Annotated in this window: 58 protein-coding genes and 4 pseudogenes (2 of these 62 only partly in view); 42 read left to right on the top strand and 20 right to left on the bottom strand. The window is 60.1% G+C overall.

The genetic code is table 11. From position 1 onward, the window contains the following. From FHX06_RS32235 to FHX06_RS32200, 8 genes are all read left to right on the top strand, one after another. On the top strand, positions 1-122 hold the 3' end of the coding sequence (locus FHX06_RS32235) for a helix-hairpin-helix domain-containing protein (protein ID WP_183882263.1). 145 nt of this gene lie to the left of the window's left edge; 122 of the gene's 267 nt are visible here — the last part of the coding sequence; its start codon lies beyond the left edge, outside the window; its stop codon occupies positions 120-122. Between the two features lie 284 nt (positions 123-406). Further along, positions 407-2,812 (top strand): FdhF/YdeP family oxidoreductase, encoded by a 2,406-nt coding sequence (locus tag FHX06_RS32230; protein WP_183882261.1) that lies wholly within the window; start codon positions 407-409, stop codon positions 2,810-2,812. Positions 2,813-2,821: 9 nt separating this feature from the next. Beyond that, positions 2,822-3,406 (top strand): c-type cytochrome, encoded by a 585-nt coding sequence (locus tag FHX06_RS32225; RefSeq protein ID WP_246715745.1) that lies wholly within the window; start codon positions 2,822-2,824, stop codon positions 3,404-3,406. After that, the gene (gene coxB / locus FHX06_RS32220) at positions 3,403-4,398 is read left to right on the top strand and encodes a cytochrome c oxidase subunit II (RefSeq protein WP_113208003.1); all 996 of its coding nucleotides are present in this window, start codon (positions 3,403-3,405) and stop codon (positions 4,396-4,398) included. The genes FHX06_RS32225 and coxB overlap by 4 nt, the downstream gene beginning before the upstream one ends. Further along, entirely contained in the window at positions 4,395-6,305 is a 1,911-nt protein-coding gene (gene ctaD, locus FHX06_RS32215) for a cytochrome c oxidase subunit I (RefSeq protein ID WP_183882257.1), read from the top strand. The genes coxB and ctaD overlap by 4 nt, the downstream gene beginning before the upstream one ends. Continuing rightward, positions 6,302-6,904, top strand: coding sequence for a heme-copper oxidase subunit III (locus FHX06_RS32210; protein WP_183882255.1), 603 nt, complete (start codon positions 6,302-6,304; stop codon positions 6,902-6,904). The genes ctaD and FHX06_RS32210 overlap by 4 nt, the downstream gene beginning before the upstream one ends. Positions 6,905-6,918: 14 nt before the next feature. Next, positions 6,919-7,809, top strand: a complete 891-nt coding sequence (locus FHX06_RS32205; RefSeq protein WP_409564446.1) for a cytochrome c oxidase assembly protein — start codon at positions 6,919-6,921, stop codon at positions 7,807-7,809. Between the two features lie 55 nt (positions 7,810-7,864). Further along, complete coding sequence (locus tag FHX06_RS32200) at positions 7,865-8,206, top strand: c-type cytochrome (RefSeq protein WP_113208057.1); 342 nt, start codon at positions 7,865-7,867, stop codon at positions 8,204-8,206. A 10-nt stretch (positions 8,207-8,216) separates the two neighbouring features. Here FHX06_RS32200 and FHX06_RS32195 read toward each other — a convergent pair whose 3' ends face one another. Beyond that, positions 8,217-9,125: a c-type cytochrome gene (locus FHX06_RS32195; RefSeq protein ID WP_409564445.1), complete on the bottom strand. Its 909-nt coding sequence runs from the start codon at positions 9,123-9,125 to the stop codon at positions 8,217-8,219. A 380-nt stretch (positions 9,126-9,505) separates the two neighbouring features. Here FHX06_RS32195 and cyoA point away from each other — a divergent pair, with 380 nt between their 5' ends. From cyoA to FHX06_RS32155, 8 genes and pseudogenes are all read left to right on the top strand, one after another. Next, complete coding sequence (gene cyoA / locus FHX06_RS32190; protein WP_183882253.1) at positions 9,506-10,435, top strand: ubiquinol oxidase subunit II; 930 nt, start codon at positions 9,506-9,508, stop codon at positions 10,433-10,435. Position 10,436: 1 nt separating this feature from the next. Then, positions 10,437-12,449, top strand: a complete 2,013-nt coding sequence (locus tag FHX06_RS32185; protein WP_183882252.1) for a cbb3-type cytochrome c oxidase subunit I — start codon at positions 10,437-10,439, stop codon at positions 12,447-12,449. A gap of 217 nt (positions 12,450-12,666) precedes the next feature. Further along, entirely contained in the window at positions 12,667-13,140 is a 474-nt protein-coding gene (locus FHX06_RS35820; protein ID WP_312866617.1) for a cytochrome c oxidase subunit 3, read from the top strand. Further along, positions 13,137-13,550, top strand: a complete 414-nt coding sequence (cyoD, locus tag FHX06_RS32175) for a cytochrome o ubiquinol oxidase subunit IV (RefSeq protein WP_113207995.1) — start codon at positions 13,137-13,139, stop codon at positions 13,548-13,550. Before FHX06_RS35820 ends, cyoD begins: the two co-directional genes overlap by 4 nt. Positions 13,551-13,927: 377 nt before the next feature. Beyond that, positions 13,928-14,794, top strand: a complete 867-nt coding sequence (locus tag FHX06_RS32170) for an SDR family oxidoreductase (protein ID WP_183882250.1) — start codon at positions 13,928-13,930, stop codon at positions 14,792-14,794. Between the two features lie 249 nt (positions 14,795-15,043). After that, the gene (locus tag FHX06_RS32165; RefSeq protein ID WP_112543267.1) at positions 15,044-15,319 is read left to right on the top strand and encodes a hypothetical protein; all 276 of its coding nucleotides are present in this window, start codon (positions 15,044-15,046) and stop codon (positions 15,317-15,319) included. Positions 15,320-15,578: 259 nt separating this feature from the next. Beyond that, positions 15,579-15,974, top strand: a complete 396-nt coding sequence (locus FHX06_RS32160; RefSeq protein ID WP_183882248.1) for an oxidoreductase — start codon at positions 15,579-15,581, stop codon at positions 15,972-15,974. A 354-nt stretch (positions 15,975-16,328) separates the two neighbouring features. Beyond that, positions 16,329-16,794: pseudogene (locus FHX06_RS32155) on the top strand (DUF892 family protein). Between the two features lie 226 nt (positions 16,795-17,020). Here the strand turns inward: FHX06_RS32155 and FHX06_RS32150 are convergent. From FHX06_RS32150 to FHX06_RS32140, 3 genes are all read right to left on the bottom strand, one after another. Further along, on the bottom strand, positions 17,021-17,170 hold the full coding sequence (locus FHX06_RS32150; RefSeq protein WP_183882246.1) for a hypothetical protein: 150 nt from the start codon (positions 17,168-17,170) through the stop codon (positions 17,021-17,023). A 150-nt stretch (positions 17,171-17,320) separates the two neighbouring features. Continuing rightward, the gene (locus FHX06_RS32145) at positions 17,321-17,527 is read right to left on the bottom strand and encodes a hypothetical protein (RefSeq protein ID WP_183882244.1); all 207 of its coding nucleotides are present in this window, start codon (positions 17,525-17,527) and stop codon (positions 17,321-17,323) included. Position 17,528: 1 nt separating this feature from the next. Next, complete coding sequence (locus FHX06_RS32140; RefSeq protein WP_183882242.1) at positions 17,529-17,729, bottom strand: hypothetical protein; 201 nt, start codon at positions 17,727-17,729, stop codon at positions 17,529-17,531. A 261-nt stretch (positions 17,730-17,990) separates the two neighbouring features. Here FHX06_RS32140 and FHX06_RS32135 point away from each other — a divergent pair, with 261 nt between their 5' ends. The 4 genes and pseudogenes from FHX06_RS32135 (at position 17,991) to FHX06_RS32125 (ending at position 18,831) form a co-directional block, all read left to right on the top strand. Beyond that, positions 17,991-18,233, top strand: a complete 243-nt coding sequence (locus FHX06_RS32135; RefSeq protein ID WP_183882240.1) for a hypothetical protein — start codon at positions 17,991-17,993, stop codon at positions 18,231-18,233. 9 nt (positions 18,234-18,242) lie between these two features. Beyond that, the gene (locus tag FHX06_RS32130) at positions 18,243-18,419 is read left to right on the top strand and encodes a hypothetical protein (RefSeq protein WP_183882238.1); all 177 of its coding nucleotides are present in this window, start codon (positions 18,243-18,245) and stop codon (positions 18,417-18,419) included. Positions 18,420-18,430: 11 nt separating this feature from the next. Beyond that, positions 18,431-18,617: pseudogene (locus FHX06_RS35815) on the top strand (hypothetical protein). Continuing rightward, on the top strand, positions 18,598-18,831 hold the full coding sequence (locus FHX06_RS32125; RefSeq protein ID WP_183882236.1) for a hypothetical protein: 234 nt from the start codon (positions 18,598-18,600) through the stop codon (positions 18,829-18,831). Before FHX06_RS35815 ends, FHX06_RS32125 begins: the two are co-directional and overlap by 20 nt. A 16-nt stretch (positions 18,832-18,847) precedes the next feature. On the opposite strand, the gene FHX06_RS32120 is transcribed toward FHX06_RS32125, so the two are convergent. Further along, positions 18,848-19,243 (bottom strand): hypothetical protein, encoded by a 396-nt coding sequence (locus FHX06_RS32120; protein WP_183882234.1) that lies wholly within the window; start codon positions 19,241-19,243, stop codon positions 18,848-18,850. Between the two features lie 134 nt (positions 19,244-19,377). Between FHX06_RS32120 and FHX06_RS32115 the strand changes: the two genes are divergently transcribed. Continuing rightward, positions 19,378-19,941: a NuoB/complex I 20 kDa subunit family protein gene (locus FHX06_RS32115; protein WP_183882232.1), complete on the top strand. Its 564-nt coding sequence runs from the start codon at positions 19,378-19,380 to the stop codon at positions 19,939-19,941. A 90-nt stretch (positions 19,942-20,031) separates the two neighbouring features. Here FHX06_RS32115 and FHX06_RS32110 read toward each other — a convergent pair whose 3' ends face one another. From FHX06_RS32110 to FHX06_RS32100, 3 genes are read right to left on the bottom strand one after another with little or no spacing between them, the layout of a single operon-like run. Beyond that, entirely contained in the window at positions 20,032-20,199 is a 168-nt protein-coding gene (locus tag FHX06_RS32110) for a hypothetical protein (RefSeq protein ID WP_018114041.1), read from the bottom strand. Beyond that, on the bottom strand, positions 20,192-20,674 hold the full coding sequence (locus FHX06_RS32105) for a DUF2243 domain-containing protein (protein ID WP_312866616.1): 483 nt from the start codon (positions 20,672-20,674) through the stop codon (positions 20,192-20,194). Before FHX06_RS32105 ends, FHX06_RS32110 begins: the two co-directional genes overlap by 8 nt. Continuing rightward, positions 20,671-20,874 carry a hypothetical protein gene (locus FHX06_RS32100; protein WP_113207987.1) on the bottom strand — a complete coding sequence of 68 codons (204 nt, stop codon included), beginning with the start codon at positions 20,872-20,874 and terminating at the stop codon, positions 20,671-20,673. The genes FHX06_RS32105 and FHX06_RS32100 overlap by 4 nt, the downstream gene beginning before the upstream one ends. A 106-nt stretch (positions 20,875-20,980) precedes the next feature. On the opposite strand from FHX06_RS32100, the gene treY reads away from it, so the two are divergent. The 6 genes and pseudogenes from treY (at position 20,981) to FHX06_RS32070 (ending at position 28,338) form a co-directional block, all read left to right on the top strand. Continuing rightward, on the top strand, positions 20,981-23,746 hold the full coding sequence (gene treY / locus FHX06_RS32095; RefSeq protein WP_246715730.1) for a malto-oligosyltrehalose synthase: 2,766 nt from the start codon (positions 20,981-20,983) through the stop codon (positions 23,744-23,746). 264 nt (positions 23,747-24,010) lie between these two features. Then, entirely contained in the window at positions 24,011-24,820 is an 810-nt protein-coding gene (locus tag FHX06_RS32090) for a mechanosensitive ion channel family protein (protein WP_409564444.1), read from the top strand. Between the two features lie 473 nt (positions 24,821-25,293). Continuing rightward, positions 25,294-25,509 carry a succinate dehydrogenase, hydrophobic membrane anchor protein gene (locus FHX06_RS35810; RefSeq protein WP_246715729.1) on the top strand — a complete coding sequence of 72 codons (216 nt, stop codon included), beginning with the start codon at positions 25,294-25,296 and terminating at the stop codon, positions 25,507-25,509. 277 nt (positions 25,510-25,786) lie between these two features. Further along, a complete protein-coding gene (locus FHX06_RS32080; protein WP_183882228.1) occupies positions 25,787-26,143 on the top strand; it encodes a hypothetical protein in 357 nt (118 codons plus the stop codon). Between the two features lie 32 nt (positions 26,144-26,175). Then, positions 26,176-27,349, top strand: a pseudogene (locus tag FHX06_RS32075) (zinc-dependent alcohol dehydrogenase). Continuing rightward, positions 27,322-28,338: an alpha/beta hydrolase gene (locus FHX06_RS32070; protein ID WP_183882226.1), complete on the top strand. Its 1,017-nt coding sequence runs from the start codon at positions 27,322-27,324 to the stop codon at positions 28,336-28,338. Before FHX06_RS32075 ends, FHX06_RS32070 begins: the two are co-directional and overlap by 28 nt. A 339-nt stretch (positions 28,339-28,677) precedes the next feature. Here FHX06_RS32070 and malQ read toward each other — a convergent pair whose 3' ends face one another. Continuing rightward, positions 28,678-30,507 (bottom strand): 4-alpha-glucanotransferase, encoded by a 1,830-nt coding sequence (gene malQ / locus FHX06_RS32065; RefSeq protein WP_183882224.1) that lies wholly within the window; start codon positions 30,505-30,507, stop codon positions 28,678-28,680. A 460-nt stretch (positions 30,508-30,967) separates the two neighbouring features. Here malQ and FHX06_RS32060 point away from each other — a divergent pair, with 460 nt between their 5' ends. Both FHX06_RS32060 and FHX06_RS32055 read left to right on the top strand, forming a co-directional pair. Continuing rightward, positions 30,968-31,240 carry a hypothetical protein gene (locus FHX06_RS32060; RefSeq protein WP_183848987.1) on the top strand — a complete coding sequence of 91 codons (273 nt, stop codon included), beginning with the start codon at positions 30,968-30,970 and terminating at the stop codon, positions 31,238-31,240. A gap of 569 nt (positions 31,241-31,809) precedes the next feature. Beyond that, positions 31,810-32,097, top strand: a complete 288-nt coding sequence (locus FHX06_RS32055) for a hypothetical protein (RefSeq protein ID WP_246715728.1) — start codon at positions 31,810-31,812, stop codon at positions 32,095-32,097. 139 nt (positions 32,098-32,236) lie between these two features. Here the strand turns inward: FHX06_RS32055 and FHX06_RS32050 are convergent, their stop codons facing one another. Continuing rightward, a complete protein-coding gene (locus tag FHX06_RS32050) occupies positions 32,237-32,854 on the bottom strand; it encodes an alpha/beta hydrolase (protein ID WP_112543364.1) in 618 nt (205 codons plus the stop codon). Positions 32,855-33,325: 471 nt separating this feature from the next. On the opposite strand from FHX06_RS32050, the gene FHX06_RS32045 reads away from it, so the two are divergent. Then, entirely contained in the window at positions 33,326-34,150 is an 825-nt protein-coding gene (locus FHX06_RS32045; protein WP_183882222.1) for a manganese catalase family protein, read from the top strand. An 801-nt stretch (positions 34,151-34,951) separates the two neighbouring features. Here FHX06_RS32045 and FHX06_RS32040 read toward each other — a convergent pair. Next, the gene (locus FHX06_RS32040; protein WP_183882220.1) at positions 34,952-36,088 is read right to left on the bottom strand and encodes a DNA topoisomerase IB; all 1,137 of its coding nucleotides are present in this window, start codon (positions 36,086-36,088) and stop codon (positions 34,952-34,954) included. Positions 36,089-36,663: 575 nt separating this feature from the next. Further along, positions 36,664-36,849 (bottom strand): hypothetical protein, encoded by a 186-nt coding sequence (locus tag FHX06_RS32035; protein ID WP_183882218.1) that lies wholly within the window; start codon positions 36,847-36,849, stop codon positions 36,664-36,666. 284 nt (positions 36,850-37,133) lie between these two features. Here FHX06_RS32035 and FHX06_RS32030 point away from each other — a divergent pair, with 284 nt between their 5' ends. The 3 genes from FHX06_RS32030 (at position 37,134) to FHX06_RS32020 (ending at position 38,140) form a co-directional block, all read left to right on the top strand. Next, a complete protein-coding gene (locus FHX06_RS32030; protein WP_183882216.1) occupies positions 37,134-37,379 on the top strand; it encodes a hypothetical protein in 246 nt (81 codons plus the stop codon). Positions 37,380-37,626: 247 nt separating this feature from the next. Beyond that, positions 37,627-37,869, top strand: a complete 243-nt coding sequence (locus tag FHX06_RS32025) for a hypothetical protein (protein WP_183848973.1) — start codon at positions 37,627-37,629, stop codon at positions 37,867-37,869. Positions 37,870-37,915: 46 nt separating this feature from the next. Next, positions 37,916-38,140, top strand: coding sequence for a hypothetical protein (locus FHX06_RS32020; RefSeq protein WP_183882214.1), 225 nt, complete (start codon positions 37,916-37,918; stop codon positions 38,138-38,140). 142 nt (positions 38,141-38,282) lie between these two features. Here the strand turns inward: FHX06_RS32020 and htpG are convergent, their stop codons facing one another. Next, a complete protein-coding gene (gene htpG, locus FHX06_RS32015; RefSeq protein ID WP_183882369.1) occupies positions 38,283-40,184 on the bottom strand; it encodes a molecular chaperone HtpG in 1,902 nt (633 codons plus the stop codon). A 109-nt stretch (positions 40,185-40,293) separates the two neighbouring features. After that, on the bottom strand, positions 40,294-41,439 hold the full coding sequence (locus FHX06_RS32010; protein WP_183882212.1) for an MFS transporter: 1,146 nt from the start codon (positions 41,437-41,439) through the stop codon (positions 40,294-40,296). A gap of 856 nt (positions 41,440-42,295) precedes the next feature. On the opposite strand from FHX06_RS32010, the gene FHX06_RS32005 reads away from it, so the two are divergent. Together FHX06_RS32005 and FHX06_RS36125 are read left to right on the top strand one after the other, a co-directional pair. Beyond that, on the top strand, positions 42,296-43,090 hold the full coding sequence (locus tag FHX06_RS32005; protein WP_018114265.1) for a DUF1206 domain-containing protein: 795 nt from the start codon (positions 42,296-42,298) through the stop codon (positions 43,088-43,090). Between the two features lie 144 nt (positions 43,091-43,234). After that, positions 43,235-43,360: a hypothetical protein gene (locus FHX06_RS36125; protein ID WP_018114264.1), complete on the top strand. Its 126-nt coding sequence runs from the start codon at positions 43,235-43,237 to the stop codon at positions 43,358-43,360. A gap of 420 nt (positions 43,361-43,780) precedes the next feature. Here FHX06_RS36125 and FHX06_RS32000 read toward each other — a convergent pair whose 3' ends face one another. Further along, positions 43,781-44,731: a DMT family transporter gene (locus FHX06_RS32000; protein WP_183882211.1), complete on the bottom strand. Its 951-nt coding sequence runs from the start codon at positions 44,729-44,731 to the stop codon at positions 43,781-43,783. A 102-nt stretch (positions 44,732-44,833) separates the two neighbouring features. Between FHX06_RS32000 and FHX06_RS31995 the strand changes: the two genes are divergently transcribed. Then, entirely contained in the window at positions 44,834-45,442 is a 609-nt protein-coding gene (locus FHX06_RS31995) for a CGNR zinc finger domain-containing protein (protein ID WP_246715727.1), read from the top strand. A 249-nt stretch (positions 45,443-45,691) separates the two neighbouring features. After that, positions 45,692-46,039: an RT0821/Lpp0805 family surface protein gene (locus tag FHX06_RS31990; protein ID WP_183882207.1), complete on the top strand. Its 348-nt coding sequence runs from the start codon at positions 45,692-45,694 to the stop codon at positions 46,037-46,039. A 58-nt stretch (positions 46,040-46,097) separates the two neighbouring features. Here FHX06_RS31990 and FHX06_RS31985 read toward each other — a convergent pair whose 3' ends face one another. Next, positions 46,098-46,610, bottom strand: coding sequence for an acyloxyacyl hydrolase (locus FHX06_RS31985; protein WP_246715740.1), 513 nt, complete (start codon positions 46,608-46,610; stop codon positions 46,098-46,100). Between the two features lie 870 nt (positions 46,611-47,480). Here FHX06_RS31985 and FHX06_RS31980 point away from each other — a divergent pair. Continuing rightward, positions 47,481-47,840, top strand: coding sequence for a hypothetical protein (locus FHX06_RS31980; RefSeq protein WP_409564441.1), 360 nt, complete (start codon positions 47,481-47,483; stop codon positions 47,838-47,840). Positions 47,841-48,588: 748 nt separating this feature from the next. On the opposite strand, the gene FHX06_RS35805 is transcribed toward FHX06_RS31980, so the two are convergent. From FHX06_RS35805 to FHX06_RS31970, 3 genes and pseudogenes are all read right to left on the bottom strand, one after another. Then, a complete protein-coding gene (locus FHX06_RS35805; RefSeq protein ID WP_246715726.1) occupies positions 48,589-49,056 on the bottom strand; it encodes a glycoside hydrolase family 15 protein in 468 nt (155 codons plus the stop codon). Further along, a complete protein-coding gene (locus tag FHX06_RS31975; RefSeq protein ID WP_246715724.1) occupies positions 48,939-50,465 on the bottom strand; it encodes a glycoside hydrolase family 15 protein in 1,527 nt (508 codons plus the stop codon). Before FHX06_RS31975 ends, FHX06_RS35805 begins: the two co-directional genes overlap by 118 nt. Beyond that, positions 50,372-51,268, bottom strand: a pseudogene (locus FHX06_RS31970) (SDR family oxidoreductase). The gene FHX06_RS31975 and the pseudogene FHX06_RS31970 overlap by 94 nt, the downstream one beginning before the upstream one ends. Here FHX06_RS31970 and FHX06_RS31965 point away from each other — a divergent pair. The 4 genes from FHX06_RS31965 to FHX06_RS31950 all read left to right on the top strand — a co-directional run bounded on the left by FHX06_RS31965 (position 51,242) and on the right by FHX06_RS31950 (position 53,981). Continuing rightward, positions 51,242-51,661, top strand: a complete 420-nt coding sequence (locus FHX06_RS31965) for a hypothetical protein (protein ID WP_183882205.1) — start codon at positions 51,242-51,244, stop codon at positions 51,659-51,661. The pseudogene FHX06_RS31970 and the gene FHX06_RS31965 overlap by 27 nt on opposite strands. Then, positions 51,658-52,071, top strand: coding sequence for a DUF983 domain-containing protein (locus FHX06_RS31960; RefSeq protein WP_112543234.1), 414 nt, complete (start codon positions 51,658-51,660; stop codon positions 52,069-52,071). Before FHX06_RS31965 ends, FHX06_RS31960 begins: the two co-directional genes overlap by 4 nt. 630 nt (positions 52,072-52,701) lie before the next feature. After that, a complete protein-coding gene (locus tag FHX06_RS31955) occupies positions 52,702-52,950 on the top strand; it encodes a hypothetical protein (RefSeq protein WP_183882203.1) in 249 nt (82 codons plus the stop codon). 668 nt (positions 52,951-53,618) lie between these two features. Further along, positions 53,619-53,981, top strand: a complete 363-nt coding sequence (locus tag FHX06_RS31950) for a hypothetical protein (protein WP_183882201.1) — start codon at positions 53,619-53,621, stop codon at positions 53,979-53,981. Between the two features lie 435 nt (positions 53,982-54,416). Here the strand turns inward: FHX06_RS31950 and FHX06_RS31945 are convergent, their stop codons facing one another. Then, positions 54,417-55,642, bottom strand: the 3' portion of a protein-coding gene (locus FHX06_RS31945; protein WP_183882199.1) for a cation:proton antiporter. It continues 1,060 nt past the right edge of the window; 1,226 of the gene's 2,286 nt are visible here — the last part of the coding sequence; the start codon falls outside the window, past its right edge — the gene reads right to left on this strand; its stop codon occupies positions 54,417-54,419.

Genomic DNA, 55,642 nt, shown 5'->3' with positions numbered 1-55,642 from the left:
GGGAGGTCCTGGCGATACCCGGCATTGGCAAGCGAGCGCTATCTCTGATCCGAATGGAAATGAATGCGCTTGCCAGCCCGGCGCCGCAGGAGCGGCCCGACCAGCAGGAAGCGAAAACATGAGACGCTTTTATATCGTGCGCCGATATTTTTTTGGCTGCGCGGAACAGTTGGATGGCTGGCCGGTTAGGACAGGTCGAGATGCGACATGTGCGGCGTCGCGTCATCGGTCACGCGGCATGAGACCGCCCCCGTTGAAAACGGCGGAAGGTGGCGATGACGGCGGCGATCTGCCACGGGCAAACCCCGTTTGCCCGTGAACGACAAAGCAGCCCGCGGTGGCGCAAACGCCACCTGCGGGCATGAGACAGGCATGCGCCGGAACGGCAACAGAGGGAGAGAAAGTCATGTCGGTACGCCAGGACGATGAACCGCTTTTGGGGCCGCACGACCGAACGGCCGGAGGATGGGGCTCGGCACGCGCGCTTACTGAAATTCTTGTGCGCGAACATGTCGTAACCTCCGGCATGTCGCTGCTGTCGCACCACAACAAGCCTGACGGCTATATGTGCGCAAGCTGTGCCTGGGCAAAGCCCGCCAAGCCGCGCGCATTGGAATTTTGCGAAAGCGGCGCCAAGGCCACCGCCTGGGAGGCGACGAGCAGGCGCGCCGATCAAAAATTCTTCGCCTCCACCACTCTTCAGGAGCTCGAGGCCTGGAGCGACTATGATCTGGAAGAGCGCGGCCGGCTGACGCAGCCGATGCGCTGGAACGCCCAGACCGATCGCTATGAGCCGGTTACCTGGGAGGCGGCCTTCGCCGAAATCGGTACCGAGCTTCAGGCGCTTTCCCCTGACGAAGTGGACTTCTATACGTCCGGGCGAGCCTCGCTGGAAACGGCCTACATGTACCAGCTGCTGGCAAGGCTATACGGCACCAACAACCTGCCCGATTCCTCCAACATGTGCCACGAAAGCACGTCCGTCGGCCTGCCGACGAGCATCGGAGCAACCGTCGGGACCGCGGATCTCACCGATTTCCAGAATTGCGACTGTATCTTCTATATTGCCCAGAACGTCGCCACATCGTCGCCGAGAATGCTGCATGACCTGCAGGAGGCGGTCGAAAGGGGCGTGAAGATCGTCACCTTCAACCCGCTGCCAGAACCGGGGCTGGAAAATTTCATCAACCCGCAGGACCCGGCGCAGATGTTGACCGGGCACAAGACGCCGATTTCCTCTCACTACTATCAGCTGCGCAATGGCGGGGACGTCGCCGCGCTTTTCGGCGTCTGCAAGGCTCTCGTCGAGGCCGATGACGCCTTGAAGCAATCGAAGACAAGCCGGATCAGCGGCACAGACGCTATTCCCAAGGATCCGGACAATGCCGCCGACGTCGCTTTCGCCGCCTCGATGGCCGCCGCTGACAAGAAACATGTTCTCGATCACGTTTTCATCGACGATCACACGGCGGGCTTTGAGGAATTCGCCCAAGCCTGTCGACGTCACGACTGGAGCGCGCTCGAACATGTGTCCGGCCTCAGCCAGGCCCAGATGCGGCAGGCCGCAGAGATCTATGCCAATGCCAAGGCCGTCCTCATCATCTACGGCATGGGCCTGACCCAGCAGGTCATGGGGGTCGAGAATGTGCAGATGGTTGCCAATCTTGCGCTTCTTCGCGGCAATATCGGCAAGCCCGGCGCCAATATCTGCGCTGTGCGCGGCCATTCGAACGTGCAGGGCCAACGTACTGTGGGGATCACCGAAAAGCCAGGGCTCGTGCCGCTCGACAAGCTGTCACAGCTCTATCAGTTCGAGCCGCCACGTTCGGAGGGGCGATCGACGATCGACACCTGCAAGGCGATCATCGAGGGCAAGGCACGTGCCTTTATCGGCCTCGGCGGCAACTTCCTACGCGCCGTCCCCGATACCGAAGCCGTCGAAGCGGGCTGGAGAAAACTTCGCCTGACCGTCCAGATCGCCACGAAGCTCAATCGCAGCCATGTGATCCACGGCGAGGTCGCCTATCTCCTGCCCTGTCTTGGGCGAACCGAGGTGGATGAACAGGAGTCCGGGCCGCAAGCCGTGTCGACGGAGAGCTCCACGGCCCACTTTCACGGTTCACGCGGTCGTGCCAGGCCGGCAAGCCCCGACCTCCTGTCCGAGCCGGCAATCATTGCGGGCATCGCCAAGGCAAGCCTGCGCAGGGGCAGCGTCGACTGGGATGGCTGGGTCGGCGATTACGCGCGCATTCGCGATGCCATCGAGCAGACCTATCCGGAAACCTTCAAGGACTTCAATCTGAAGATGTTCCAGCCGGGCGGCATCACACGATCGGTTCCGGCGCGCGAACGCAAATGGACGACGCCGAACGGCAAGGCAAACTTCATCACACCGCAGCGGCTTTTTCCGGAGCTTGAGGTGACGCCAGGCAGCGAGGAGACGTTCAATCTCCTGACATTGCGATCGAACGACCAGTTCAACACGACGATTTACGGCTTTACCGACCGCTACAGGGGCATCAAGGGCACGCGGCGTGTGGTCTTCGTGAACGAAGCCGACATGCTGCGTCTCGGCTTTGCCGCCGGCGACCTCGTCGACCTGACGACTGCCGTCGATGGAAAGCGGCTACGCCGCGTCGAGGGCTTTTCCCTGGTCCCCTATCAGATCCCGTCCGGTTCCTGCGCTGCCTATTATCCGGAAGCCAATCCGCTGTTTCCGCTGGACCATCACGATCCCAAGGCCAAAACCCCGTCCTATAAGCTGTTGCCAGTTCGGATGACCGCTTCGGCGGGACAACGCCAGACGAGATGAGCCATGCCAATGGTTGCTCGGCGCTGGCTGCTGGTGACAATCTGCCTTCTCGGCGCGGCTTGTGCCGGCGCGATGCTCGGCTGGATGCGGCAACCACGTCAGTATCGGGCGCCGCCCCCTGTCTCTGCATCCTTGAATGACGTCCGGCTGATGGCAGATGGTATTGGCGGCACGCCCCCTGAGGTCTATTTTGCAATCGGAACGCCCTATGAGAACACTGCCTATGATCTCAGCCAGGGCAAGCGGCTTTATACCTGGTTTGGCTGCCCGGCCTGCCACGGCGACGGCCGGGGGCTGAGCGGACCGTCCTTTCTCGACGGATGGTGGTCCTACGGACCAGAGATGGAAACATTGGTGGCGTCCATACACGACGGCCGCCCGCATGGCATGCCGGCGTTCGCAGATCGCATGACCATCGACGAGATCTGGCAGCTTGCCGGTTATCTCAGAACGGTCGGAGCCTATCAGGCAAAATATACCGCGCCCGCCCGCAACGACGAGAAGAACAGCAGGCCGGCCGAAAACAGGGCCCCTGCGGCGGGTTTGTTCCAGGAGGGGCCGGTCGGCATGCGGCGACTGGATCGTCAACAATGAAACAGGTGGCGATCGTATCGTGTCTCCTTCTTGCGGGCTTCATGGCAGGATGCACGGGAGTGCAGTCGGCGCTCGATCCGAGGGGGCCGGCGGCCGCCGACCTTCTCCACATCATCCTCTTCTTCGTCTTTGTCTGCACGAGCGTCTTTCTCCTCGTCATGGGGGCACTGGTCTGGTCGCTTCTGCGCAAGCCAAGCCGGAAAGACAGCGAGGGCGCGCAGGAGCGGCAGATCTCGGTGGTCGTGACGGTGGCCATTGTTTCGACCGCGGCAATAATCGTCCTGCTGACCGTCGTAAGCTTCACGTCCGACCGGTTCCCGGAATATAAAGAGGCATCCTCCGCTGCCATCCTCGTGCGTGGCGAGCAATGGTGGTGGCGTTTCGACTATGACGGCGACGATAGGTCGACGGGATTTCAGACGGCAAACGAACTGCACATTCCCGTCGGCCAGGATGTGCGCCTGCGCTTGCAGGCCACCGACGTCATCCACTCCTTCTGGGTTCCCTCGCTTGCCGGCAAGCAGGACCTTGTGCCCGGCCGCGACAATACGATCACGCTCCATGCTGAAAGACCCGGCATCTACCGGGGCCAATGCGCCGAATTCTGCGGCCTCCAGCACGCCCACATGGCACTCGAAGTTGTCGCGCAGGAACCGGAGGCTTATCGTCAATGGCTGGAGAGCCAGCGCCGGAGCGCTGTCGTGTCGCAGGACGCCGCCGTCATTGCCGGGCGCGACGTCTTCATGCGCAAGCCATGCGCTGCCTGCCATACGATCCGTGGTACCGAGGCAAAGGGCACATCGGGTCCCGATCTGACCCATGTCGCCTCCAGGCGCCTGCTTGCGGCCGGCGTGTTGCAAAATAGCGCCGGCTCGCTTGCCGCCTGGATTGCCGACCCGCAGACGATCAAGCCCGGCAACAACATGCCGCTGGTCCCCATGACGAGCGAGGAACTTCGACAGGTGACGGCTTTCCTGGAGACATTGCGATGAACAGCTCATCCACCGCGCAGGTTCTGGATGTCGAGGTCGAGCGGGAAGATCTGGAACCGCGCCTTCGCCGGACATGGCAGTCAGGAAAAGGCATCTGGGGGGCGCTGACAACCGTCGATCACAAGATCATCGCGAGGCGTTACATTGTCACCGCGTTCGTTTTTCTGGCGCTTGGCGGCGTCCTGGCCCTGGTCATGCGCGTGCAGCTCGCCTTTCCGGAAGCACGCTTTCTCAGCGCCGACCGCTATAATCAGATTTTCACGACGCACGGCTCGAACATGATGTTCCTGTTTGCGGTGCCTGTCATGGAAGCGATGGGTGTCTATCTGGTGCCACTCATGGTGGGCACGCGCAACATCGCCTTTCCCCGCCTCAACGCCTTCTCCTACTGGATCTTCCTCGCCGGCGGTCTCGTTCTCTGGATCGCCGTGGCGCTCGACGCGGCCCCCGATGTCGGCTGGTTCGCTTACGTGCCACTATCTGGTCCTGAATATGGTGCCGGAAAACGCGCCGACATCTGGGCTCAGATGATCACCTTCACCGAACTGTCGGCCCTTGCCGTTGCCGTCGAGATCGTCGTGACCGTGTTCAAGCAGCGGGCGCCGGGCATGTCCCTCGATCGCATTCCGGTCTTTGTCTGGTCGATGCTGGTAACATCCTTCCTGGTGATCATCGCGATGCCGGCGATCATGTTCGCCAGTTCCTCGCTTATCCTCGACCGGCTGGTCGGCACGCATTTCTACAATCCGGCCGAGGGGGGGGACGTGCTTTTGTGGCAGCACCTCTTCTGGTTTTTCGGCCACCCGGAAGTCTACATCATCTTCCTGCCGGCCGTCGGCATGGTCTCTGCGATGATCTCGCCGTTTTCGCAGCGGCCTGTCTTTGGATATCTGGCACTTGTCATGGCACTGATCGCTACAGGCCTTCTGTCTTTCGGCCTTTGGGTGCATCACATGTTCGTGGCCGGGCTGCCGCCCTCGGGAAGCAGCTTCTTTACCGCTTCGAGCATGGCGATCGCCATCCCGGCCGGCACCCAGATCTTCTGCTTCCTCGCGACCTTGTGGAGCGGCAGACCGATTTTCAAGACGCCGATGCTGTTCGTCATCGGCTTTCTCATCACCTTCGTGATGGGCGGGATGACCGGGGTGATGGTCGCATCCGTGCCGCTCGACACGCAGGTCCACGACACCTACTTCGTCGTAGCGCATTTTCATTACGTCCTCGTTGGGGGCGCTGTATTTCCTCTGGTGGGTGCCATTTATTACTGGTTTCCCAAGATGACAGGCCGGATGATGAGCGAAAAGCTTGGGCGCATCGTCTTTGGCCTGATTTTCGCGGGCTTTCACCTGACTTTCTTTCCGATGCATATTCTTGGCCTCGCGGGCATGCCACGCAGGGTCTATACCTATCCGCCGGAACTTCCTTGGTCCGGCATGAACCTCTTTGTCAGCGTCAGCGCATTCGTTCTGGCTGCTGGTTTCGGCCTGTTCTTCATCGATGCCATCCGCAGTCTGCGCAGCGGAAAGGTCGCCGGCCCCAATCCCTGGAATTGCGCTTCGCTCGAATGGGCAACTGCCTCACCGCCGCCGCCCTATAACTTCGCACGCATTCCGGTCGTGCAGTCGCGCGACCCCCTCTGGCAGGCATCATCGGAGCTGCCGGTCGCCACCGGTCTGCGGGTCGACCGGCGCGAACTCGTCGTCAGCAGCGTCGTTGCAGCCGAACCTGAAGCGCGCGAATCCTCACCTGCAGATTCGATCTGGCCGCTCGTGGCGGCGCTCGCAACGACCGTCATGCTGATCGGTTCGATGTTCAGCGCCTGGGCGGTGGTCTGGGGCGCTGTTCCGATCGCAATCGCCCTGACCTGCTGGTTTTGGCCGAAGCGAACGCCGGAGGATGAATCATGAAGGAGAAAGTCGTTCTGGATCTGTCGCATCTTCCCCTGCATGCGACCGGCACGGCCAGCTTGACCTTTTGGGGTACGAGCGCCTTCATGCTGATCGAGGGCAGCGGTTTTGCCCTGGCGATCGCCGTCTATCTCTACCTCATGGCCAACGCGCCGTCCTGGCCGTTGAACGCGCCGCCGCCGGACCTGTTGCCTGGGACCATTCTCACGGTTCTGCTTCTGGCAAGCGTTGTTCCGAACCTGCTTGTCACGCGCTGGGCCGGACAGCGCGACCTTCGCAAAGTCAGGATCGGGCTCGTGATCATGTCGATCTTCGGCATCGTGCCTCTCGTGCCGCGCATCTTCGAGTTCCCAGCCCTTAACATACGCTGGGACGACAATGCCTATGGGTCGATCCTGTGGGTCATGCTCGGCCTGCATACGACCCATATCCTGACCGATCTCGCCGATACGCTGGTTCTGACCTGCCTGATGTTTTCGCGCCACGGCGACAACCTGCGCCGCTACGGGGACGTGGAGGATAACGCCCTCTACTGGAGCTTCGTGGTGGCGACCTGGCTGCCGCTCTACGGCTGCATCTACTGGATCCCAAGGCTATGAAACGGTGTCCGGTCATCTTGGCCTTGACGGTCCCGTCCATCATGCTGATCCCGGCAACGGCGTTTGCCCATGACGGTCATCCCCATCCGGCCCTGTCCTTGACGCTCGATCCGTGGATCGTCACTCCGCTCGTGATCATCGCACTGCTCTATGGTCGGGGGCAGCGCAAACTCGGCCACCGCAGCTGCCGCGGCCAGCGCAGGCTTGCTCGCAGCTCGTTGAGCTTCTGGTCGGGCTGGAGCGTGCTCACATTCGCCCTCGTGTCGCCGCTGCACGAGCTTGGCGAGAAGCTTTTCAGCATGCACATGATCGAACACGAGCTCATCATGGCTCTCGCTGCCCCCTTGATGGTGCTATCGCGTCCACTCGCCCTCATGCTCTGGGGACTGCCGCAAACTGCCCGAGCATTATGCGCAAAGGTTGTCGGATCGAGGCCGTTGCGTTCAACCTGGTCACGGCTGACAGGCGGTACGCTCGCCACCTTTCTGCACGGCGTGGCGATATGGGCCTGGCACGCGCCGCCGCTTTTCGACGCAGCGGTCACAAACATTGGTCTTCACCGGCTGCAGCATCTGAGCTTCTTTCTGAGCGCCTTGATATTCTGGTGGGCGGTTCTCTGGACCGCCAACAGGGGGATGGCCGTGTGGCATCTCTTTGTCACCATGATGCACATGAGCCTGCTTGGAGCGCTGATCACGCTGGCGCCGGATGTGCGCTATCAGTTTGCGACGCGCGACGCGTCGGCATGGGGCATGACCCCGCTCGAGGACCAGCAGATCGCCGGCCTGATCATGTGGGTGCCAGCTGGCATCGTTTATGCTGGCGCAGCCCTGGCGCTGATGGCCCTCTGGATCCACAATTCCGCCAAAGGAGGCCCCGATGGAACCCAAGCAGCCCACCATTGACCTGCGGCTGGGCGTATTCGTGCCGGCCGCCCTCATCCTTGTTTTCCTTGGCGCCATGGTCGGCGTCAACAGCTTCCAGAAACGCTCGCAACAGGTGGCGTCGGCGATCGCAATGACAGGTGGAGATCCGCGGCGGGCCCCGGCCCTCTTGCGTCAATATGGCTGCAGCGGATGCCATACGATTACGGGCGTTGCCGGCGCGGATGGCAAGGTCGGCGGGTCATTGGGCGGACTATCCGAACGGGTCTATATAGCCGGCGTTCTCAACAACACACCGGACAACCTCGTTGGCTGGATCGTCACGCCGCCGGCTTACTCCCCGAGAACAGCCATGCCTGTCACGGGAATTACGCCGGCCGAGGCCCGTGATATTGCGGCCTATCTCTACGCCCACTGAAGGCTGCCTTTCACGGCTTCGGCGTATCCTTGGGCGGGAGCGACTTCAGGTAGCTCGCAATGGCGAGACGATCGTCCTGCGACAACTCGGCGGTATTTTCGACCACGTCCGCCATCGACCATCCGATCTGGCCATGATCGGGCGTCTTTCCGCTCTTGAGCATTTCGGCAATGTCTTCGACAGACCAGGATGCCAGCCGCTGCGGCGTGATGTTGGGGACGAAACCGACACCGTCGACATTCGCTCCGCCGGCAAAGCGCGTCGACGGCTTGACGGCTCCGAAGGCGTTATGGGTGGAATGGCATTCGGCGCAATGGCCAAGGACCTCCACCAGATATCTGCCACGATCGCTGACCGGTTGGCCAGCGCGAGCGTCTTCGACATGGCGCGGCCTGAAAAACAACAGTTTCCAGAAACCGACGAAGCGCCTGATGCGAAAAGGCAGCGCCAGCTCATGCGGTTTCGAGCGATCCGACACCGGCTCCAGACTTTGCAGGAAGGCATAAAGATCCCTGACGTCCTCGAGCGTCATGCCGGTATAACTTGAATAGGGGAAGGCAGGATAATAATGGGCATTGTCTGGCGAGACGCCCGACAGAAGCGCATTGGCGAGATCCGTCACCGACCAGGCGCCGATCCCGGCTTGCCGGTCAGGGGAGATATTGGGAACCCGAAAGGTGCCGTAGGGCGAGGCCAAAGCGAAGCCGCCACCCAGGCGCAACCGGTCCGGTTGACCGGGGGAAGCGTGGCAGGAGGCGCAGCCGCCGGCAAAAAAAACAGTCCTGCCACGCTCGACATTGCCTGGGACGAGATCTGGCGGTGGACGCTCAAAGGCCGGACGTGGCGCCGTCAGCTGCCAGGTTGCGGCGCCTGCGGCGACTGCGACAAGCGTGCAGATCAAAAGAAGCCGGAACCGCAGCCTTGCCAAGCGCCTTGGCCGGTCTCGACGGCTACCTTCCTGCGATCCGACATAGGCCACAGCCGCGCGCCCTCCTCCTGCTGCTTCTCAAACCGGCGCAGATGGAAAATGTTCCGGACCGATCCCTTTGAAAAACCGCAGGAGCGACAGAACGCCAATGCGGACAGGAGCCGCGATCATCATCAGGAGAAGTGCAAGCCACACAAAAAGCCGCGTCGATGCTGCTGTCCTGAGCGACTGCGCATTTGCGCCGCTTCGCGACAGCCGCTCCGGCTCCAGCGGCTCTTGCGCGCCGCAAGCGCACCAGCAACGAAAATCGCGGGTTGCTGGAACTTTTTCGCGTTCGGCCGGTTCGGCCGGCCTCAACCGAGGGAGAGCGCATGAGCGGTTTCACTTTACCCGGGCCTTGGGGCAGCGGTGCGGCGCGCCGCAGCGCCCCTTGCGTGATTTCATCATTGCTGTCTTCCTGCTCACTGAATATCCTAAATCCAGCAGGCCCGGTCGGTCGCGGCAACGCGGCGATCCTCATCGACGCGACTGTCGTCATGCTGGCGATCGTGGTGCCGACCCTTATCCTGGCTTTCTGGATGGCGTGGCGCTATCGGGCCTCCAACACAAGCGCGGAGTATCTGCCCTACTGGTCCTATTCAGGTCGTATCGAAGCGGTCGTCTGGTCGATTCCGATCCTCACGATCATGTTTATCGGCGGGCTTATCTGGATCGGTTCGCATCGGCTGGACCCGTTCCGGCCTCTTCCCTCGAATGCCCCCCCGCTCGAAGTTCAGGTTGTCTCCCTGGACTGGAAGTGGCTGTTCATCTACCCGGAGCAAGGCGTTGCAAGCGTCAACCGGCTTGTCGTGCCGTCCGACCGGCCTGTTCACTTCTCCATCACCTCTGCCAGCGTCTTCAACGCGTTTTTCGTCCCGCGGCTCGGATCGATGATCTATGCGATGCCAGGCATGGTGTCCCAGCTACATCTGCAGGCCGACCAGCCCGAAACCATGTGGGGCATATCCGCGCAATTTTCCGGAGACGGCTTTTCCGACATGCAGTTCGACGTCTCCAGTCTTGCAACGGCCGATTTCGGCTCCTGGATCGATCGCATCAGGTCGGGCGGACAAAATCTCGACCGCGACAGCTACACCGCATTGACGCACCAGAGCCAGCATGTCGAGCAAGCGACCTACCGGATTGAGGATCCAGGACTGTTTGACGACATTGTCCGTCAGATGATCCCGCCCGGCCCCGGTCCGCAACCCGAAGCGCCGGATCATGCCGGGCGCGAAGTTTCGACAGGCGGAAAGGATTGACATGTTCGGAAAGCTCGACCTGTCTGCAATTCCTCTGTCCCAGCCTATCCCGCTGATCACATCGGCGATCGTCATTCTGATTGCGATTGGCATCTTTGCCCTGGTAACGGTCAGGGGATGGTGGCCTTATCTCTGGAGCGAATGGATCACCAGCGTCGATCACAAGCGCATCGGCATCATGTACTGTCTGCTTGGCGTCTTGATGCTGATCCGCGGATTTGCGGACGCGATCATGATGCGCACGCAACAGGCGATCGCCGTCAACGCGCCCGGCTACCTGCCGCCAGAACACTATAATCAGATCTTTTCGGCGCATGGCACGATCATGATCCTGTTCGGCGCCATGCCGCTCGTGCTCGGCTTCATGAATTTCCTCGTGCCCCTGCAACTCGGCGTGCGCGACGTTGCATTCCCGACCTTCAACCAGGTCGGCTTCTGGCTCACAGCTAGCGGCGCCCTGCTCGTCAACCTGTCTCTGTTCATCGGCGAATTTGCCCGCACCGGCTGGCTGCCCTACCCGCCGCTCAGCCAGACCACCTATAGTCCCGGCGTTGGAGTGGATTATTATCTCTGGGCCGTTCAAATATCAGGCATCGGCACGCTGATTACCGGCATCAACATCGTCACGACCGTCCTGAAAATGCGCTGCCGCGGGATGGATTACCTGCGCATGCCGGTCTTCTGCTGGACCGCACTTGCCTCCTGCCTGCTCATCGTCGCCGCCTTCCCGATCCTGACCGCGACGCTCGCCATGCTCACCCTCGACCGCTATGTCGGCTGGCACTATTTCACCAGCACCGCCGGCGGCAATCCGATGATGTTCGTCAATCTGATCTGGGCATGGGGCCATCCGGAGGTCTACATCCTGGTGCTCCCTGCCTTCGGAATCTTCTCCGAAATCTTCTCGACCTTTTCGGGAAAACCGCTGTTCGGCTACCGCTCGATGGTCGCCGCGACGCTGTTCATCTGCGTCGTCTCGATGCTTGTCTGGCTGCATCACTTCTTCACGATGGGCGCGGGTGCCGCCGTCAATACTTTTTTCGGCATCTCGTCGAGCATCATTGCCGTCGGCACCGGCGTGAAGATCTACAACTGGATCTTCACGATGTATGGCGGACGCGTCCGCTTCGAAGTACCGATGTTATGGTCGATGGGCTTCATCTTCACCTTCATCTTCGGCGGGCTGACGGGCGTTCTGCTTGCAGTGCCACCCGCCGATTTCATGACGCATAATTCCATGTTCCTGGTCGCCCATTTTCACAATGTGATCATCGGCGGCGTCGTCTTCGGCATCTTTGCCGGGATGGAATACTGGTTTCCAAAGGCCTTCGGCTTCCGTCTTCATGCCGGCTGGGGCAAGGCTGCGTTCTGGTGCGCGTTCATTGGCTTCTGGGTCACCTTCACACCACTTTACGTCCTTGGCCTCGACGGCATGACGCGCCGCTTGCAGCACATCAATTTCGAGGAATGGCGACCGTGGCCCTACGTGTCGGTGGCTGGCATCGTCATTCTCGTCATCGGAGTGATATGCCAGGTCGTGCAGCTGGTGGTCAGTATCCGCAACCGCGACAGGCTCCGCGACACGACGGGCGATCCATGGGATGGCCGGTCCCTTGAATGGGCGACGCCCTCGCCCCCGCCCTTCTTCAATTTCGCCGTGATGCCCAATGTCGAGGGAGAGGAGGCCTACTGGGGCATCAAGCAGAAAGCTATCGAGACACAGCAGCTGTCGCCCGAGCCGCAATACCACCCGATCGAGATGCCCATCAACAGTCCGGTCGGCATCTATACGGCGTTCTTCTCGACCGTCTTCGGCTTTGCAATGATCTGGTACATCTGGTGGCTGGCGATTGCAGCGCTTGTCGCCGCCTTTGCGGGCTTCGTCGTCTTTGCCTGGCGTGACGTGCACGAATTCGAGGTTCCGGCCGAGGAGGTGGCCCGCGTCGAGAGGGCGCGGCGCGCATCCCGGGAAGCCCTTCTTGAGCGATTGAGCAGCCAGGAGGTCGGGTCATGAGTGATGCAGGATTGCCGGCCAGCGTGGAGGCGCTACACCGGGTCCAGCAGGACCCGCATCGGCTTGGCCACAGGGCTCATGGCGCCAGAGACCCGCGCCCCGGAACGGGTCAGGGTGCCACCGGCCCGGCTGCAAAGAGGATCCTGGTCGGCTATGGCTTCTGGATCTACCTTTTGAGCGATATCGTGATCTTTTCCTGTTTTTCGCAGCCTTTGCGGTGCAACGCCATGCGACGGCCGGGGGACCAACGGTCGGCGATATCGTCGATATTCCCCGTGTCGGATGGGAGACAGCAGTGCTCCTCCTGTCGAGCTACACCTGCATGCTGTCTTTTGCGGCCAGCAATGCTCGCAATCTTTTGTGGACCCAAATCCTGCTTCTCCTGACCGGCCTGCTCGGGCTCGTCTTCGTGCTGCTCGAACTGCAGGAGTTCATCGATCTCGCCAGCCGCGGCATCACCCCGCAACGCAGCGCGATGTTGACGTCCTTCTTCGGCCTAGTCGGCCTGCACGGAGTGCATGTGACGGCGGGCGGGCTTTGGCTTGCCACCATGATGGCGCAGATCCAGGTCAAGGGCTTCCGGCCCGAAATCAATCATCGGCTGATCTGCTTCAATCTTTTTTGGCACGCACTCGACATTGTCTGGATCGGCATCTTCACGATCGTCTATCTGATGGGAGCGGTAGCATGAGCGACCTGGAGCGCGATCAGCCCCTGGAGGGTTCGTGGTCACACGGTGAGCATGATCATTCGCCGGGCGATGAACCGGCCGAGGATGCCGGCCATTGGATTCGCAACGCCAACCTCGGGCTTGGGTTTTCCGTACTGCTGACGGTGGCAGCCTTTGCCCTGGCAGGATCCGACATCATCTACCCGCCCGCCGTGCCGGTTGCTCTCATTGTACTGGCGATCGCCCAGATGGGCGTCCATCTGGTGTTCTTCCTCCACATCACGACGGGGCCGGACAATACCAATAATGTCCTGGCCCTGGTTTTCGGGGTTATGGTGGTCTTTCTGATTGTCCTCGGCTCGATCTGGATCATGGATCATCTGACGCAGAACATGATGCCGATGGAAAAGATGATAGAGATGCAACCATAGAAGGCTGGCCCGAAAGATTTGCATTCCCTGATCACGACACGGCCGCGCAACAGAGATCGGCGAACAGGATGGAAGGGTATCCGCGCCTTTTTGCAATGCTCCTTGCCGCGGCGCTGGCCATTAACGCCCTGCTGCGGATCACGCAGGTCCCGTTTTAGCCAAGGAACAAAACGACTAGCGCCAACACGGTTTGCGCGGCACTTGATGTCGGTCCCAAGACGATCGATAGGGCCGCTCCCCCAGAACGTTTGGGGGACGCATCGAAAAGGACACGGTTACTGGCAAGAGCCGCCGGTCAATGTTGAGCGAGCTCTTGCGCGAAAGGAACATTGGAAGAGCCCGTTTGTTTGACCTGTGCAACCTATGAGGAGATCGACATGTCAGAAGAAATCCGGCGCCCGAAGCCCCCTTATCCGGAACAACAGCAACAGCCGCCGGGCAGCACGGCAAAGATGCAGCCTGTGCCCGATCACGGTGAACAGTCCTACAAAGGCAACGGCAAGCTTGAGGGCAAGGTCGCGCTGATCACCGGCGCCGATTCCGGTATCGGAAAAGCCGTGGCGATCGCGTTCGCGCGCGAGGGAGCAGATATTGTCATTTCCTACCTCGACGAGGAGGAGGACGCCCGTGACACGGCCAGGTGGGTCGAGCAAGCGGGACGCAGGCCGGTTCTCGCGCCCGGAGACATCAAGTCGGAAGACCATTGCAAGGCGTTGATCGAACAGGCGGTCGCCGGATTGGGAAGGATTGACATACTTGTCAACAACGCTGCTTTCCAGCGCACCTACGCGGACATCGGCGATATTTCTGCCGCCGAATGGGACGAAACCTTCCGCACCAACATCTATGCCCCTTTCTTCCTGTCGAAGGCAGCGGTTCCGCACATGCAGCCGGGAAGCGCCATCATCAACACGACCTCGATCCAGTCGCGCCAGCCCTCGCCGCAACTCCTCGCCTATGCATCCACGAAAGGCGCCGTGCTTAATTTCACCGCCGGCCTGGCTGAAATGGTCGCCGACAAGGGGATCCGGGTTAATGCCGTGGCGCCCGGTCCAATCTGGACGCCACTCATCCCCTCGACAATGCCGGCGGAAAAGGCGGCCAAGTTCGGTGAGCAAACGCTGATCGGCCGCGCCGGCCAGCCCGCCGAACTGGCAGGTGCCTACGTGCTTCTGGCAAGCGACCTCGGCAGCTACATGACGGGCGCCGTCATCCCGGTTACGGGTGGCGAAGTGATGATCTAGCAACAAAGGCCGCAGGTAGGATAATCTGCGGCCCTTCCTGCATCTGAAGGTCCGCGGCCTAGAGGCTTTGTTTCCCCTCAGGCCGGGGCGCCTGTCGTCAAAGAGGTCGAGGCCCGAAACGACGCCGTGTCTGGGGTAAAACATCGGTCCTAACGCCAACTGCGAACCGAAACCGGGTGGTTGCCTTTTCCGCGATGCACGGGTGCCCTTACGTCTCGCCAGCCAGTCATAGTCACACCGGAAGTCATCATGAAAATCATCGCGACCACCATCCTGTGCATTGGTTGGCTGACGGGCTGCACCTCGAACCTAAACGGCGAAGGGCTCTCTCCTATTGTCGGCAGCATCACCTACAGGGGTCAGCCGAACGGCAGATTGACCCGTTCGCCGGTCGGGTCCACTTTTCCCCACGACTTTACGGACGAATGGGGACGGCGGGTCGAGGAGACCTATGTCATTCGCCCCGACAGGACCCTCGCCATCATCGACCGTCATTACCTGCCCGACGTTTTCAGAAACGACTAGGGACCTGGAGTGGTGCGCATTTCGTCAGAGCGACAAAAAAGGCCGGAGAGATGTGGCGCATCACCTGCGCTCGTGGCTTGGGCGTCATGGGTCCTACCTGTCCGGCGTTCTCGAGGCGACCGACAGGAGTTTCGTACGTTGGCGCACATACAGGCGGATGGCGCCTGTACCGAAGGAACCCTGCCCCCGACTTGTGGTTAGCGCCATGCAACGATCATCCATCAATCGCTGCAATGATGAACAACCAGAGGTGATACTCATGATCTTGAAAATACTTGCAACATCCGCGCTCTCACTCAGTCTTGCCGCCTCGGCAATGGCCCAGTCCTCTGGAAGCTCGGGAGGAGCAGGCGGCGCCACGTCCGGGAGCAACTCCTCCTCGGGTAGCAATGCATCCGGCACCACCAGCGGCGGCTCCAGTAATAACGGAAGCGGCTCGGGCAATGCCACGACGGGCGGTGCAAACATGAACGGCAACTCCACCGGCGCCAACTCAACGGGCTCCGGCGCGGATGCGGGCAACCCCTCCGACAATACCAGCACGTCCGGTGCTTCGGGTGGCGATCCAAACGACTGCCAGCGCACGACAGACAGCGGCACCGGCAACCCTGCTCCCACCAGCTCCACTCAATCTGGAGCCGCCAACGCCTGCTGATTGCGCGGCGGCGGTGGCATCTCGCTCTCCTCTGGCCCGTCACCGGTGTGGCGGGCCGACCATCTCGGCAAGTTCTGCGAAGAGTTTTCCAGCGGTCGCGAAACCAAGGTGGAGAGTGCATCTTTCTCGATGTCGATGAGGCGTTCCTGGTCCTCCTCCTCCAAGCCTGCGCGGGGTTCGGCGTGATCATCGCCCGCTCTCCGGTCCGCTCGACCCTAGACCGCCGCGCCCGCGACGCCATTGGTACGGTACCGGACGCCCGCGGTCGTCTGTTCAAGGCATGGGAACACGGGCGCCATGATCAAGTTCGAGCTGGGAACCCGCCTTGACGGCTGAAACTTATGAGGACATTCAATGGCAGACAACGAGACCCGCAGCGTTTTTATCGTCGGCCTGCGCAACGCCCATGCAATGGAAAACCAGGCGCTCAGCATCATGAAGCCGCAGCTTGGCCGCATTGAAAACTATCCGGAAGTGGCCAGGAAGCTCGACCAGCACATCACCGAGACGCAAGGACAGATCCGCCGCATCGAGGAAATCCTGGCGGGGCTTGATGAAGACCATTCGACACTGAAGGACATGGCTCTGTCTTTCACGGGATCGATGGCTGCACTTGCGCCAACTTCGCCTTTGAAAATTTCGAGATCGCCGCATACAAATCTCTGCTGGCAGTAGCGGAAGCGGGATGTCCGCGGTCGCTGGATTGAAAGCCAATCTTGGCGAGGAAAAAGCCATGGCCGAGTGGCTCGACGCACATGTCACACAGCTGACAGAGAAATTTCTGTCCTTGCGCATGTCTGGAAAGAACGCAAAGATTTGATCGCCTGCCATGGTGCGGTCGCAAAGCATTTTGCGATCGGGCGTGCAGCACCACGCCGCGGCAGATGTGAGCAGGCGCGCCCACGCATATGAATTTGCGGTGCCTGACAGCGCTTCCCCTTTTGAGGGGGTCGGCCGATCGGCGTCGTCGACGTGTGGTCGCCGTGACAAAGCTGCGGTCCATGGGTGGATCGACGCTTACACTACCGCTTCCGTGCAGCAGTGGATCACGTGGAGGGCAAAACCAGCCACATGACCGTTCCAAATATCGCGATGAAAACAAGAGGAAGAGCCAAAAACCGTGCCATTCCAAGGTTGGTGTTGGTCGTTCCAACCCAGGCGAACCACCATTCGGGTCCCTGATTGCCGTCTGACATGAAATGCTCCTGAAAATTCTGCCGGGCCTGGTTTCAAAAGTAAAATGGGATAGCCCAGGGCGGGTGGTAAATCGGTCCAGCCTTGGTGCACGGGGAGGCTATCGATCCCGGAGCGGCTCAGGCCCGCGGAGCCGGAAACGGATGTCCGACCTAGCGCGTGTCGCCTTCATTCGAACTCGACGGATCGTGATTGACATCCCACTCCTTCACCGGCTTATCGCCCGGCGGGGTCTTGTGGGCGGTCGCGTCCTCGGAGCCGGTGATCACAGTCGGCTTGGCACTGGCAACGCCTGTTGCTTTGCGGTCGGCCTGCGACGGTGCGAACTGGCCCTGGGCATCTTTCCTGACATCGGACATATCATTCGCCCTTTTGCTTGTACCCATCCGAGATCTTCTTCACCTCGGGATCTGCAGTGGTTTCGCCATTGGCATCTTCAGCCAGGTCCGGATTGTCCTTGGCCGGGAGATAGCCTCTCGGGGTGTTTTCCTGCGGACCTTCCCAGCGCGGCGACTGATCCGTCGTGCCGGGGGCACCATCCTTTGGCTTGTTCATTCCCATGATCGATCTCCTTTCATCTGAGTCATAACATTTATCGACAGGTGATGTTCCAAGCCGCAGGATCTGATCCTGCCAACATTTCAGGGGGGCTCGCTCCTAACGTAGAACAAGGCGATGAGGTCACGACCGAGGCCGGCAAATCGGATCTTCAATATTCCTCGTCCTCGCTCTGCCTGGGCGTCGCATCAGCCTTTTGTCAATTTGACCCTGATGCAGCCATCCGGTCGCGGAACTTCAATACGGGTTGGTTGTTGGGAGCAGGTGAGCCAACACCCAAGAGGAGGATTTTATGCCAACGCAGATCACAAGCACATCGGCGCCGGCGCCAAAGGCAAGAGAGACGGATCGGGCGCAATGACGGATCTGGAGCCGGACGTGTTGCCCGAGAACATGGTCCTATCCAACAGGGACAAGGCGCGCCACTCTCGCGAGCGCGGCCTCGAGGGAAAGGCGGTCCAGAGCGAACAATACCAGGATCATGCCGCCAACCGAGATCCGGACTAGGAGCATATCATGAACAGCAAACTTCCCCCCGTCCCGGCTGCCAACAGGTCCGACAAGGGTTCCGGGGCGCCCCGGGAGAACAATGCGTCAGTGGGGCAAAAGCCAGCGGAAAACCCTGACAAGATCGGACAACAGGGTAACAGCAAGGTCAACACCACCCATCAGGGCTATCAGCAGGACCGGTAGAGCGAGGAGCCATGTCAACATCATCGAAAAGCCATCAACCGTTCGCCAAGGCGGGCCGGGCGCGTCACATGAAACGCCAAGGCGCCGCTTCAGGTGAAAAAACCTCCGGCCGAATCCGATAACAGGACACGCAGCGGCGTGTCGGGCGGGGGCGGCGAACGAGATCGCCACCATAGCCATGATGACGCGCGCAAGTGATCCGGGAGGCGACGCGGAGCAAGGTCATGCCCCGGCTCCTCCATCCTGGGCGCTTGAGCGCGCCATCGCCATCGTCCGCAGACACGGATATGGCCTTGCCAATTCGACCAACTCGGAGGCTCGCGCGCAAGCGGCCGCCAGCCTCGCCCTGGCGATCGCGAAGGCGCTGAGCGAGATCGCCTCGCCTGCGTCGGGTCACGACCAGCGGCATTGATCGACGATCGTGTTCTTCATTCCTGTCTTGATCGACACGTCCGCGGCCCGGCACGATCATGGCCGACGAGAGAGTTGCCTGAAAGCACTGTCGATGCCGCCAGCACCAGAAACATCACGCCGAACACGCGCGTCATGACGGCCATCGACAAGCTGAGCGTGACAATGAACGGCAGGACAATCATCAGGACGCTGAAGACAGCTTCGATGCGCAGATGAAGGCGAAGCAAAATCACGGGCAGGATGCCAAGTTCATAATTGGTCAGGACAGCATTGAGAAGAACCAGGTTGCCGATAATCATCATCACGTGTCGCGCGGGCTCCGGCTCTTGAACGATCACAGGTACAGCTAATATCGCAGCGCCGGAAACATAGTCGGCAACACCGTGCACGAGTGAAGGAACAAACCGCATGAGCACCTCGCATCTGACGGCTTCCAACTGAAAACGCCCGCGCGTGTTCCCACCGCGCCGAGCCGATCTTTGGCACCTCATCCGGGAACTTCCGACACCGACGCTTGTCTGGTAGACAACGCAGGAGATCCACCATGTCAAATGAACCCGATCGTTCCGGTCCGGCGCCCGCGAAATTCCAGTTTCCGGGCGAAGGCCGGCGCGACGATCCAACGATGGGCATCATCAACGTCGAGCTCGCCGATAAGGGTTTTCTCGTTACCAGTACCGACGAGCTCATCACCTGGGCGCGCACCGGCTCGCTCATGTGGATGACATTCGGTCTTGCCTGCTGCGCCATCGAGATGATGCAGATGTCGATGCCGCGCTACGATGTCGAGCGGTTCGGCATCGCCCCGCGCGGCAGTCCGCGCCAGTCGGATCTGATGATCGTCGCTGGCACGCTCTGCAACAAGATGGCGCCGGCGCTGCGCAAGGTCTACGACCAGATGCCTGAGCCGCGCTACGTCATCTCCATGGGATCCTGCGCCAATGGCGGCGGCTATTACCACTATTCCTATTCTGTGGTGCGCGGCTGCGACCGCGTCGTGCCCGTCGATATCTACGTGCCGGGCTGTCCTCCCACGGCCGAAGCGCTGCTTTACGGCATACTCCTTCTACAAAGAAAGATACGGAGAAACGGCACGATCGAGCGATAACAAACGGCCGGCGGCGCCGCCTGCCTCATGTCGGATGGCCCAGGCGGCTGGGCTGACGCTCGCGATGCGGGCAATGGCTGCATTCACGACTTAAAAGCCGAGACAGCGAAGGGAAAGCTGGTCGGCCAGCGAGACGGTTTCTGCGAACAGAAAATGGGACCAGACCGGCCGCGTGGCGGCAAGGACGCCAAGGCCGAAGGATGACCAGATCGACGCTGTCAGCGCCTCTTTCAAAAGGACGGCTCCGATCTCACGCATGGATTTGCCTCCACGACAACAGGCCTATCAGCATCATGGCTCCGCCCCAGGCCAGGAAGGCGATATCCCAATACAGCCAGTTCGTACGGAGAACGGTCTCATTGACGTGGTGGATACCCAACATCTGGTGGTCGACAAGGCCTTCGATGAGATTGAAGGTGCCAAATCCGGCCAAAACGGAGGCCGTCAGACACCGGGTCGACCACCTGAAGTGAACAAGAGGCGCCGCGCGCCACAGGCGAAAAAGGCCGGCCAGGATGAACAGGTAGGCGATCGAGTGGAACACGCCGTCCCAGAATGTGTTGAACTGCAGGTTCTCGACCGATGTGATCGGATACCAGGAACTGAAGAGATGGTGCCATTGCAGGAGTTGATGAAACACGACGCCATCGAGATATCCGCCGAGACCGACACCAAGACAGAATCCTGCGGAGAAGGGAAAGACCGGCGGGATACGGGGGCTGACACTTGTCACGACAGCGCCGAAAGCAGAATGATCATCGTGACGGAGGTTGCGCCAATGAGCATGAAACCCGCCATCAGCCATTCAGCCGCATGGGTTGCGGCCGGATGCCTAACCTCCTTGTGAACGCCGAAGATCGCCGTCGCCCCGGCAGCCATCCAGCTCGCCAGCGTGATAGCTGAAAAGATCGTCATCCAGTCTGCCGCATGCATCCTCGTTCTCCTGTCATCTGATCACCGAACCTGAGTGCCCGTGACTGGTTCCCGGAGGCTGGCAATCGTTCGCTAGCGTACGCAGCGTCACTCGGCTGGCGAGGCCATGGCGAGCGCAAGGAAGCTTCGGCCGTGCGACGGACGACGCCAGAAGCCTCTTCTTGAAGGTGCCAATGCCCGTCATGCCGATAGCCGGATGGCGACCTGCGACCCACCGCTGCGCGTCGACGTTTCGGCTTTCGCCTGGAAGCACCAGGATCGGGAACAAGAGCACGCGCCGAGGGTTTCCTGCGACAGGTTTCAACCCTTCTTCATTCTCATCCGAAGGCTCTCCATGACCATTCCGACCGCTACCTATCGAGTTCAGTTTCGCAACGGCATGACGTTTGATCGCGCGGGTGCGCTTGCGCCCTATCTCAGACGGCTTGGCATCAGCCATCTTTACGCCTCGCCGATCTTCAAGGCCGCGCCCGGCTCCACGCATGGTTACGACGTGACCGATGCCAATGAAATCGACCCGGCGATCGGCGGCCGCGACGGATTTGACCGCATGATCGGGGCGCTCAGGGCAGAGGGGCTCGGGCTCATTCTCGACATCGTGCCGAACCATATGGCAGCGTCATTGGAGAATACGTGGTGGCGCGACGTTATCGAGTTTGGCGAACAGAGCCGGTTTGCCCGCTACTTCGACATTGACTGGTCGCGCCGCCTGACCTTGCCATTTCTCGGCGACAGTTTCGAAAGGGTCCTTGCGGCCGGTGATGTGTCGGTAAAAGCCGATCCTCGAAGCGGCAAGCCGGCGCTCGCCTATTTCGACAATTTCTATCCGATGACGCCGGACAGCTATGCCGGGCGCGAAAGTGCCGTCCTGCAGATATCGGACAAGGCGGGCATTGCGCGTCTCCACGATCAGCAACCCTATCGGCTGATGTCCTGGCGGGATGCGGCCAGCGACCTGTCCTATCGCCGCTTTTTCGAGATCACCGGGCTTGTCGGGCTCCGGGTTGAAGACGACATGGTCTTTGACGATGCCCATCGCCTCGTCCTGGAGCTGGTTCGTGACGGAATGGTGGACGGCTTGCGCGTCGATCACATCGACGGACTGGCGGATCCAGCCTCCTATCTGCACCGATTGCGATCGAAGACGGGCCCGGCCTGCTATATTACCGTCGAAAAGATCCTCGGCCATGGCGAGCGCCTTCCGCGAGACTGGCCGGTCGCCGGCACCACCGGTTATGAATTCATTTCGTCCGTCGGCCAGGCGCTGGTCGACGCCACCGGCCTTAGCGAGCTGCGCGACGCCTATGCCCGTTCGACGGGCGCGTCGGTTGACGTCAAGCAGGAGCTGCGCGAGGCAAAACTGCTGATGGTGGACAAGAATTTCGCCGGCGAGTTCTCCGCCCTCGTTGCTCTCGCGCTGGAAATCAGCTCGAAGGAGCCGCCCCATCCGTCTCTTGCCGACAGCGCGCTACGGAGGGGGCTGCGCGAGCTGCTGGTCGCTTTTCCCGTTTATCGAACTTATGGCAGTTTCCGTGGATTGCCGCCGGAAAGTCGCTCCATGCTCGACCAGGTGCTGGGCGCGGTTCGACGCGAGCCCGGCGATGCCGATCTCGAGACGGTCGCCTTCATCGCACGCATCCTGAAGGAAGATGACGCCCGATTTGCATCGGCTGCAGCCCTGGAGTTTCGCACGCGGTTCCAGCAGCTGACCGGACCGTTGATGGCAAAATCGCTGGAAGACACACTGTTTTACCGGCACAATGCAGTGTTGGCGCTCAACGAGGTGGGTGCGGAGCCGATACCGCGCAGCTTCTCAGTTGAACGCTTCCATGCTGAGATGTCGGAACGTCTCGCCACCCAACCCGATGGCCTGTCCGCGACGTCGACGCACGACACCAAGCGGGGCGAAGACGCCCGCGCGCGCCTTTACAGCCTCACCGAGGCTCCCGGCATCTGGGTGGAGGCGGTTGACCGCTGGCGCGGCATGAGCCGGGCCAACGTCCAACATCTACCCGAGGGCCCGGCACCGGAGCCGGCAGTCGAATGGATGATCTACCAGGCGCTCGCGGGGGCCTGGCCTGTCGGCCTTGTCGCGGATGACGACGAAGGCATTCAGGCTCTTCAAGAACGCTTCCTGCCCTATCTCGAAAAGGCGTTGCGGGAGGCCAAATTGCGCACGAACTGGGGTGAGGTGAACGACGCCTACGAGGCAGCCGTCCTCGACTATGCCCGCGCACTCCTGTCGCCTGACAACAGGGGGTTCAAGACCGATTTCGTGGAAACGCTGCAACCCTTTATTCGCGCGGGGCTCGCAAACAGCCTTACCCAGACGCTGATCAAACTGGCGGCACCGGGCGTCGGCGACATCTACCAGGGAAGCGAGGGCCACGATTTCAGCCTCGTCGACCCAGATAACCGCCGGGAGCCGGAATTCGCGGCGTTAGAAGAGCAGCTCCCGTCTCAATTTTTCGGATCAGACGGCGGCAACACCGATTGGCAGACAGCCGGTTTCAAGCAGCAACTCGTCTCGGCCCTGCTTGGCCTTCGACATCAGGCGCCCGGTCTCTTTAGGAAAGGTGACTACCTGCCCTTGGCTGCCACTGGGGATGGCGCGCAAAGGATAGTGGCCTTCGCGCGGTCCGTTTCAGATCATGCCCTGATCGTCGTCGCACCCCGGCTTGTCTTCAACGTCCTGCATGCACCCGCAACGTCGCAGGTGCTGCGTCTGGCCCAGCCGGATATTGCTCTGCCACCGGTCCTTGCGAACCGCACCTATCGCAACCTGTGGAGCAGCGCCAGGGTTCAACTCGCGAAGACCCTTACGGTCGATCTGCGGGAGGATGAGCCCTTTATGGTTCTATGGGCAGAGTAGCTCCTGCTTAGGACGCGCCACCGGCATTGCGACGGGGATCTGGAAGTCGTCGAACCCATCTGGTGGGCGGCGGCGGCATTGGCGCTCGACGACGTGCGTACGCAGGCGCTCGGGTTTCGGGGCCGGAACTTTTCCGCGGGCCTTCAAGTTTCTGGCGAGGCATCCGCGCCCTATCATGAAATTTATCACCAGGGCGCGCGGCCCTATTCAGATTAGCGGCGCCGGCCGCCACGCGAGGGCTGCGTCGCGCCGATGGAAAGGCAGATTATGGAAACAACAGCGGAATCAATTGCCGCCACGCCGACGGCGCTCGCCCAGTTGGGCACGCTTGCCATTCACTATGGTCTATCACTTGCGGGTGCCCTGGTGCTCCTCGTGGGGGGATGGATACTTTCGGGGTTCGTGAGCCGGTGGGCCTATAAGGGCCTCTCACGCATTCACGGCATTGATGAGACCTTGGCCCGCTTCTTTGAAAATGTCCTGCATTACGGCCTCCTGATCCTCGTTTTCGTGATGGTCCTGGGACAGTTCGGCGTTCAGACCGCCTCTATCGTCGCCGCTCTCGGCGCTGCCGGCCTTGCCATTGGTCTTGCTCTTCAGGGCACGCTGCAGAATATCGCAGCCGGGATCATGCTTCTCGTCCTACGTCCTTTTCGGGTCGGGGAATATATTGAAACTTCGAGCATCAAGGGCAAGATCATTGAAGTGGGGCTGTTTGCCACCGAGCTGCGGACAGCCGACGGTCTATATCTGCTCGCTCCCAATTCGACCTTGTGGAACACGCCGATCGTCAACCACAGCCGGGAGCCGGAAAGGAGGCAGGAACTGTCTATCGCCGTCAGCAACGATGCCGATGTCGATCTCGCGAAACGAACGCTGCTCGACATCATCGCCTCCGACACTCGTGTTCGCCGCGAGCCGTTGCCACGCGTCTATTCCGATGACCTGTCAGCCGAAAAGACGACCCTCAAGGTTGAATATTGGGCGGCAACCGGGGAATGGACGGAGACGCGCCATGACCTGATCGACAGGCTCAAGTCAGGCCTGAAGGATAGGGAGATCGCAATCAAATAGACGACGGACCGCCAGTTCAATGTGCTCAAGCCAAGGCACTCGCTGCCGGCTCTGCAACGTCCGGACATATTTTATCCCTGCACGAGGGCGTCAGTCGCCTTCCTGAGCATTGCTGCGGGATCAGGACGCGGACCGAAGGCGCGACGTTTGATCGCCGGCCCGCCTGGCAGAATGCTCCAGAGGTTTCTCGCTTGTCGGCCACCGTACGAAAGGGGCGAGGTCATAAAGAAGGCTTGACGCTTCAGGTGAAGGTGTTTGTCATGCCCGCGTCCCAGATGGCGCGGGACACAAGGGGAGGACGCGATGACAACACCCCTCGGACGGGTTAGGGGTCTGGGCTCTGCGAAAGGCTGGACGCGATCCTATGTGCTCAAACAGGCGTCTGGGCTCGCCCTCGGCCTTCTGACGCCATTATATGATCGGCGTTGGGATTTTACCTTTTCGGGCGTGACCGAGCGTTCGTGGTCGCATCCATGGGCACTTTTTGGATCGCGCCTGCCCTCACAGGCTTCATCGTCCTCAGCGCGATCCATATGGATATCGGCATGCGCGCAATCATCGAGGATTATATCCATGGTCCCATGCGCAAGCTCGCGCTACTCTTCCTCAACTCCTTCTTTACCTGGTCGGTATGCATGGTCTGCGTGATCGCGATCCTTCGAATGATGTTCCAGAGCGTCCAGGCTTGAGGGATATCATGGCCTCCTGCCGTCATCTGTGACACCCGATCAGCGTCGATGATAATGTCGACCAGCCTTCGATCACGCCAGTTCGGAGCCGACGGCGTGCACCAGGCCTAGACCTTTGCGCGCCAACCGTCGAGCCAGCCTTCGCGATTTTCTTGATCTCGCTCTCGTTGGTCGGCACGACCAGGCAATCGTACGTATGAGGTTTTTGCCACCGCATCAGGAACAATCGTAAGACCTCCAGGTTCCGAGAGCGTGACGCCAAGCTGAAGGAGACAGCGTGCGATTCATCCCGACACTCATTCATGCAACCGTCGACTACATCGTCGGGCTACTCTTGATTGGTTTGCCCTTGCTGGTCACTATCGATGGCCCTGCTCGGGCGCTGACGATGTCTCTTGGCCTCTTCGTTCTTCTTTACAGTCTGGCAACCGATTACGAGCTTGGCGTGATCCGCTTTCTGCGCATCCGATTGCATTTGTTCCTGGACGCGCTTTCAGGGGCAATTCTGTTACTTCTGGCGGTGGCCGCCGATCTGCCCAGTCCGGCCCGGTGGCCCTACTATGTCATCGGCGCCTTGGCGCTGTTTTTGAGCGCAACAACCCGCACCCGCGCTCAAGGCACGGCGGGGGAGTAGAGCACTCACGCTCAATATAGGGAAACAAGACCATGAAAGCATTGTGCTGGCACGGCAAGGGCGACATCCGCTGCGACGAGGTGCCGGATCCGGTGATAGAGGATGGACGAGATGCGATCATCAGGATGACAGCATGCGCCATCTGCGGATCCGACCTTCATCTAATGGACGGCTATATTCCCTTCATGGAGAAAGGTGACGTTCTCGGGCATGAATTCATGGGCGAGGTCGTGGCGGTTGGCGCCGACAACAAGAAGCTGAAGGTCGGCGACCGCGTCGTCGTGCCCTTCACCATATGCTGCGGCGAATGCCAGCAGTGTCTAAAGGGCAACTGGTCGGTCTGTGAGCGCACCAATCGCAATGCCGAAAATGCCACGAAAGCCTTTGGTTATCCCACGGCAGGCCTGTTCGGATACTCCCACCTAACCGGCGCCTACGCGGGTGGACAAGCCGAATACGTGCGCGTTCCCTACGCTGACGTTTCTCCGATCGTCATCCCCAATGGAATGAGCGATGAACAGGCATTGTTCCTTGGCGATATATTCCCCACGGGCTGGATGGCCGCAGCCAACTGCGAGATCGAGCCGACCGATATCGTGGCCATCTGGGGATGCGGCCCGGTCGGTCAGTTCTGCATCAAAAGCGCTTTGATGCAGGGCGCCGCGAGGGTCATCGCAATCGACAATGTGCCGGAGCGGCTCGCCCTTGCTCGGCAGGCGGGCCGAGACGATCAATTTCGACGAAATCGACGATACGATACCCGAACTTCTCAAGGAAATGACAGCTGGCCACGGCGCCGACAAATGCATCGATGCAGTGGGCGCAGAATCGCATGCCACGGCGTCGTTCGATGCCGTCATCGACAAGGTCAAGGCTGCCACATTACTTGGGACCGACCGCCCTCATGTGCTGCGAACCGCCATCATGGCATGCCGGCCCGGTGGTATTGTCTCGGTGCCGGGCGTATACGGCGGCCTGCTTGACAAGATCCCGTTTGGTGCCGCGATGAACAAGGGACTGACGATCCGGACGGGCCAGACGCACGTCAATCGCTACGCCCTTGACCTGCTTCGCCGGATCGAAGAGGGCGAAATCGATCCGAGTTTCATCATCACTCATCGCGCGACCCTTGAAGAGGGGCCGGCGCTCTATGAGACGTTCCGAGACAAGAAGGACAAATGCATAAAGGTCGTGATGACGCCATAGGCTCGGCCGTCGCTGATGATGCGGCCACGAGTAGAGCGGCCTGCCCCTTCGACCTATCGCAAGAGGATCTGCGACAGGCGCGCCGCTTCAACCGGCTTCTGTCGTGGATGCCCCGGTTCAAAACCGGCCGCCGCTGGAATGCGCGCCTCGTTCAGATTGCGACGAGAACCTGGCATGCACTGACCCCTGACGTCAGGCGCCTGCGCTCGCAGGTGTCAGTTCTCACAATGCCGGACCGCCCGCTGTCCATCCGTGTTACCCATCCTTCTGGTCGGGCGCGCGCGCTTGTTGTCCATTTCCATGGTGGCGCCTGGGTGATGGGTGATGCGCGGCTGGAGGATCGGTTGGCGAGCCAGATCGCCGCCGACTGTGGTGCCGCCGTTGCCGTCATCGATTTCCGCAATGCGACGGATGATAATCTTGCGAGAACGCTTGAGGACACCCTGGCCGCCACTCAGTGGCTGGCGACGGACATTGCTCGTTTCGGCGTTTCACATATCGTGCTTTCGGGTGAATCATCGGGTGCTCATCTCGCAATGGAAGCCCTGTTCCATCTCCGTGCCGTCGGTTGCGGGCATGTCGTGAAGGGATTTTATGCTATATGCGGGGCGTTCGATCTAAAGGGTTCGCCCAGCCTTCGACAAAGCACCCCCGAAAGCCTGCTCATCGATGGACCTTCAGCCCTTGAAAATCTGCGCCGCTTGACGCCATCACTGCCCGAGGAAAAGCGAGGCGGACCGGCCGAGGGCAATTTCGAGGGACTTCCCCAGGCCCTCCTGATCGCAGGCCGCCTCGATCCCATCGCCGATGACAGTATCGAGGTCTTCCGACGCTGGAGACGCGCCGGAGGAGATGTTCGCTGTATCCTGGTTCCTGAAGCGGTGCACGGCTTTAATAGAATGCCGACGGCTCTCGCCGCCAAGACCAACAGGTTCGCCCGCCAATGGATGCGGACGATTATTGCGCCGGTCGCGGAGGAGCCGCCTTGATCGGGACATCCCACGCCTGAGGCGGCGGACGGCTCAACATCGCGACGCAGACCCCCTGAGACAGCCTCCAGCGCACGAGGAAATTGGGTCCCGCGGGACCGAACGCGAGGGTCATGAGGCAGGAGAAAAGGCAGTGGCGTGCATTTGATGAGCCCCCTACGACAACAGAGGCCTTCAAGGTCCGGTCGCTACGGCGCCGGCAGGGCAACCAGAAGCAAAGCTTCGATATTCCCTTCAGGTATCTCGCTGGCCGATCACGCCAGGTGATGGTATCGCGTGCGCAAATCCCACCAACAATCCACCCTCCTCGACTGGCGAGCGCGAGACGATACGAGGCCATCAAATCGGTGTAGGCTCGCCCTTGTATCTCCTGGCATGGCGTGGACGATACCGGTTCATGATTGCGGCGACACGTCGAACGCGCGGATGTTTTTCGAGAATCTCGAGATCGACCGAGAGCTTCGGCCTCCAGTTCGGATAAGTCCTGTCGGTGCCAGGAATATTGGTCGGTGCGGGTTCATCCGTCAGATCCGCCAGACGAACGGAGGCCAGCATCGAGGGCGTCATGGCGATGAATTCATGCGCGGCCATGGCGAGCTCTTCCGGCTCGCTGGCCGGTGGACCAGCGTCTGAGGCAAGGAGGCCCAAAGCTGAAAAAGCCTTCAGCACCCTTTTGCGCTCTTTAACGCGGTTGTCTTGATGTTGAATGGTTGTTTCTTCCGACACAAGCTCATGTTCCAGTCGAAGAGCGATGTCGGCGCCCTTCCACCATCCGGCGAAAGTCTGATGATCGTGCGTGGAGACGCAGGCAAGCGCGAGCTGCGGGTAGTGTTCCGGAAGAACGAAGCCTTCCTCTGTCTGCTCGTAGGACAGGATGCGATAGGAAAGGACGCCGGCCAAGGCGAGGTCCTCGCGAAGCCCATTTGCAATCTCGCCGAGGTCTTCGCCGATGACCAAGCATTTGTAATGGCGCGACATGTTCGCCAGTTGTTCCAGCATGTCATCGACGGGATAACGGACATAGGCGCCGTCTGCCGGGGTGGCATTGGTGGGAACGAGATACAGTCTAGCGAAGGCGGCGGCATGATCGATCCTGATGGCGCCAGCATACCGCATCGAAGCCCTCATCAGGCGGGTAAAGGGGGTGGGTTCACCGGCCGTGATCCTATCGGGGTGCAGAGCCGCCAGTTTCCAGTCCTGCCCCTGCGTCGCGAAGGGCTCCGGCGGGTTGCCAACAGCTGCTCCGGCCACATAGGAGGGTTCCTCGCTCCAGGTGGCCGATCCGTCGAGTGCTTCGCCAACTGCGATATCAAGATAAAGGCCGATCCGCATATTGGCCTTGCGGCAGCATTCCTGGGCCTCGCATAGCTGCACATGGGCGAGCCACTGCAGCCATTGGTGGAACTCGATATCAGCATGATGCTCCTTTTCGAAAGCATCGACGGCACCGGTGTGGGGCGATCGATATTCCGATGGCCAAGAGCCCCAGCCGGCGCCTGAACCTCTCGCGGACTGAGCGGATGACAAAGTCTCGAACAGGGCGTGAAGGCGCAGGCTTTCACCGCCCTTGCTGACGAACTCCTCGAATGCGACGTCAGGGCTTTTTCGACCCGCTTCAAAAATCGTGCGAAGGACGCCGAGCTTCAGGCGTGCCACGGCTTCATAATCGACGAGCGATCTCGCGCGTAATTCTGAAAGCTGCGCCTCGATGGCAGGGTCGTTGACGAAACCGCCTACCTCGTCCACGGCGATATAAAGGGGATTGAGAAACCTGCGATTGGAGGGCTCATAAGGGCTGCACCGCGCGGCATCGTAAAGGAAACCGGCATGCAGGGGATTAAGGCCAACAAAATCCGCGCCGAGCCTGCCGGCCATGCCACAGACAGTCCAAAGATCCTTGAAGTCACCAATGCCCCAATTGCGGCCGGAACGCAGCTCGTAAAGCTGCAGACTGAGCCCCCAAGCCGGTTGTTCGACAAGATCAGCAGGCGCATGACACCGGCTATCTTCCCCAGAAGGGATGCCGTCGACAGTCTCGCCGAGCGCAACAAGCATAGTGCGCAGATTGTCGTCAGAGACCCGCACTACACGCCCCTCGGGTGAGGGACGAACGAGCTCGATGCCTTTTTGCCTCGCCAGACGTCGGATCGAGGTGACGGCCTCTCTCATGCTGGGCCTCCCGTCAGTACATGCGCCTATCGTTAAGGCCGAATTGCATAAGCATGAACGGCCGGCGGTTTGCAGTACGCCTAAGCACGCCCCTCGAGGGCTTGTTTCATCAAAAGCGTGTAGTCAGGCAGTGACGATTGTCTGCGATCTTGCGCAATTGCGACATCGGGGACCGCTTGATAGTCGGGATGGCCTCCTTCGGCATATTGCGTCTGAGGTCCTTCGGGCCGTTCTGGCGCTTGGCGGCTCGGCAGCTGATGTTCAACCATCGTGGCACTCCGTTATTGGCTCGCAGGTCAACTTCGGGCGAGCAAATTCGTTCCGTGTCGATCGGGTGTTACTGCCGCGAGTACTTCGCTTCTCGGTCGGTTGGGACGCAGCCGTTGATCCTGATTAACGCACGCTCTGGAACAAGCCGGCCTCAACCAGGTTTTGAGCCGGTAACAACTGGAGGGTGGACATGAACTATATCTGGCTTTTCGTCGTGGCAGGAGGCGCAGCCTTGCTCGGGCTTGCCTTGGCCTTCGGCATGATCAGGCAGGATCCACGACGATCGGTCGGCGCGATGATCGGGGCCTTCCTGATTGCGATTCTGGCCGTGATTGGCGGGCTCTATGTCTCCAGGGCGCCGACCGCGCCCATCGTACCGCCTGATCGTCAAGGCACGGACAAGGCACTTCCTGCTGCGCCCGCACAGCCCGGAGCGTTACCGGGCCACCAAGACGCCCAATAATGTTCGTGTCGGCGTCGCGCGGCTGCGATCACGCCCGAGCTTGCGACAACCTCCTCAGAGTGCCTGTCTCCGGGAGCTCGCAATCCGCGGGACGGACAGGCAAGGCGGGCGGCGCGCTCGGCAGCGCGCGCAAGAAGCGCGACTACCGGCCGTCTGCCGCTTGCGCAGCCGCCCGAAAACCCGTTCGATCTACCGCCGTGCCGTTTCGGCGCGAAAGCAATGACTGTCGATCGGGCACATGGTTTTTGCTACAATCGACTTCGCGGTAATGCGACCAAACCGGTGGCAAGCTATCAATGGACAATGATGTCGGCAGGATAGTGGAAGCGGCTGGCGGTGCGACCGGCGTCATGGGCTAAGGAAGCGCAGCGGAGGCTTCGGCGCCGGCAAATATCGTACGGCCTTTCAGCGGACATCCCTGCCTTTCATTCGACCGCACGGCGGTCGGGCGACGGCAAGGCTCGCCGCATCGTCGCAGGCTGGCAAGTGCTGCTCCGTTTGGCCAATGGCAATCGGGGCAATCGCACTGTCACGTCCGCCCATCTCGGACCCCGGAGGAACCCTCACCTTTGACGGCCGTCACGGATCTAGGAAGACTGGCGGCATTCCGGCCGGAACGATTTGTCGTCTTCCGCGTTTTCATGCCGCAATGCGGAGAGCATATCAAAATGAGTACCCATTTCCATCCCGGGACCATTGTCGCAGGTCGGGCCAACGAGGTGTTGGACGTCAAGCGTTTTGCAAGCGACCACAAGCTCGACGACAAACAAACACGTGACCTCCTCCGCCTGTTTGGCGCCTTCGCGACCCGTCATGAGCTGCTCACCAACTGCGTCATACCGCGCACTACGCGTTGAGAGCACGTCGGCTGCGTAATCTCGCCCGCTGATTAGGCGCGGGCCGACGGTAGAGCGAGAAGGTGCTCATGCCACAGACGCCTTTGGCACGGACGAAAAATTGCTGCGCGTGTGGGCATTCACAAAGCTCGGGAAGAGGCTAACGCTTTTCAGCTCCCACAGGGAGGAGTAACTTGTGAAGAAAGCCTAACGCTTTTGCAGCTCCCCGCGTGGAAATCGTATGTCCGACACCCTCCTCTACCTCGAGCTCGACCTTAAATCCGGCGGCTCCGAGACGGGCTGCAGCCATCGTCGAGGCAAAAGCCGGTATCGTCTGGTCGGCCTCTCCGTGAACCAGGAGAATCGGCGTCTCGTTGCTCTTGGAAGAGACGGGCGTGGGCGGCAGAAGACCCGAGAACGAAACGAGCGCGCCAATGGTCCAGCGGCCACTGGCAACCGCGTCGAGGGCGACGATCGCGCCTTGCGACACGCCAACGAATGCGACGCGAAAGTGAGCGTTGCGAAATCCTTCTCTGTCGATGATCTCGCCAACGACTGTATCAAAGGCGGCCCGCACAGCCTCGATCCGTTCGGGCTGGAGCTGATAAGCGTCGACGTTGAACCATTGATGGCCACGCGGGTGGGGAAAGGGCGCGTCGAGAGCAACGAAACGCGCGTTTGGAAGCGACGAGCGCCAGGATGAGGCAAGCGGCATCATCTGAGCCCCTGACGCACCAATACCATGGAAGAAAATGACGAGACTATCGCGCGAAGTCATGGGATCCTTGAGATATTGCGATTGGAAGGTGGGGCGGCCGTGGCGCAACACACGAAGCCGAGTGAGAACGCCACTTTGCAGCGGCCATGCCAACTGCTTCTTTTCGGGCACGCCCGTAAATGTGTCTCTACCGCGTTGGCCGCAAGCACCCGGTGTTGCTGCGTACGCTGGGCGACAGACCCTCCGTCCCGACCGCTTTTCGCTCCGCTCTTCAGGTAAAGCGTCGGCCCAAGCAGATACTCGCTGCAAACGCGGTCGACGCCGGATCAAATTGCGCCGGAAGCGTCCTTCGCCGGCGTTCCTTCACTTCGGGCAGATCTCCACATGCGGCAGGAGCGCTGGCGGTGCCTCGCTATTGAGATCGCCTCCATCGCGAAAGGGCCACCGAATTGCCGGCGAAAGCTCCAATCCTGGCGGGAACAATCGCGTGATGGGATGGTTAGCAGGCCTTGCCAACCCAAGGAGAAGTCAATGTTCTATACAGACAACAAGCTTCAATTTCCCGTGCGTGTTGAAACGCCTGACCCGCAGTTTGCCCGCGCGTTGCAGCAGGCAATCGGCGGCGTCGAGGGCGAAATCCGGGTCGCCATGCAATATTTCTTCCAGGCCTGTGGCGCGCGCGGCAATCCGAAGTTTCGCGATCTTCTCATGAACACCGCCACAGAAGAGCTGGGCCATATCGAGATGCTTGCGACGGCGGTTGCTCTCAACCTTGAAGGTGCTCCGGTTTCGGTCAAGGACGAAGTGGCTGCCGATCCAGTCGCAAGCGCCGTCCTCGGTGGCATCAATTTGAAGAACCTGCTGTCTGCCGGTCTGTCGGCAATGCCGGTGGACTCTGACGGTGTTCCGTTCAACATGTCCCACATTTACGCGAGCGGCAACATCGCCGCAGACATGACCGCCAACGTCGCTGCGGAGTCGACCGGCCGCGTACTGGCAACGCGACTTTACAACCTGACCAACGACCGCGGCATGAAGGAGATGCTGTCCTACCTGATCGCCCGCGACACGATGCACCAGAACCAGTGGCTGGCAGCCCTCGAGGAGCTCGGCGGATCCACGGGCGTCTTTCCAATCCCCAACAGCTTCCCCCAGGAGCAGGAAAACCAGGAATTCAGCTACGCTTATCTCGGATTCCATCAAGACGGCAGCGCACCCGCTGCAGGCCGGTGGTCGCAGGGACCTTCCGTCGATGGCAAGGGCGAGTTCGTGAGCGCCCTGATGAAGCCGCTTGGTCCTGAACCGGCGCTCGGCCCAGCCCTCCCCAATAGCGGCGCCCAAAGCGAACAGATGTAACGTTAATGGCGGGCTTCAGCCCGCCATACCTAGCTACAGGGCGGGTGGTCGCCCTTGTCTTCTCCGTCTACCATTCAATCACGGCCTCCAGCCATAGCCCGTCGGCATCAAGACAGAGGGGACCAGGCCCGCCCAGCAACTGGGGTGAAGGAGCACCAGCGTCGCTGCTGAGGAGGGGCGGCAAATCTAGGTGCTCGTCATATGCTTCCTTACGTATTGTCAGCTTCCACGTCTCGTGGACGATTTGTGTTCGACGAAATCGCCGCCGGTTGTTCCAAACAGGTGTCGCATATGGCCTTTGAGGTTTTCTGGTAAACCGGCTGCCAGTCCGCGGCGTTTGCTCGTTGCCTGCGCCACCAGTCCGGCCGCGGGGTGGCAGTTTCGGTACGCTTGCGTACAAGCTCACCTCTGCCTGTTGATTTCAGGCGAGAATTGATCAACCTTCGTGTTCCAGTGAGGGAGGGGCGCAGCGCCGGGGGGCGACGCCCAAGAGGCGGGGTGGTTCGGGGCGGAACTACCCCGTCCTGGATTCGGAGCGATGGCCGCCCTCATGTCGACGCCAGTTAAGGTCGCTCGCGGACCCGACCAGATCATGTGCTATAATGAACCTGAGGGAATTACTCTCAACGATCCGTTCGCCGTGCTTGCGCCTTCGCATCTCCGCATCGTTCGAGGTCGCGCCCCTGCGCTGGGAACAGGCAGCACGGAACCACTTGCGAACAACCGTCATCCGCCTGGCCGGCGCTCTTCCACCGGATCGATCCGCTCCGTGATGCCGCTCAACCCCCAAGTCCGTGGTCGTCAACTTGATCCTGGATCGTTCGTACCCTCCGCCGTCACCATGGACATGTCCGGAAGCAGGCTCGTTTGGCACGGAACAGCTGAACGCTTGCCTAGCCATTTCAGCACTCTGATTTCGTCCAAGTCCATCCAATCAAGAAGCCGAGTACTCCGCGTCCTCAGCTTGAGGACATTGCTCAACGACCCGGCCTCGAAGTCCTCGAAAACCGCGGGATGGATGTAGGACGAGCGGCAGACGGATCGCGTGTTGACGAGTGTTGCGGCGACCCCGTCTATAGCTTGGTTCAGCTGACGGGAGAGCTCGCGCTTGGTGGACGCCGCCTTGATCGACGCAAGCGCCTCAACCGCCAAGCAGGTGGCACCCCAGGTTCGGAATTGTCTCGAACTGAAATCCTCTCCCGTAATGTCCTTGATATAGCAGTTCACATCATGCGACGTAACCTGGCGGCATGCACCGTCCTCGCAAATATACTGGAATAGGTTTTGCCCCGGCAGTTCCTGAAGTTTGCGCACCACATTGGCGATCCGGCGGTCGCTGTGCGAGAGGTTCCACTCCTTGCCTGATTTGCCTTTGAAGCGGAACCTGACGCTACCCTTCTCGACGACGACGTGACGACTGCGAAGCGTGGTCAGTCCATAGGATTTGTTCGTCTTGGCGTAGGCCGCGTTGCCAATTCGAATGTAAAGATTGTCAAGCATCCAGACGACCGTTGCTAGTGCCTTGTCCATGGTAAAGCCGCGTAAACGAAGATCGCTATCGACCCTCTCGCGCAGGTCGGGAAGCCGGCGGGCAAACTCGCCGAGGCGATCAAACTTTGCTTTGCCCCGCTCCGCATGCCATTCGGGATGATAGCGATACTGCCGCCTTCCGCGGGCATCGGTTCCGACAGCCTGCAGGTGGGAAAATGGGTTGGTGGATATGATGACATTCTCATAGGCGGGCGGAATCGCGAGGGCGTTGAGCCGCTCGATCTCTGACGGTTCTGTGATGCGCCTACCGTCCGGCCTGTAATAGTCGAAGCCATCCCCCCGCTTGTCCCGGGTGATGCCCGTTTCAAGACCGGGGACGTAGACGAGGCCAGAGGCAAGCTTGGCCTCCGCGCCCATGGTAGCGAAGCCGGTGACGATGTGGTTCATCTGCCGGTAACTTGGAGACAGTAATTCGGTTCCCTCAGGGACAACGCACCCCGGTGCGATTCGCTTCGGCTGACACTTCTAAACGGTGGGATGGCATCCGAAGTTTTTACGTCTTCGTGAGGCGGTGAGACGGCAGATCACGCTTCTTGACGATTACCCCGATGCCTACCAGACCGCGGTCTAAAGACCCGCCTCCGCCACGGTGATGCGAACCCAGGCGCTCTTGTTCGGACCATAACTTTCCGGCACCGGCGGGTGGCACTAATCGACCCTTCTCAATGAGAGACTATATCTCAACAAGCAGCACGACTTGCTCCACAAAACGCGGTTAAGCTCGTCACCTTTGATAGCGGCACCGCACGCAAGGCGAAGCAAACGGTTGGAACGGACGCCGAGCCCGCGAGCAAGACAAGGCCAAACAAAGCCGTCCAGCACCAAGTGGTCCTGGCAGGGCCGACTGAACCTGACGCAATATCGAACCGACATAGGTCTTTGCAGCGCGATGCGAGTTCGGGGGCAATAGCTGATTGCGAGGTGTTTGGTTGAAAGCACGAAAACGCAGGGAGCGCTTGCTCTCAGAGCTGGCGGGCTTGCGCCGCAGCCTGCATGCGCGCGAGCCGAAGTCTGGCGGTCTTGGCGTCGCGCTGTCGACGCTCTTCTTCAAGTGCCTCCCGTGCCGCTTGGTTCGTCCGCTCCAGAACATCCATCCTCTGCTCTGCATTCATGGTGTTTCTCCTCCGCACGATGTCAGTGTCTGGCATGGTCGCCTCCTTCTTCAGAGAAGGCTGAACGCGCTTTTGGCGCAGAGGATGCGGTACGCTAGCGGACGCAAGACCAGAGCCTTCGTTCTGAGCGGGACTTATAGGAGGAGCGCGCGGTGCGACTTTTACCTGATGGTGACGGGCGCGGCCTGAAGTCGATATGACCTTCAGGCTGCAGCCCCGAATCTGGAACAGGTCCGCGCGAGCTTCGACAGGATTGTCACAGGCTTCTTGCCTCCTGGGCAACGGGACCTAAATGGCAATTGATCGGACGGGAGATGATAATGGCAATTCTAAACGACTGGCTGGATGATCGCGTTCAGGAAATCATCGGCACGCCGGGCTTCCACCACCAGAAGTCGGATTTTCGGGATCAGGCGAAGCATCTGGTCGACAGGGGCAAGGCAGAAGGCTTCAGCGTCGCAGAGATCAAGGAAGCTTGTGGCGGAGATGTCGAGCGTTTCTTGCTGGATCATCAAAACGCGATGACTGACGTTGAAGCGCAACAGGTCACTCTGACAAGGCACTAGGCTTGCCGGTCTGCCGGCAGCAGGGTTGGGTTCTACCGCCCGGCAATGCCGCGTGCTCCTGCTCGGATCTCACGGGGGTCATGGACTTCATAGGGCGTAAGGCTAGTGGCCGCACGCCGCTGGGCTGGTCGTAAGGTCATCCTTGGCGCGATCACGTGGGTTTTAGCTCATTTCTGCCGGGCTGCCCGGGCTTTAGGGGAACTCCCTTTCTCTCCGATCGTTGTCGCCAGGAGAAAGGGAGAATGCAATGGCCGTGATCTATCATGTCGCAGAACACGATGAGGGATTTGCTTATCGGATGGAGGACGTCTGGTCGGAGACCTTCGTGTCTCACGAAGAGGCTCTGCAGGCGGCGCGCGCAGCAGCGAGCCGGCAGCGCCTCAGCGGGGAATCAACCGAAATCACCTTTCAGGATGAAACCGGCGCGTGGCAGACCCAGGAGGTTAGCGGCGAAGATCGTCCGTCGACGGATGTCATTGATGACACTTGAGCAGAAAAAGCTCCTCCAGTGTCGGGATCATGAAAGGACGCTATTGATGTCGAAGTTTGAAGCAGAAAAATCCGGTTGGCTGCGCAGCTTCATGACGGAACTCGGGATTGTCGAGCCCGCGTCGGTCGCTGAGCTCGAAGAGGACCACCGGGAAGTGATCGAGGCCTATCGGAGCGGAAAGATCACGCAGGCCATGCTGAGAGGCAGCTTGATGAACGACGAACGTGTCAGCGCACAGGTCGAGGCGTCCGCCGCCGAAAGGCAATTCTAGTTCTCCGTTGATCCGCGTCGCAAGCGCGTCCCGGTTCGCATTGACCACGACGACAACCCGCAAGAGGATACACTGGTCGCAGGACGTAGCGCTAGCGTAGCAACAGCGCAGCGGAGCCTCCTGGCGAGCGCTAATCCTTGTCTCAGTCGTCGCCCTTGGAGCGCCGTCCCATCGCTAGCGAAAACAGCCGTGCCTGCCTGTCGGCAAAGGCTCGGGGATCAACTGGCCTGTCGCCATCGAGGATGCGGGCCTCATCGAGCAAAAGCCATGCGGCATCCTGCCGGAATACCTGATCCTTCATCGCCGCGATTTCTCGCACCAGTTCGTTTCCAGCATTGATCTCCAGGATCGGCTTTGAAGCGGTCTGCAGCCTGCCAGCACCCTGAAGGATCTTTTCGAGCTGCCGATCGGGGCCATGTTCAGGGGCAACCAGGCAGACCGCGCTTTGCGTTAAGCGGGCGGAAACACGGACATCGGCCACAGCCTCGGCCAGAGTGGCTCGCGCAAAATCGATAAAGGCGGCGACGTCCGCGGACGACTGGGAACTGTTGTCGCGATTATCCAGTGCATCGTCCAGGCCGTCCAGATCGGCTGCACCTTGAGTTATCGATTTGAAGGTTTTGCCTTCATAGTCAGGGGCGTTTGTCGGCCAGAAGCTATCGACTGAATCGGTCAGAAGCAGCACTTCAATATTTTTTGCTCGAAAACCTTCCAGCTGGGGCGACGCGTTCAGCTGATCAATCGAGGACCCACTGATATAGTAGATCGCGGTCTGTCGATCTTTCATGTCGGCAAGGTACTCCGCCAGGCTGCGTGTCTCCTGACCGGAAAAGGTGGTGCGAAAGCGCGCGAGCTTGAGCAGCTGGACGCGCCGTTCGAAATCCTCGTAGATGCCCTCCTTGATGATCGCGCCGAACAGGTCCCAGAACGTCTTGAAGGTCTGGGCGTCATTCTCGGCCATCTTCTCCAGTGCGGCGAGAACACGCCCGGTCACACCCTTTCTGATCGCGGCGAGAATCGGGCTTTCCTGGATCATCTCACGTGAGATGTTCAACGGCATATCCGCCGTGTCGACGATGCCCCGCACAAACCGCAGATAGCGCGGCAGCAACTCGGCCTCGTCCGTGATGAAAACCCGCTTGACGTAGAGCTTCATCCGACCGTGGCGGTCTGGATCGAAAAGATCGAAAGGCTGCGAGCCCGGGATGAAGGCGAGCGCGGTATAATCCTGGCGCCCTTCGGCGCGGAAGTGCACAGTGTGCAGGGGCTCGTCGTATTGGCCCGACACGCCTCGATAAAAATCGTCATATTCCTGTTTCGAAATTTCAGTCTTGGGCTTTGTCCAAAGCGCCAGGCCGTCCGTGACCTGCTGCGGATCGCTTCCCTCCTTTTCGACCAGGCGGATGGGCACGGGGACATGGCCGGACTGCTCGCGGATGATGTTCTCCACCGTCCACCGGGCAGTGTATTTCTTCGCGTCGCCCATCAGGTGAAGCACGACGCGGGTTCCTCTCGTCGGAGCACTACTACCATCGACGCCGACAATATCGTAGCTGCCCTTGCCGTCGGACGACCACCTCCATGCCTCCTCACCGCCGGCCCGCCTGGAAATGACATCGACGCGATCGGCAACCATGAAGGAGGAGTAGAACCCGACGCCGAACTGGCCTATCAGCTCGGCCTTTTCCCCGCCTTTCGCGGCCTCGATCCGTTCCATGAAGGCGCGGGTGCCCGACCGCGCGATCGTGCCCAGCGCATCGATCATCTCCTCTCGGCTCATGCCAATGCCGTTGTCCTCCACACTCAGTGTCTGCTTGTCTTCATCGAGGCTGACGAGGATTTGCAGCTGCGCGCCGTCTGCGCTGAGATTGGGCTGGGAAATCGACTCGTAGCGAAGTTTCTCGCAGGCATCGGCAGCATTCGAGATCAACTCGCGTAAGAAAACGTCCTTGTCCGAATAGACCGAGTGCACCATCATGTGCAGGAGGCGGCTGACATCGGCTTCGAATGGATGTTGTTCAGGCTGACGTTCGTCTGTTCTCATAGATCTTCCCTCATCTCTTGCGTCGCACCTGCGGTCCGACGCAGATTCGACCGGACAACTTAGTTCACCGTGCGCAACAGGCAAGATCCTAAGCTTTCTCCCTCAGCGCTCAGGCTACCCGAACCCGGGTTTTCGCGAGTGCCCTGCTCGATATCAGCGCGGCGGCTACGACCGGCACGACTGTCCAGTAAGAACAGCGCACGCCGAAATACTCGGCGACGAAGCCGAGCAGCGGCGGCCCCGCGAAAAAAACCAGAAATGTCGTTTGTCCCAGAGCTGCCACATTGACGGACGGTGCGCGATCACCCCTCCCCGCCGCTGCGGAAATTGCCAGTGGATAGACAGCCGAACATCCGATGCCGGTCAGTGCGAAGCCTGCGAGCGCAACCACCGCATGCGGGGCCGTCGCCACCATGACCAGGCCCGCGGCGGTGATGAGAAGCAGGCTCCTGGCGACGGCGAGCGCATCAAAGCGGTCAACGAACTTGTCCATGACGAGCCTGCCAATGGCAATCATGAGGGAGAATATCGTGACGCCAAGGCCCCCAACGAAGGGAGATGCCGCGAACACGTCGCGCATGTAAATCGCCGACCAATCCACGCTTGACCCTTCGGCGAGCAAGGGTGCAGCGCCGATCAAGCAAAGAGGTAGGAGGCCGAGGGTCGGCAGCGCGATCAGGTGCTTGCCGATTTTGGGTGTGTTGTCTCGGCGAGGCGCGGTTTGGATCTGCGTGAAGATGATCGTTCCACTGATCAGGATCAGCGCAAGCGCTAGCGCCATGTGAATCTCGACTGGTATCGTCGCTTGACGCATGATCGCGCCGACGAGAGCCGTAATGAAGAAACCGGTGCTCCACATGCCATGCGCGCGGCTCATAATCCTTCGTCCAAGCCGGGCTTCGTGGCGATCGGTTTCGATGTTCGCGTTGATCTCGAAGGCGCCGGTCAGGATACCAGCCACAAACAGGACCGGAGCGGCGGCGACCGCCGAAGGCATCCAGGGAACAAGGGCAAATCCGGTGCTTGCGCCAAATACTGTCAGGAAGGCCATGGTGCGGGCGCCGAACCTTTCGATCACCGGAACGGAGAAGGTCAGGCCGAATAGAACCCCTGAGGACATCGACACTAGCAGAATGCCGAGCTGGCCCTCGGAGAGTGCAAATCGGGCCTGGAGGTCGGGGAGGCGTGACAACAAAGCTCCGAGCATGAAGGCGACCGCGAACTGGATGAAGAAGATGCGCTGATGTGGCTGCATGAGCGGGTCAAAGCGTCGGGTTGGAGCGATCGAAGCGCGGATGTTCAACGAGGATTGGAAACGCAAAGGACCTCATTCTTGTTCCGGATCCCCGGCAAGAGGAAGCAGCGATTTGGCCTGCCTGCTCGCTTCGGGGTGGTGGTGACGACACAACGCTCGCCTGCCACCTCGGTGGGAGAATGTCCTCGTAGCAGGGCCACGACGCCATCTCTTGCCCCTTATTGGCATCGCAACCTCGCAGAGGCCCGAAATTACGTTCTTCGGCGGCAGCAAAAAGCCCCCGCGATAAGCGGGGGCTCTTTTCCGGTCTTTCTGAAACGTTCACCCGATAGTGGGTTGGGGGCGTGCAATCGAGTGACGCCTTTGAAACCTGCAGCGTGACAGAAAGTTCCCACCAGCTTGAAGATCCTGATCGAACAACTTCACCCCCAAGACAGGAGGACAAAGCGGTTGACTGGTAACAGCTCACAGCCAAGGGGCCTCGTTCGTTACTGTCGACTGCCGATGCTCTAGCTGCCGAAAGGGTTCCCGTCGAATGCTGACAAGAGATACGCACCCAACTGATATCTGATCAAACCTTGATCATTGCTCCTTCGCGCGTTCATTCCGGTCCATCAGACCTGATGTCACCTTCGTGGCACCTCTTTTTAACGTCGGCTTTTGTCCGCTCCCGCAGGTTTATTCTTTTGAGGAACGACCCAGCCAAGATCTAGCGTTGAAGAAAGCCCGGCCGACGATCTTGGCCGCGTGCTCGTCCGGCTAGACGAGGATAAGGCACAACTTTTTCACGTCCTGTGCGTTGATGTGACAAATTGGCGATGGAGCGTGTCTGGTGACGAGACTGAATGTTGGAACTTTGGCAAAAGCCGGCTATGCCGCGAGAGGCGTCGTCTTCCTGCTCGTTGCTGCGATGGCCCTCTTCTCGGGTTTGGCCGGCGGCAGGCCAGATACAAAATCAGCTTTGTCGACACTTCTTGATCAGCCCCTCGGACGGGTCTGGGTTGGCACCATTGGCCTCGGTCTGCTCGGCTTCGTGGCCTGGCGACTTGCGCAGTCGCTTGCAGACAGCGATGGACATGGATCAGGCAGCAAGGCACTGGCCATCAGGGCCGCGCTCCTTGGTAGCGCCTTGGCCTATATCGGGCTGGCGAGTTTTGCCATCAGTCACGCCCTGTCGGCGGGCGGTGGCGGGCAGTCCTCGGGCGAGCAAAGTCTTGCACGTTGGATCATGTCCCAACCCTACGGTGCGTATTTAGCGATGGTGGTGGGGCTTGGCTTCATCATCGGCGGGGTGATAACGTCGATGAAGGGGCTGACGCGCAAATTCGAGAAATATCTCCGCTTGCCCGATGCGAAAGGGTTCATGCGTGTCGTTTGCATCTATGGCCTTGTCGCTCGCGGTATTGTGTTCGCCCTTACAGGCCTGCTTTTCGCATACGCGGGTATTACGGTAGACCCCGATCAGGCAGGCAGCATGTCGGATGCGCTGACATGGTTGCGACAGCTCCCCTTCGGTGCGCTCCTCTACATTTTGGTTTCTCTAGGCCTAGCCGCATTCGGGCTCTACAATCTCGTCGAGGCGCGTTACCGCGTCGTGCATGGCCCCTCCCTCAACGACGTGAAGAAGGCCGTGATGATCCCACGGTCGTGAAGGCGACTATCGACGCCCATCCCGCCTCTTTCAGAGATGTTCGCGCCACGTGTAGGCTCCGGAAATATTCTCGCTCTAAAAGTGTCGGATTCACGGGAAGAGACATCGCGTCGACGCCGGCGTTCATGGATAAACCTCCGCGGCATGGGCCGCCTCGGCGAAAGTCCGTCGCGCCAGGTCGGTGCTGCCCAGCCGACTGGTTGCATCGACGCACCTGCGCCTTTCGGCATCGCAGAGGGGACCGCACCGCTGAAGACCATGTGCGGTTGAGGACCTGCAATGCTGCCTCCAATCCGTCGATGCGTTGGCGGTGCCCGTCGGCGGTACGGACAAACACCGGCGGCTCCCAGATAAGATGGAAGTCGACATTGATAATCTTGCTCATTGAGCTGGTCCTGATCGCGGTTTGATGGGGTCGAACCAAGTTGAACGGCGGTTGTTCCTGCGTCAAATGACTTGGTGCGCAAGCGTACCGGCTCGGCTTAAGCATGATCTCCACAAGCACCTTCGATCCCGGCATCGACGGGAGCCTTCTGTTGCGGCGCATCCTTTCGTGTGCACCCTTTCGGGTCCAGTATGACCAACGCCTCAAGCCTACCCGAAGATATCGAGATTTCTTCTTTTGCTACGTCGCCAACGCTGCAACTTTCAAGGTTCAGATCTTCGGTCGTTCCGACGGTAGCAGGCACGTCATGACGTCGGCGGCGTCCGCGACGTTTTTCTCAGGCCCGAAGCAATGGTATCAGCAAAGAGACTTGTCGCCGCGGCGATTAGCATCAAGGACATTCCGAGGAGGCTGCGGAGACTAACGGGTTCTCCTGCCAGAAATGCTCCAACCACGACCGCGATGGCGGGAGACACGAAGGCGAAGCTGCCCGCTTTGGCCGGCCCGATGTCTCGCAAAAGCTGCACATAATATCGGTATCCGAGAAGAGAGCCGAAGATAACGAGGAAAAGCCATGCGCCGATGACTGGCGAGCCGGAATGCCACGCCCCCAACCGCGTCATCGCCAATAGCGCGTCTGGCTCGGATACCAGTGACCAGGCAAGCAGTAAGCAACCGCCGATGAGCATCGTCGAGCCCGATAGAAACGTGCTGCCGTAACGGGAAACAAGCGGGCGCGCCATAACTGAGCCCCATGCTGAGGAGATCGCCGCCCAGCCTATCGCCAGAAGTCCGAGCACAGATTGGCCTTCCGACCCCGCCTGCCTCAGCGCCGGCATAAAGAGGATGCATAGACCTGCAATCCCGAGCATCATGGCGCCAGCGCCGACGGCATTCCAGCGTTCTTCACCCGCAAGAACGCCGAAGGCCAGAAGCGCAAGGGGCGTCAGCGACATCTCGACAACTGCCGACGTGCCTGAGGAAACGAACTGCATACCCCAGAACAGCGGGCCATAGCACAGGGCGATCATCAATAAGCTGACGATTAGGAGCCGTATGAGGTTGTCCGGAGAAAAAGACTCGAGACTTTTGCCTCTTCCGGCCCATGCGAGCATCACCAACCCCGCGGCGATGAACCGCGTTGCTGCAAAAAGGCTCGGTGGCACGGCCTCTACCCCCGTCTTTACGGCAATCCAGGTGAGCCCCCAGAAGAGACAGAGGACGACGAACTTGAGATGATGTCGTGATACCGTCATGATCAAAACCTTGCGAATGCAACGGGTAAAGAGTACTTATACCGTGACGAACTTTCGAAACACGAACTTGTTCCTTGGAATATGGCCAGCACGACCTCTGATATGCCGCTGAGTGGCGGCCATGCCGCCCTCGATTTTGTCAACACGGTCGACAGCCGCCGGGGACGCTGGGGCCCGGATCTGCTGGGCTCGCTCGGGGATCTTGTCGTCCTCGCCGAAAGACTTGGTCTTGTGGACCCTCTAGAAGGCGAACACCTGAAACGCGTGGCGGCAGCAGATACCCAGGATGCCGGGATCGTCCTTCTCGAAGCGGTCAACTTGCGGGAAGTCGCCTATGGCGTTTTCCTAGCTGAGGACCGAGGAGGTGTCGCATTGACATCGCAGTTGCGGGTTCTTGAGCAGGCTGCTCGCAAAGCACGCGCTCGCGAGGTTTTGAAAATGACGCCTGAAGGCTTGCGGTGGAAACTGCCGCTTGAGGAGAGACGCGATATTGTCGACCTGTTTGCACTGGCGGTCGTCGAACTTCTTATAGATGCCAGCGTGCGTCGGCCCGTACGCGAATGCAAGGGCGACAATTGCGGGTGGCTGTTTCTCGACAGGTCGAAAGGCGGCAGACGGATATGGTGTTCGGAGGCGAGTTGCGGCACGCGTGAGAGGTCCAAGCGGCTTCGTTCACGGCGAAACCAGGATCAAGGAAAGAGCACACTTTGACGCGAGGGCATGCTTGGGCCTCACCAATGAACAAGGGTCGGCACCTCGCGATTTGCCGGACCATGACGCGCAATGACCGATCGACGACGTGCGAACAAGTCGATGCCGAAGGCCTTCCTAGAAGCCATAAGCGCGGCGGCTCCTTTACCTTTTCCTAACATCTAAAATACATCATCAGCATGCCGCAGGAGACAATCGCTACCAAGCTTGAACGCGTAGCGCTAAGACGGCACCTAGACAGGTGAAATCATGAACCGCGTTTTGGCCGTTCTCTCACTCGCTTTGCTGACCAGTTGCTCCCATACGGATCCGCTCGAAGTAGGAAGCGTGACGTCGGCGCCCCGAGCCGCACCCTTTAGCGACCAAGCGGTGATCGCCGCTGTCGTGGGGACCGGAGAGGTCGGGACTTACGCTCTTGCATGGGCCAACCCGGACACTGGCAGCGCCGGTGTGATTGAGCGTATCGACCCTGCCAATGGAGTTGCAAACGGCTGTCGGAAGTTCGTAACCAGCCAGCAATCGCTCGAGGGCGAGACACGTTTCGACGGGATCGTTTGCCCCTCCGGCAACGTCTGGACACTTTCGTCTGGCACATGAAGAATACCGAAACGTCGCCACCTTGCGAGCGCCGGGCGATAAGATCGAGCAGAAAGATCTAGAACTTGTAACCGACCTGCAGGCCCGCCCGTGTCATCCCGTCGTTCGGACTGCAAAGGTTGGCGTTTGAAGAGTGCGCGATCTGCGCTAAAAGGTTCCAGTGCTCTGTGAGGCGATAGCCGCCTCCGACATATTCGTGGAACAGAACCCGACAGCCGAGGTTGGGGCCGCCGTCGTTTCCGTCAAGATCGCCCGTATGGATGACACCGCCAAAGCCCGCTTCGGCGAAGAGCTTGTCGCTGAAATCAACGGTCCAGGTAAAACCTGTGAAGAATTGCGTTGCTTCGCCGCTCAACCCGATCGACGTTCCAAGATGGACTCGCGGATGCAGAAGCTGCTCCCTCCAGCTACCGGCAGCTTCGTATCCGAACGGATCAAAAAGCACCGTCAATTCCGGAAAAGCCCCGTCTTCCCCCGACCGGCCGCCTTGAACCGATGTCGATACGCCGAAACGAAACTCATCAAAGAGCTGATCTTGAGCTCGTGCGGGAGAACTTTCCAGGCTCCCCATTGCAACAGCCAGGATAAACAAAAAGCATTTTTCAATACAGGATTTCCGATCCATGCGAATCGACGTCTCCGGGAACCGACAGGAACTGGTAGCACAGCTATTTTCAATGGAAAGCCCGCTTTTCGAGAACGGCAGATTTCTTGCGAGGTGCAACTCAGGCACCGCGCTTTCGACAGGCGGTTCACGAAGAAAAGCTCTTGGAGAACGCTCAAGCAAGGCGCACGAGGTGCAGCGCGAAAGACTGTGCGCAACGACTAAGGTCCAGCCGACGATTACATCGAACGCCGGCGTCTGGTCGGCAACCTCCGGCCGCGGCCGGGCAATGATCTTGCCTTCGCAGCAAGCGCTATTGCGAACACTGCAGCAAGTCCCAAAACGAGCGGAACCGATGCTTGATGGCGCGACCTGACCCCTTTCTATATGAGCAGCATCTGTCGAGGGGTATGAAGATTGCCATCGCTTTTTGCCTTCGCCGGCGACGCCCTCATCAGATTGGTCGCCATAGCCGACTTGAGCAGGCGCGCGGCCAAGTTGGGTGCAAGGAGATAGGCCAGTCTCATCACCGTCGTCACGGATGCGACCATAGTGGTTGGTCGCGGCGATCTTGCCACACATGGACGATGGCGTCGGCAACGCGGCGCGCATCAAGGGCGGGCAGCGGGGCGCTCAGCCGCCTGCCAATGCCTCCAAAAATCCGCGCAGCCCGAACTTGCTGGCGCTATAGGCGGTTGTTAAGGGAGCGGCCGCAACGCCGCCAAGAAAGATCATGTTGATAAAGACCCCCTGCCCTGCCGGAGATAGATCGGCATGGTGGCCTCGTTCTGATTTCGATCAACGCAAACAAGCAATCCTAGGAAGCAGCGAGGCAGGATGTTCGCTGTGTTCTCGACCTCTCTTGCTCGCACCAGAAAGACAGTTGGAGCCGGAACGATAGGGGCCGCAAACGATGGCGACGACGATGGGCCAATCATCTCCATTGGATCTGGCGGCAGTGCCGCAACAGACGACGGCAAGGCGATGAGCAAGACGCAACTCAACGACAATGACGACAAGCTGAAGGCGCAGACGAACGCCCAAGCGGTCGACAAGGGAACGTTCAGCAAGTCAAGGACGAAGACCAGCACCGACGGACAATCGCTGCAGAGCACGACGCGCAGCATGTCGCACGTGCCCGGCCAGAAGCCCGTCAAGAGCAAGACCGAGCAGAATGTCATCCTGCCCCAGCAGTGACCAATGAAAGGAAAAGCGATGAACAATCTCATCTGGCTTATAGGCGCTATCGTCATCATCGTGGCAGTGCTGAGCTTCTTCGGCTTTCGATAAGGAAAGCTCCTCAAGCGCGTCTTGAGGCACACAATGACCCGGCAGAACGACCGGGTCGGCCGCCCGAGGAGGCAGGGTAGAGGCTTCCCGTCCTCCTGATTGAAACGCAAAACATCGACCCCAGCAGCGGATAATCAAGAAAGGCCGCGCTCGTAGAGCGCGGGGCTTTCAGAGCTGCCGACGGCGGTTTAAGAACGGGAAAGGGTGGACCGCACGTCCTTGGGCGCCTGGTGCGTTACGGGACAACATAAGCCAGGAGCGCGGTCCGACATCCGGACTCTGAAGCCGCCTGATCGTTCCCGCCGTAACAACAAATTCTTCTGCGGGCCGGGGACGGCCAGCCAGATCCTTCTAATCCCGTCGAACCGGTCGCCCATTAGCTGCCAACACGATGGGGACAAGCCGAAAAGGCGTTCAGTGCATGGAGGTCGAGGACCGTCTCAACGCGCTCAACTGAGTCTGATTACGACCCAGAGGGAGTAGGCGCTTCTAAAAAAGGCCACGACGACGAGTGGCCCAAAGCGCGCGCCGCTCGGTTCGAAGGTCCGGATCGCGGGGCGTCCTTTCGCCGGCCATCAATCTACGCTGCGCAGACGATTTCACGGCACCGTCGGCAAAGCACTTCCATGGCGAGGCGGTAATTGGAGTCTATCGATCATGACCGATTTTCCTGCAGCGAATAGATGGCATGCAGGAGGGCGAGGTGGCTCAAGCCTTGTGGTAGATTGCCAAGACCTGCGCCGGTTGCGGGATCAACCATCTCATTGAGAATACCGAAATTGTTGCCAAGCCGCTCCAGCAGGGTCTTCAGCATCGCCTCGGCACGATCGACCTCGCCCAGGAAGGCATAAGCTTCGACGAGCCAGCAGGAGCAGGCAACAAATGCACCTTCCTCCTTGTCGACCCCACTGTAGCGGTAGACGAGCGGGCCAACCGCCAGCTCGCGTTCGATGGCATCACGGGTCCGTTTCAGCCGACCATCATGTTCAAAGCCGAACCGGGTCGTCAGCAGCAGCGCCGCGTCGAGCCTGTCGCTGCCGGCATAGAATGTGTAGGCCTGCTTCTCCTGCGACCAGCAATGGCTGTAATCCAGTCGCGAATGCGGCGGCTTTCGGCGAGCCAACGGTTCGCATCGCCGCCGATATGGCCTTCCTTCGCAAGATCAGCCGCATTCGTCAGCGCAAGCCAGCAGCCGATCTTAGAGAAGGTGTAGTGCTGCTTGTCTTGCAGTTCCCAGATGCCGCAATCCTTTTCACGCCAGCGGCGGACGCACTGCTCGGCAAGATTTTCGAGGAGGCGCGCGGCCTGAGGATCGAGAACGTGACCTGACCGCGCGAAAAGTGCCGCCGTTTCGAGCACGTCTCCATAGCAGCTGAGCTGCGTCTGCGCACGGGCACGGTTGCCTATCCGCACGGGGGTCGAACCCTTGTAGCCGGGAACGTCCACCATACGCTCCTGCGGCACCTCGCCACCGGACAAAGTGTAGACGACCTGGGGTTCTGGGCCGTCGCCGGCAATCGTTCGCACGAGCCAGCCAAATGCGCCCACCGGCTCCTGGAGGGCGCCTGCCCGGAGCAGTGCCTTGATCGTGTAGGCTGCGTCACGAACCCAGGCGTAACGGTAGTCGTAGTTCTTGTCGCCGCCGATCCGCTCGGGAAGACCTGATGTGGCGGCCGCGGCGATAGTCCCGGTCTTTGAATAAACCAAAAACTTCAAGGACAAGGCGCAGCGCACCAGGTCGGCCTTGAACGGTCCGTCATAGGTCAGTTCATTGGCCCAGCGTCGCCATTCCTCATCGCTTAGCTCGATCCGACGATCAATGTCGTTCAGCTTCGGCGTCGGCAAAGGGGCCTGATCTGCCACTAGGAAAGCAAGGCAGGTTTTCGTTCCGGCTCGAGCCAAAAAGCGCGCTGTTGTTCGTTCATCATCATCGACAACAATGCTGATTTGCTCGTCGTGACAGAAGGTCGTTGCCAAATCACCGATGTAGCGGACCTCCGCATTCGGATGATTGACACGCCGCAAGCCGCCGTGAGCACAAATCGGCGCTAGTGTGATTTCGAAATCGACAGATCCCGAAACACCTTCGATGCGCCGGGCAAGTTCGCACCACGGAAGGCGCCCGGCGACGCCGCTGTTGAGAGATTCTGTCACCTTGGCAGAGCCAGTGCTCGTGATGAACAGGGTTTCAAGGACATTGCTGTCGTTGCGATATTGGCGCTCGATGCGAAACGTGCCGACTGGAGCGACGGTGAAATGGCCGCCTTTTCGGTCATGAAGTCGATTAAACAGAGGCGGCGAATCCATGTTCGGCGCGCACCACCAGTCGATCGCGCCGTCAGCACCGACAAGTGCGATGGACCGGCCGTCTCCCAGCGCAGCGTAATGTTCCAGTGGCAGGAAACCCTGCGTTCTTTCGGGCGTAAGGGAGCTCAGCATCAGGGCAGCGTGTTGCCACCGGTCACCCCGAAGCTTTCGCCCGTGATGTAACTGGATTCCTGGGATGCAAGGAAAACGTAGATCGGAGCACATTCGGCCGGCTGTCCGGGACGTTTCATCGGCACCTCGCTGCCAAAATCCTTGATGACGTCCTGCGTCTGCCCCCCCGATGTCTGCAACGGCGTCCAGAAGGGGCCGGGCGCCACGATATTGACGCGGATGCCCTTCGGCAGCACCTGCTTGGACAGCGCCTTGCTGAAGGCAACGATTGCCGATTTGGTGGGGGCATAATCGAGCAAGGTCGGAGAGGGCTGATAGGCCTGGATGGACGCGGTGTTGATGATCGACGACCCCTCCGGCATGAACGTAATAGCCGCTTTGCATAGCCAGAATAACGCCTAAACATTCGTCTTGAACGTCTCGTCGAATTGCTCGGTGGTCAGTTCCGAAATGTCGGCGATCGCCTTCTGGCGGCCAGCGACATTGGCCAACAGATCAAGACCGGCGAGCTCCGTGCTGGCCTGTTTGACGAGCTCCTGGCAAAAGGCTTCACTTTTGAGATCGCCGGGCATCCCGATCGCTCTGCGACCCTCAGCTTCGATCAAACTGATGACCTCGTCGGCGTCGCTCTGCTCCTGCGGTAGGTAGTTGATGACGACGTCGGCGCCTTCGCGGGCAAAGGCGATGGCGGCAGCCCGACCAATGCCGGAGTCGCCCCCAGTGACCAGAGCCTTGCGCCCCGCGAGCCGACCGCTGCCCTTATAGGACGTCTCGCCGTGATCGGGAACAGGCTGCACCTTGCTTGCCAGACCGGGAACCGGCTGCGGCTGCTGGGGAAACTCCGGTTGTGGATACTGGTGGAGCGGGTTTTGCATGCCGAATTGGTTGTTGCCCATCTCTCGGTCCTTCTTTTATCCTGTCGAAATCTTGCCGCGCCGCAATTGTTCCGCAACGGACCTCACAACGGGCAGCAAGGGATCGCACAAGTCGCAATGGGTATCCTGAGTGCCGTCCAGGCAAAATCCCACCAAGCCAGGAACTCCTCCTTCGGCCCGAGGTTGATCACGGTACGCGGAAAGGAGCGAGGACAAGGGCGCGCCACAGGCGGGTTCAACGACCGCCCGCCAGATTCGACGGGCGCCATGAGCGGCTCTATCCTTCTCGATGCCTCGGGCCGGCGGATCAAGGCGGCGCAAAAGCAAGCTGAAGGTTGGAGCCGAAGCGATGGCGCGCAGCAGGTCGAACGGGCCTCAGCAGGCGCGCCTGAGATGGAAGGAACGTTAACATGAACAAGCACAATCGGCGAGGAACGCAATGGAACCCCACCGACAACCCTATGCTGACCGGCGTCAGGGGATTGTGTCCGCGGTGTCAGCGCGGACATCTGTTTCGCGGCTATCTGTCCCTGGCAAAGAGTTGCGAGGTTTGCGAGCTCGACTATTCGTTCGCCGACCCCGCCGACGGCCCGGCGTTCTTTTCGATGAGCGCGGTTGCTATTCCCGCTTTGGGCTTTGCCCTTTGGCTCCAGACGACATTCCAGCCGGCGGTCTGGGTCCACCTCCTCACGACCTTGCCGATCACCCTGGCGGCCTGCGTGCTCTTGCTTCGTCCGCTCAAAGGATGGTTGGTCTGCTCCCAATATTTTCACAAGGCGGAGCAGGGCACGATCGACCGGGATTGGCAAAGACCAAAATCTTGAGGCTCGCGCTATCTTTGGCCGCGATGCGCCAAGCAGCAAACTCCCGAAATCTTCGCCGGGCATCTTGATAAGCTTGCGCCGGATGAGCCAGGCTCATTTTCTGATGTCCGGCCGAAGCGGCCTCGACAATGCACCGAGCATTATGGGGAAGATCAAGCCTTGCTGGATGGAGGCGTCCCCGTTGTGTCGCGAAGAGCGGAACGGAGGCCGTCGAATTGGAGGCGAACCCGGCATCGATCTGCGCCAGGGAAGGCCATAGCGGCCTTCACCAGCAAGCATAAGCGGGATTGACAGCAGGGTCTGGCTCGTGGATCGGTGGTCGCCTTAAGAACAGAAAAAGAACGAGCCTTGGTCAAGGGCAACTGAGAGCACAGGTTGTCCCCAGCTTGCCCACAGCTCAATCCGTTGAAAATAAACTCACATCGGCCGAAGGAGAACGTTTGAAGCCCAGCTTCCGCGCCTTCTTTTCTGCCCTTGGTTCGGCCGCGCTGCCAGCCTAAGGTGGCCTTCACCCGGGGATCGGCGGCGCGACGCCCGGGTAAGAGCGAGCGGCCGATAGTTCGTCGGCTGCTCCTTTTCCGATCCGATCATTTTCCTGTACGCGACTTCAGCGTTTGCTGAGGACGGCAGTTGAACGCGCAACAAGGCCTGCGCGTGGCGAAACACCAATTTCAGGCAGCAGCAAACACTTACACGCTATCGGTGGTTCGCCCGCCTCTTGCCCTGCAACGCGGTCCGATAAGGCTCGAGTTCAAGAACCACACTTTTCCGGTTGATCACATTGTGGCGCAGAAGTATCTGGAAAACGGGATCGCTCTTGGACCGCCCTTCCTGCGTCCGCAGAACCTCCTCAAGCTCACTCGCCGCGCCCGCGCATAGCTCTAGCAGCGTGCCCCGCCAGCCAAAGTCAAAAAGGCTCATCGGCTCCCAAGCCCCGCTTCGGGAGATCACGATAAGCCGACTGGTCAGCTCGTCCCAAGCCGTCTCGGGAAGGGTCTCGGTGCGGGCGCCAGCTTTCCTGGCCCGCCGCTTCAGGTCCGCCTTTGCCCAGGCATGCGGACTGGTGAATAGCCGGGTGACGTGCTTTCTGCAGGCCCAGGCGCCCGCGAATGCTGATAATATTGTAATCCAAAACATTTGAGGATCCGGCCAAGGCTCGCGCGGGTCACAAGCGCTTTAAGCTGATGGCGCGCGTTGACGAGGAAAATGGTCCGAGCCGACGGGATTTCAATGATCCAGGGCAATCATTGTTGCTTAAGCGGTCCGCAGCTGGACGCTCCGTTCAGAGGTCGCGACGAGCAGAATTATAGCCCGAGGCTCACCTGCTGTGATGTAGGCAAGCCGTCATCTCGCGAGCCTGGGTCGGTCGACCTGGGGTCGCATCCCGGAAGATCGTGCCGAAAAGAGGGGCAGACGGAATACTCTGCGTCGCCAAGACCAACCATCATTGCCGGGCGCGACAAATTTATGGCGTCACGTGTTGCCTCTGGTGGAACCGATCCCCGATCACCAACTTACAACTTACTGTCAGCAGAAATGGACGCTCCATGCACAATAAACTACCGAAGACATTGTCCAGAGCGAAACTTGACGCTCTTAGGGCGATTGCGAGATATCGCCGACAGCGACGCGTCGGCAAGGGCTGGATCGTCGGCGACAAGCGTCTTTCGGCCTCGCTCATTGGTCGGCTGGAAGCGGACGCCATGGTGAAGGAAATTAGCCTGTCCGGCACGCCTGTTCTCGTCGTGACGGAAGGCGGCAGACATGAACTCAGATTTGGCTCCCGATTGGCGGAGGCCCGAGCTCTTCGCGCCGCCCCTTGCGGTGATATTGGTCGTCGCTGGCCGCCCGTCGACAGGCCTGCAGGTTCTTGCGCGCGCTCAATCGCGATGACGCGACGCGTCACATAAAAAACGCCGAGTTGTCGGGCCACCGGGCCTGCACGTCTTAGACTATGTTCCCCGCACGGGGAGTGCGATCACCAAACTTTCCACCACACGCCCCTTGCTTCGCCGCGGTTAGTTGGAGCTTGCACCTCCACTGGACCGGCTCCCAAAGCCAGGCTCCCCGCACAGATCGCCGCGAATGACTAGCCAAAAGATATTTCGGCAGGTTTCTCGCCGACAGTTTCATCGTTGTCGCTCGAACCTGGTCCTGCCGCGCGAGTCAGCACCAGTCCTAGGCGACCGCGACGATCCTCTGAATCTCGCTGTGTCGGGCACCTTTGATCTCGCGGCCGAGGGAAAGATGCACACGCCTGAGTTGCGGCCGATTGCTTTCCTGGCGCGCTCGCTGATGCTCCTGCCGTCAAGCCAAGGGTGAACCGATTCGCCCAACCCGAGGACTTATGTTTCGACAAAGACGAATGAGCGGTCGGCGGTTCCGGCCAGTGTATCAGCAACAGTTCCGTAAGAAAGCTCCTTGCCTGCGCGACGGCTCACGCCGAGAATGATGAGATCGAAACGTCCGCTGCGGGCGTGCCTGAGAATGGCGAGTTCCGGTACGGAAGCCTGAGGTGCAACCTTCTCTACCTCGACCTCATAGAAGGATGCAATCCGGTCCAGTTGTTCGAAAGCGGCTCTGTGGGCATTGCCGGTGTCACTGACACGGGAGGGCGAGACGGCCTCCTTCGGGTCGCGGAAATAAACCGCAGTCGTCGCGGCGCCGGTGGCCTTTGCGATGACGAGCGCGAATTCCGCAGCCCTCAAGGAGCGTTCGGTGCCGCTGATCGGCACGAGTATGCGCAAGTTTCGATCCTCTCTTGCGATCATGCCGCGGGACGTGACGATCGCCGTCGTACCGCTGAAGGCATCAATCATCGCCGACAGTTTTTCACTATAGTGGGCGCTTTCGCCGCTCGTTGGCTGGATGCCGACAAACATGATGTCATGTCCCTTGTCGGCACTTTCGGCGAGAACGTCTGCCAGCTTGCCGTCCCTGTCGCGGACAGAGACATGGATTGGGTTGTCCTGACCCAGTTCTGCACCCTTTTCCTGCGTCTCGACAGCCATCTCGGCGGTTTCCTTCACGCGCTCGCTGATCTGGTGCGCACGCGGTGCGTCTGTTCTTTCCCGTTCCTGTAAATCGGCCGCAGTCTCGTCCTCCTCCCCGATGTCGAGAACCGTCACCGGCATTTTGCGCAGGGCCGCGAAATGCCCGGATATGCGTGCCGCCAGATCGCTGCTTGCGGAGTGGTCGGTTACAAGCAGGATCCGCTCGAATTGCGATACAAAGCTCCGCTCTTCGAACGCTTCGAGTTCGAGGCGCTCCTTTTCTTCCTCGCGCATCGGAAGGCGCGCGAGCGCCCAGCGCAGCGTTGGCGGCATGGCCATCGTCGTTACCACTGCCATCGCGACGATCACGGAAAAAAGCCGCTCGTCGAGCACACCGACGGAAAGTCCGATCGACGCGACGATGACTTCAGTGGAACCGCGAGCATTCATGCCGCATCCCAGCGCGACAGCCTCGGCAGTGGAAAAGCCTCCGAATTTGGCCCCGGCAAAGGCGCCTCCAAATTTTCCTAGGCTGGCGATCACAATCAGCCCGACCGCCAGAACCATTATCGAGGGAT

Origin of the sequence: Rhizobium sp. BK512 (assembly GCF_014194915.1) — a bacterium.
Classification (GTDB): Bacteria; Pseudomonadota; Alphaproteobacteria; order Rhizobiales; family Rhizobiaceae; genus Rhizobium.
Note: the sequence above shows the minus strand (reverse complement) of the source record. Positions and strands in the feature narration are given on the sequence as shown.

Excerpts from the sequence above, each read along its gene's own strand:
- FHX06_RS32230 (WP_183882261.1), top strand. The coding sequence starts at position 407 with ATGTCGGTACGCCAGGACGATGAACCGCTTTTGGGGCCGCACGACCGA.
- FHX06_RS32225 (WP_246715745.1), top strand. The coding sequence starts at position 2,822 with ATGGTTGCTCGGCGCTGGCTGCTGGTGACAATCTGCCTTCTCGGCGCG.
- coxB (WP_113208003.1), top strand. The coding sequence starts at position 3,403 with ATGAAACAGGTGGCGATCGTATCGTGTCTCCTTCTTGCGGGCTTCATG.
- ctaD (WP_183882257.1), top strand. The coding sequence starts at position 4,395 with ATGAACAGCTCATCCACCGCGCAGGTTCTGGATGTCGAGGTCGAGCGG.
- FHX06_RS32210 (WP_183882255.1), top strand. The coding sequence starts at position 6,302 with ATGAAGGAGAAAGTCGTTCTGGATCTGTCGCATCTTCCCCTGCATGCG.
- FHX06_RS32200 (WP_113208057.1), top strand. The coding sequence starts at position 7,865 with ATGGTCGGCGTCAACAGCTTCCAGAAACGCTCGCAACAGGTGGCGTCG.
- cyoA (WP_183882253.1), top strand. The coding sequence starts at position 9,506 with ATGAGCGGTTTCACTTTACCCGGGCCTTGGGGCAGCGGTGCGGCGCGC.
- FHX06_RS32185 (WP_183882252.1), top strand. The coding sequence starts at position 10,437 with ATGTTCGGAAAGCTCGACCTGTCTGCAATTCCTCTGTCCCAGCCTATC.
- cyoD (WP_113207995.1), top strand. The coding sequence starts at position 13,137 with ATGAGCGACCTGGAGCGCGATCAGCCCCTGGAGGGTTCGTGGTCACAC.
- FHX06_RS32170 (WP_183882250.1), top strand. The coding sequence starts at position 13,928 with ATGTCAGAAGAAATCCGGCGCCCGAAGCCCCCTTATCCGGAACAACAG.
- FHX06_RS32165 (WP_112543267.1), top strand. The coding sequence starts at position 15,044 with ATGAAAATCATCGCGACCACCATCCTGTGCATTGGTTGGCTGACGGGC.
- FHX06_RS32160 (WP_183882248.1), top strand. The coding sequence starts at position 15,579 with ATGATCTTGAAAATACTTGCAACATCCGCGCTCTCACTCAGTCTTGCC.
- FHX06_RS32150 (WP_183882246.1), bottom strand. The coding sequence starts at position 17,170 with ATGTCAGACGGCAATCAGGGACCCGAATGGTGGTTCGCCTGGGTTGGA.
- FHX06_RS32145 (WP_183882244.1), bottom strand. The coding sequence starts at position 17,527 with ATGTCCGATGTCAGGAAAGATGCCCAGGGCCAGTTCGCACCGTCGCAG.
- FHX06_RS32140 (WP_183882242.1), bottom strand. The coding sequence starts at position 17,729 with ATGGGAATGAACAAGCCAAAGGATGGTGCCCCCGGCACGACGGATCAG.
- FHX06_RS32130 (WP_183882238.1), top strand. The coding sequence starts at position 18,243 with ATGAACAGCAAACTTCCCCCCGTCCCGGCTGCCAACAGGTCCGACAAG.
- FHX06_RS32125 (WP_183882236.1), top strand. The coding sequence starts at position 18,598 with ATGATGACGCGCGCAAGTGATCCGGGAGGCGACGCGGAGCAAGGTCAT.
- FHX06_RS32120 (WP_183882234.1), bottom strand. The coding sequence starts at position 19,243 with ATGCGGTTTGTTCCTTCACTCGTGCACGGTGTTGCCGACTATGTTTCC.
- FHX06_RS32115 (WP_183882232.1), top strand. The coding sequence starts at position 19,378 with ATGTCAAATGAACCCGATCGTTCCGGTCCGGCGCCCGCGAAATTCCAG.
- FHX06_RS32110 (WP_018114041.1), bottom strand. The coding sequence starts at position 20,199 with ATGCGTGAGATCGGAGCCGTCCTTTTGAAAGAGGCGCTGACAGCGTCG.
- FHX06_RS32100 (WP_113207987.1), bottom strand. The coding sequence starts at position 20,874 with ATGCATGCGGCAGACTGGATGACGATCTTTTCAGCTATCACGCTGGCG.
- treY (WP_246715730.1), top strand. The coding sequence starts at position 20,981 with ATGGCGAGCGCAAGGAAGCTTCGGCCGTGCGACGGACGACGCCAGAAG.
- FHX06_RS35810 (WP_246715729.1), top strand. The coding sequence starts at position 25,294 with ATGGGCACTTTTTGGATCGCGCCTGCCCTCACAGGCTTCATCGTCCTC.
- FHX06_RS32070 (WP_183882226.1), top strand. The coding sequence starts at position 27,322 with ATGCATAAAGGTCGTGATGACGCCATAGGCTCGGCCGTCGCTGATGAT.
- malQ (WP_183882224.1), bottom strand. The coding sequence starts at position 30,507 with ATGAGAGAGGCCGTCACCTCGATCCGACGTCTGGCGAGGCAAAAAGGC.
- FHX06_RS32060 (WP_183848987.1), top strand. The coding sequence starts at position 30,968 with ATGAACTATATCTGGCTTTTCGTCGTGGCAGGAGGCGCAGCCTTGCTC.
- FHX06_RS32050 (WP_112543364.1), bottom strand. The coding sequence starts at position 32,854 with ATGACTTCGCGCGATAGTCTCGTCATTTTCTTCCATGGTATTGGTGCG.
- FHX06_RS32045 (WP_183882222.1), top strand. The coding sequence starts at position 33,326 with ATGTTCTATACAGACAACAAGCTTCAATTTCCCGTGCGTGTTGAAACG.
- FHX06_RS32040 (WP_183882220.1), bottom strand. The coding sequence starts at position 36,088 with ATGAACCACATCGTCACCGGCTTCGCTACCATGGGCGCGGAGGCCAAG.
- FHX06_RS32035 (WP_183882218.1), bottom strand. The coding sequence starts at position 36,849 with ATGCCAGACACTGACATCGTGCGGAGGAGAAACACCATGAATGCAGAG.
- FHX06_RS32030 (WP_183882216.1), top strand. The coding sequence starts at position 37,134 with ATGGCAATTCTAAACGACTGGCTGGATGATCGCGTTCAGGAAATCATC.
- FHX06_RS32025 (WP_183848973.1), top strand. The coding sequence starts at position 37,627 with ATGGCCGTGATCTATCATGTCGCAGAACACGATGAGGGATTTGCTTAT.
- FHX06_RS32020 (WP_183882214.1), top strand. The coding sequence starts at position 37,916 with ATGTCGAAGTTTGAAGCAGAAAAATCCGGTTGGCTGCGCAGCTTCATG.
- htpG (WP_183882369.1), bottom strand. The coding sequence starts at position 40,184 with ATGAGAACAGACGAACGTCAGCCTGAACAACATCCATTCGAAGCCGAT.
- FHX06_RS32010 (WP_183882212.1), bottom strand. The coding sequence starts at position 41,439 with ATGCAGCCACATCAGCGCATCTTCTTCATCCAGTTCGCGGTCGCCTTC.
- FHX06_RS36125 (WP_018114264.1), top strand. The coding sequence starts at position 43,235 with ATGGGCCGCCTCGGCGAAAGTCCGTCGCGCCAGGTCGGTGCTGCCCAG.
- FHX06_RS32000 (WP_183882211.1), bottom strand. The coding sequence starts at position 44,731 with ATGACGGTATCACGACATCATCTCAAGTTCGTCGTCCTCTGTCTCTTC.
- FHX06_RS31995 (WP_246715727.1), top strand. The coding sequence starts at position 44,834 with ATGCCGCTGAGTGGCGGCCATGCCGCCCTCGATTTTGTCAACACGGTC.
- FHX06_RS31990 (WP_183882207.1), top strand. The coding sequence starts at position 45,692 with ATGAACCGCGTTTTGGCCGTTCTCTCACTCGCTTTGCTGACCAGTTGC.
- FHX06_RS31985 (WP_246715740.1), bottom strand. The coding sequence starts at position 46,610 with ATGGGGAGCCTGGAAAGTTCTCCCGCACGAGCTCAAGATCAGCTCTTT.
- FHX06_RS31980 (WP_409564441.1), top strand. The coding sequence starts at position 47,481 with ATGTTCGCTGTGTTCTCGACCTCTCTTGCTCGCACCAGAAAGACAGTT.
- FHX06_RS31975 (WP_246715724.1), bottom strand. The coding sequence starts at position 50,465 with ATGTGCTCCGATCTACGTTTTCCTTGCATCCCAGGAATCCAGTTACAT.
- FHX06_RS31960 (WP_112543234.1), top strand. The coding sequence starts at position 51,658 with ATGAACAAGCACAATCGGCGAGGAACGCAATGGAACCCCACCGACAAC.
- FHX06_RS31950 (WP_183882201.1), top strand. The coding sequence starts at position 53,619 with ATGCACAATAAACTACCGAAGACATTGTCCAGAGCGAAACTTGACGCT.